The sequence below is a fragment of the Candidatus Cybelea sp. genome, from assembly GCA_036489315.1.
Classification (GTDB): Bacteria; Vulcanimicrobiota; Vulcanimicrobiia; order Vulcanimicrobiales; family Vulcanimicrobiaceae; genus Cybelea.
Window position 1 is genome coordinate 1 of sequence record DASXFZ010000057.1, and the last position, 57,350, is coordinate 57,350.

The following is a 57,350-nucleotide window of genomic DNA, read 5'->3' on the forward strand; positions in this document are numbered from 1 at the left end:
CCGTGGTGATCTTTGACAAACTGTCAAGAACGGATGAAGCTCGCCTATTCATTGACATAAATACTAAGCAACGCCCGGTCCCCAATGAATTGCTGCTCGACATAAAAAAACTGGCTAGCTACGACACGGAACTGGAAGAGACTTTAGGCGAGCTTTTTAATAGGCTCGCGACGGATGAGAACAGCCCACTCCTGGGGCTCATGTCGCCATCCAAAAAGGCGACAGGTAAGCTGTCGCGAGTGACAGTGAATGGAGCCCTCAAGCCGGTGTTAGCTAAGCTAGACGATCCAGACATCGAGCGAACGTATGACGTCATCAGCGAATACCTGCACGCCGTCACATCCATTCTTAAGTCAAAGAAACAGCTCAAGGCGATAACCTCTCCCACTGTGTTCCGAGCGTTTCTAGCGTTGTTTCCCGAAGTGGCGACCCGAGTAAAGGATCGATATAACGGCGAATTCACAAAACGGAACTTTTCTCGTGAACTTCAGCCGTTATCCGATAGACTTACTGCAGGCCAACTTTCCAAGCCCGGCGACAGCTATAGGGTCTTTTATTCAACGTTAAGCCGACACCTAGAGCGTAAGCTTTCGCTTTAGCACTATGTCGACAGGATATTACGTTGCCGCAGTCTTGCCGGCCGCAATTATCCAAAAGCAGTCCTCGAGCGCAGACTCTTTGCGAAATTTTATCCTTAAAGGAAACTATGCGATTTACGCTGATACTGACCCTTTGGAGTTGACGGCTTCCGCCCCTGATCAACTCTTGGACGCATGGTGTGGTGATATATCACGAATTGCGAGCGCAGCATTCGAATCCGCGGCTAGCGATGTTTCCGTTAAAGACCTGCCGCGTTCACTAGGGTGGCTTTTGATCAAATCGTATTACGCAGCTTTTTTAGCGCGCACGCCCTCCTAAGAATGAATGGTAGTTCCCTAGCTTACTTTGATAGCAGAGGCATCGCTGCTCTGGTCAGGGCGGCTCGAACCTATTCCGTGTCGATTTCGCCAACTTCTGGATTATCGCCAACAAGGATCGTCGGCTCCGGTAACACTCTTGAAATCACTTCAAGTAAGCTTTCCGGGCATGGACATGCGGCTGTTTGGGAGGCATTTGACGATTTTCTTGATGATGTTACTCGCAAGGTTGCAACGCTTCCCACGACAGCGGAGACGAAAGATGCACTCGACCAACTTTTAAAGTTAACATCGTACTTGCGTCGGTCCGGCGTTGCTTGGTTGTCCGCAACGAGAAATGAAATAAATTACAGGCAGTTGCTCGATGTATGGTTTCCATATGGAAGGTCAAGGCCGGACCACAGGAGGGTCTTGAGAATGGCAAGTCAATGGGCGAACGCTTTCAAGGTAGATAGACATCTCCCTAAAGCGGATCACGCAGGACTCATTCTGCTTGATTTATCGATGTTAATCGTGCGTCTGTGCCGAGAAGTGGTGCTCGCGGCGGCGGAGCTTAATACAGCAGGGAGATCGTTTTTGAATAACACAACGATAAAGATGTTGAGATTGGTTGGAGGTCATGGAGCGTAAAGTGGTCGAGTCAAGGAATAAGGCTGAACCGGCCTGACAGCAACGCGCCCGGCGCTGGGGCGTTTTGAACGCCCATGGCTCCCATCCGCGCGTGATTGTCCCCTCGGACAGCGGATGACGCTGCGCCTCGCCGGCCCGCGTGTCCGGTTTTGGAGCCCCTCTTTATTAACCCATGGGCTTCGCCGACGCGCTCTCCAGCGCGGGCGTAAAGTATCTCGCCGCGAGTCCCGAGACGATGCTCGCGCCCGGCGTGCCGAGCAACGTGGCGCACGCGATCGCCGCCCACGAGAACGACCCGAGCGCGATGGCCCACAGCGTCGTCGGCGACGTCATGCGCACGAAATACGACGCCGGCGATTTCGGCGGTTTCGGGCCGGCCGCCGCCTTCGACGTGCTGGACGTGAGCCCGGAGAAGATTCGCTCCGCGGAAGCGTCGATCAAACGCCTCAACGACGACGTCGCCGCGCAAGCTCGTAACCGCGACGTTGGCGGCGCCGTGCGCGAAGACGCCCGCGCAATTCCCGGGATGGTGCGCTTCCCCGGCGGCTCTGCCATGCCGTGGCACGCCGATCGTCCCGCGATCGCTTTCTACGACACGCTCGCCAGCGACGGCCGGCTGGATGCCGGGTTGCGCGGCGATGCAAAAGCCGCCGCTGATGCCGTGGGGAACCTGGTACTTGCCCACCGGGAGAGCGGCGAGTTCGGGCCGTTTGGCGGCGCGGACTACAGCGATGCCGCCGGCCCGACCGTGCACTTACCCACGTCGGCTAAGCAGATCGATCCCTGGGCCTCGGCCGGCGTCACCGAGACGCACAACGCGTTCTATACGAAGGTCGACGAAGGCGCGATGACGCGGGTGCTCGCCTAGCATCCGGAGGCCGCCATCCGTTGGGGCTACTCTGAATCAGGTGGTAGCCCTGAAGGCGGCCGCGATAGAAAGTATGCCGGCGGATAAGGCGCGGGGATCGGCTGGAAGACGCGCGGTTTCTGCTTGAAGTCAAAGCTGTCCACAAGGCTGGTGGCGCGCGTATCGGTGTATCCTCTGGAAGCCGGTCCGAGCGAATCGAGCTGGAACGTTTCCTCGATGAGTTTGAGAACGCTGCCGAATTCGTACGGCGTATGCGAAACGTACTCGACCTTTGCGTAAGGCGAGATGATGATACATGGAACTCGAATGCCGAGACCGACGAAATCGCGTTGTGGGGGCGACACGTTGTCGTACCATCCACCCCAGTCGTCCCAAAGCACGACGATAGCAGTGGTGTTCCAGTATTGGCTCTCACCGATTGCATTCACCACACTCGCTACCCACGACGCTCCCTTGTCGCTCTGCGAGCCGGCGTGATCGGAGTCCATGCCATCTGGGATCACCCACGATACCTGCGGGAGCCTTCCATGTGCGATATCTCTGAGCACCGTCGTTTGAGGCGAGATGACGTTCCTCTCCCAGTCGGGCCCAAACCGCACTTTCCGCATGGCCGCAAACGGCGACCAGAGCCGCGCTAACGCATACCTGCCTTGCGGCGCGTAGTACCTCCAGCTTATGCGCGCGGCGTCGAGCGTCTCCGCCATCGTATTATATTGTGTAAAGCATGGAAACGGTCCGTTCCCGCTCCTCTCGCGTTGCGGGTTCAGCAGATACGTCCACGTGCCAGCCGGAGCATCGCAACCCCAAGGCTGCCCGGTCGGACCGTCGACCTCGGCTTCATCGGCGCTAATGTTGGTCGTGCTCGCGACCAAATCGAGGTGGGCCGTAAACGATGGCCCGAACATCGTCGGAAACATGTGGTCCGCCAGCACGTATTCGCGCGCCATCGTCCAATACGGAGTGACTTGCTTACGCTGGAGATACGCGTAGACATAGGTTCCGGCCGGCCTATTGTTCGTGTAGAGGCTTCTGTCGAATCCGTTCATGCGGCCGTGGTTCCAGTCGGCCATTGCATTGCCCCAGTTGTGGAGTACATCCGGCCCCTTGAAGGTGATCGCGCGAAGGCGAACTCTGGCTCCAGTGTGCGTGTAGCCGTAAAACGTCGTATCGGCACCCTTGAAGCCGGCAAAAATGTCGTTGAAGGTCCGATTCTCCTGCACGATGAGAACGACGTGCTTGATGTACTTGCCCTCGGGCCCCTTTTGTGGCGGTCCCTGCGTCGGCGGCGTAATCGGGACCGGCGAGCTGCTGCCGCCACTCGAGGAACAGCCCGCGAACGCTGCTGCAATGAGAAAGACGACGCCGAGGCAACGCGTCATATCTGACCCCGCATTCTCCAGATGGTGCGTTATGGTTCTCTTTTTCGAGCGAGCGCAGCCCGATTCCGGCCGGACGCCGGTTTCGGACGACCGCGCGGGCTAAGAGGCTGCCGCCGTTTTCGTGCCTAACGGCGGAGCTGCGCGCGCGAGGGATAGATTGGCCGGTTGATGATTCGCTCGAGCGTCGGCGCGGGAGCCTTCAGCGCCAACTCGCAGAAGCGGGCAAAAGCATCGCGTGTCGCTTCGCCCTCGGCGTACCGCTCGTTGCGCTCCATCTCGATTCGTCCGCTCACCGGGAGAAAGCGAACGTAACGGCCCTCGTCGTCCTCGCCCAGTTCCACGAGCTGCGCGTCCGAAAAGATGCGCAGCGCGGCGCCGACGCTGCGATCGCGAACGCCATCGGAGTCCAAGGCCCCCGTAAGCGCGACGTTGTCGCCGTGCACGACGCCGTCGCGCGCGAGGCTGCGCAGGCCGCGATAGATCTCGCGCAGCCGCGCGAGCGGGGGCGCGTCGAGGTCGATCAGGAACTCGTTGAGGGTGCGGTCGTGCTGCCCGAAGAGCAGGTGAATGCGCGCCGGGCCGCCGTCGCGCCCCGCCCGCCCGGCCTGCTGATTGAACTCCCCCGAATCGAAGTTGAGATGGTAGAGCACGACGTGACGCACGTCGGGCAAGTCGATGCCCTCGCCAAACGCCGAGGTCGCGATGATCACCCGCAGCCGGCCCTCGCGAAAGAGCCGCTCGATCTCCAATCGCTCGCCGTTGGGCATCTTACCGTGGTAGAACATCACTTCGTCGCCCAGCTCTTTGCGCAATCGCTTGGCGACTTTCGTGACCTCCGAACGTGAGTAGCAGTAGACGATTCCCTTCTCCCGCTGCTCGCCCCGCGCAGCGAAGAGCTCGGTGAGGTAGCCGATCTTGTCTTTGGTACCGCGCGCGTCGACGACGTCGAGATTCTCACGCACCGTGGGGTCGATCACCCACGATTCGATGCGCAGGTCGGCGACGATCCGCGCGAATGCCTCGTCGGTCGCAGTGGCGGTCAGCGCGAGCACTTGGGGATTGCCGAGCGACCGGATCGTATCGGCGAGCCGAGCGTAGGCGGCCCGATGCCGCGACTCGTGCAGATGGTGCGCCTCGTCGACGACCACGAACGACGGAGCGCTCTTGCCTCGCAGCGCGTCGCGGTGGAACTCGAGAAACTCCGGCGTCGCGAGCACGACGTCCCAGGCTCCCGCCTCAAGCGCCGCAAAGAGCGCCTCACGCTCGAGCGCGTCGATCGAGCCGTTGGCTCGAAAGAAGCGCAAGCCCATCGGCTCGAGCGTTCGCACGAGCGCCTCGTATTGATCGTTGGCCAGCGCCCGCAGGGGATAGACGACCAGCGTGCGGCCGCTGCCGCTAAAGGCGCGCATCGCCGCGGTGTACTGAAAGCAGAACGATTTACCGCGCCCGGTTCCCAGCACCGCCAGCGTATTCTTCCCGGCCTCGACGCGCTCGAGAACCGCCAGCTGCGCTTCGTGCGGCCGAGCGGTTCCGATCAGCGCCGCGCGTACCAGCTCGCTCGTCTGCGCTGCATCGGTCTCGCCTCCGGCACGCATGGTTTGCAGCGACCGCTCGCGTGCACTGCGCAGCGGAGCGGCATCGCGCTCGATGAGAATGTTGACGCCGCGACTTCTACCGCTTACGGCCTGCGCTGAGCCCGTCGAGCCCCCGGTCAGCGAGGCGACCCGCGCGCGATACCGCGCACCCGCATCGATCAGCGGCGCGATATGGGCGGCTAACTTCTTGTTCAGAAAGCCCAGCTGCAGGTGGCCGTAGCACACGGCGACGGCGTTGGCGTCGTGCGGGTTCTCCGGCTGCCGCCGCAGTTCGAGCGGCGCCTCGGCGCGCATGCCGGCGATGACGTCCTGGCGCCCTTCGAAGGAGACGCCGGCGAGCTTAGTGTGAAAGCGGGTTGCGTCGTCGATCGTCGAGTAGGGATCGCGCAGATACTCATCGCCGGCCGCAAAGACGCGCTCGACGAATGCACTGGCCTCGTCGAAGGCGCTCCCTTCGGCGGCCGCATCGGTTTCGCCGGCCGCGCTCGCGGCCTCGAGCGATGTCGCTTGTGAAAAAGAACGAAGAACCGCCTCGAAGGCAGCCTCCGACGGTGTGGGCGGGGGGAGCGCGCTAGGGCGCGCCGCCTTCTTCGGGCCGCTCGGCGCCTGAGTGCTGGTGCTCGGTTGAATCTTCGAGGTTGAGCGAGATCTCTTCGTGGCCTTGTTCCAACGCTTCATCGTGCAGGCCCGCCTTCTGTGCGTCGAGAGGATCGATGCCCTCTTCTTGCGCCAGCAGCGGCTCCTCGACGGCAACCGCGCCGTTCTCCTCCGGCCGGCGCTTGCGATAGCGTTGCACGGGAGCCGGAGAGACCGAACGCGCTGCCTTCGCCTTTTGCCGGCGTTCGCGCCGCGCCGCGACGATGTCCTCGCGCGGCGCCCCGCCGCGGCCTTGCGGCGACGTCGCGTCGCCGCGCGAGCGCGTGGTCACGCTGCGCTCCGCCCCGACGCCGAGCTTGCGGCGCTTTGCCGCTGCCTCGAGCTGGCGCTTACGAAAGCCGAGCACCAAGGGTGCGGAGTAGAAGATCGAGTGGTAGCCGCCCGAGCAGATGCCGACGAGCAGCGCAAATGCAAAGTTCTTGAGGCTCGCGCCGCCGAGGGCGAGCAGCGCCACCAAGGTAATCACCACGGTCGCCAGCGTGTTGAAGGAGCGCGTCATCGTCTGCTTGATCGACTCGTTGACGATCTTCTCGTACGGCGCGCCGGCCATCAGCTTGGTGTTCTCGCGTATTCGGTCGAGAATGACGATCGTGTCCATGACCGAGTAGCCGATGACGGTCAGCACCGCGGCTAAGAACGCGTCGTCGGCCCGGCGGTCGGCGAGCGCGTAGATGCCGATCATCATCGCCGCGTCGCGCACCAGCGCGATGACGGTGACCAAACCGAAGATGTAGTTCCAGCCGAAGCGGAAGGCGATGTAGAGGAACTGGATGCCGAGCGCAATCACCAGCGCCCAGAGCGCGTTGGTGAGATACTCGCGGCCGAGCGACGGTCCGACGGCGGTGATCTGCGACGCGGCGCGGTCGACCGGCGCGACCGTATTGAGCGCTTTCCACAGCGGCGCCGAATCGTTGGCGTACGCCGACTGCGTTTGAATGACGAAAGCCTTGCCGCCCGTTCCGGCGGTCGTCACCGACTCGTCGGTCAGGCCGAGGCCGGTCAGCGCCGACTTGACCTTATCGGCGGTGGTCGGCTGCGTGAACTGCACCGAGATGTCGGTGCCGCCGGTAAACGAGAGGCCCAGGCGCAGCATGTGCGAGGGCTGGAAGCCTTTGCCGCCCTGGAAGCCGTGGTAGATCATCGCCCCGAAGCCGAGCGCAATGACGAGATACGAGATCGTTGAGACGATCCGGAACCAGCCGACGATATTCCAGTTTAGCCGACGAAACAGCATGCGCTACGCCCCCGCTCCGGCCTTGGCGAAGATGCCGACGTCCGACGGTTTGACGCCGTAGAGCTGGGGCGACGTCAGCAGATCGTTGTCCACGAGAACGTCGACCAAGAAGCGCGTGATGAAGACGGCGGTGACCAGCGAGACGACGGTTCCCCAGAAGAGCGTAAAGGCAAAACCTTTGACCGTTCCGGTACCGAGCATATAGAGCACGCCGGCGCCGACGATCGTCGTGAAGTGGCTATCGAAGACGGCCGAGAACGCGCGCTGGAACCCGATCCGCACGGCCGCGCGCATCGTCTTGCCGTTCCAAAGCTCTTCCTTGATGCGTTCGAAGATCAGGACGTTGGCGTCGACCGCCATACCGATCGAAAGCACGAAGCCGGCGATGCCCGGCAGCGTCAGGGTTACGTGCGAGAGGGCGAGAATCGCCATCATCACGAGCACGTAGACCGCCAGCGCCAAGTCGGCCAGCAGGCCGGGCAGACGGTAGACGGCGATCATGAAAATCAGGACCAACCCCAGGCCGAGCGCCGCCGCGCGCATCGACTGCACCAAGTCGATCTTGCCGAGCGTCGGGCCAATCGACTCTTTCTCGATGATCTTCACGCTGACCGGCAGGGCGCCGGCGTTGAGTTCGTTGGCCAGCGTGATCGTATCTTCTTGGGTGAACGAGCCGGTGATCTGTCCGCTGTCGTAGATCGGGCTCTGGATGATCGGCGCCGAGAGATAACGGTGATCGAGAAAGATGCCCAGCGGCTTCTGCAGATTCGACGACGTCAGCTTGCCGAAGCGAGCCGGGTCTTTGGTCTGGAAGTTGATGTTCGGCCGGCCGGACTGATCGTAACTCGCCTGCGCACCCTTGAGGTCCTTGCCCGAGTAGACGACCGGGCCGCTGAGATCGTAGGCGGTCTTCGAGACGTACGCTTCCGCTGCGGCCTTTTGCTTGGGCGTTGCGGTCACCAGGTTTTTGAGGACGTCGTTGGCGGCGTCGGCCTTCTGCATCACGTCGAACGGCACGATCTTATACGCCAGAACGGCAACCTGCTTGAGCACCTGCTCCGCTTGATCGGGATCCTTGACGGCGGGAAGCTCGACGAGAATCCGGTTGACGCCGACGTTGCTGATCGACGGTTCGGCGACGCCGAGTCCGTTTATGCGTCTGTCGATGACCTCGCGAGTCTGCGCTTGGACCTGCGCCGTGATCGTCGGGACTTCTTCGGTGGGATAGAGCTGCAGCAACAGCCGCGCTCCGCCTTGCAGATCGAGGCCGAGACGGATCGTCTTTTGCACCGGCACGACCGACCAGATCGCAAAGACGCAGACCGCGACGATAACTAACGCCTTCAACGGCGTTTTAAGATTCTTCCAGTTCATTGAAGCCGGTGGGGTTTAGCTTTTCACCGGCGCCGGGCCTGCCGCCGGACGCCAGAGATGCCGTCCGGTGAAAAGCAGTCCGAGGGTGGCCAAGGCGGCTACGAGAGAGCAGAGCAAGCCCGCGCCTGGACGCCCGTAGATAAAGGCCCCGGTGGCAAAGAGCGCCCCATAGACGGCGCCCAGCCCAAGCACCCAGCCGAGCAGCGCCATCGGCAGCGAGTCCGGCGACGGCGGGAGCCCTCCGCGGCTGCGGATTCGGCTCCAGCCCGGCCCCGCCGGCCGCACCTTCTCGTAGAAAGCCGCCAGGGCCGCGTCACCGACCGGCGGTGTCAGGAAGGTAACCGCGATCCAGACGAGCGTCGTAGCGCCGACCGTGATCAGCAGCGCTGTAGTCGCGTCGACGCCGTGCCCGTAGCGGTGCGCGATGAAGAACCCCAGCGACACGACGAACGAGCAGAGCATCGCACTGACCTCGCTCCACGCGTTGATCCGCCACCAGAACCAGCGCAGCAGATAGATCAGGCCGGTGCCCGCGCCGATCGAGAGCAGCAGCGTGAACGCGTCCTTGGCGTTATCGAGAAAGAGCGTGAAGACCACGCCGAGCGCCATCAGCAGCGCGGTGACCAGCCGTCCGGCGAAGACCAGCTCTCGCTGGCTCGCGCCCGGTGCGATGAATCGCTGATAGAAGTCGTGGACGAGGTACGACGTGCCCCAGTTGAGGTGCGTCTCGATCGTCGACCGATACGCGGCGAAGATTCCGGCAACCATGAAACCCGCAAATCCCGCGGGCAGAAAGACGAGCATCGCCGGATAAGCTACGTCGTTGCCGATCAGATTCGGGCTGAGCATCGGAAAGCGCGCGTGAATATCGTGCAGGCTCGGGTAGACGATCGTCGACGCGAGCGCAACGACGATCCACGGCCAGGGCCGCAGCGCGTAGTGCATCGCCTGAAACATGAACGTGCCGAATAGGGCGTCGGACTCGGTGCGCGCCGCGAGCATCCGCTGGGCCACGTAGCTGCCGCCGCCGGGCTCGGCGCCCGGATACCAAACCGACCACCACAGCACGGTAACCGGGATGATGAAAACGGCGAGTGCGCTCTTGGGATCGCCGAAGTTCGGCAGAATCGATAGCGCGGCCGTGCGGCTTCCGCTAAAATGCGCGACGAGCCCGTGCAAGCCGCCGACGCCTGGGGCGTGGATCGCAAAGTACGCCGCCGCGAACGCCGAGCTCATCGTGATGCAGAACTGAATCATGTCGGTGACCATCACGCCCCAGAGGCCGGCCGTCGCCGCGAAGACGATCGGAATGACGACGCAGATCGCGAGCGTCTCCCAGCGCGGCCAGCCGAAGAGGACGCCGGCAATCTTCACCAGCGCCAAGTTGACCGTTGCAATGATCCAGCAGTTGAAGAACAGCCCGAGATAGATCGCGCGAAAGCCGCGCACGAACGAGGCCGCGCGCCCGGCGTAGCGCAGCTCATAGAACTCCAGATCGGTGAGCACGCCGGAGCGGCGCCAGAGCCGCGCATAAAAGAAGACGGTTGCCATACCGGTGAGCAGAAACGACCACCACAGCCAGTTTTCGGCGACCCCGCCGTCGCGTACGAGGTTGGTGACGAGATTCGGCGTGTCGGTCGAGAACGTCGTGGCGACCAGCGAGATCCCGATCAGCCACCACGGCGCCTGGCGTCCGGCCGCAAAGAACTCGGTGATATTCCGCCCGGCTCGGCGCGCGAGCACGATGGCGGGCAGAAAGCTCACGCCCAAAGACGCGACGACGATGACCCAGTCCAGCGTCGTCAGGTGCATGAAGCGAGCGCGTTCGTCTCTTCTTGAGCGATGACCTCGGCCGGTACGAGCGCCATCTCGTTGGGGAGCTCGCCGTAGGCGTAAACGGCGACGCGTATTCCGGAGCGCAGCAAGAAGTCGGCGAGCACCGGCCGCAGCGCCGAGGTGCAGACGACGGCGGCGCGCTCCCGCGGCGTGCGCATCGCGTACCGTTCGATCCGCGCGCGCACCGCAAGCGCGGTCGCCGGCTCCGCCCCTTCCGCGCCGTAGCGGCACCACGCCGCAATCAGCCGTTGCTCGAACTCCGGCTCGAAGATCGCCGGCTCGAGCGCCGTGACGCCCCGGCGGCGCAAGAGATCCGGAACGATGGCTCGCCGAGCGCACTCCGCCAGCTCGCGCGGATCGCGCGTTGCGGCTTCGAGCATCGCTTCGAAGACGGCGATCGGATCGCGCGGCCACGCGCCCTCGCGCAGCAGAAGCCCAAAGGTCCGGTGCACGGCGCCGAACGGCAGCGCTTCTCCGCCGATCTCCTTCACCACCGCCGGCACCGTCGAGCGGAGATGTTCGAGCAGCGTATGCAGCTCTTGACGCCCGACGAGCTCGGCGGCGTGGGTCCGGGCGATCTCTGCCAGATGGGAGCCGAGCACGGAGATCGGATCGAAAACCAGCGCGCCCGCATTGAGCGCGCTCTCCCGCACGTCGGGCGGAATCCAGGCGGCGGGCAGTGAGTAGACGGGTTCGCGTTCGATCTGCACCGAGAAGCGCGTCAAGACCGCTTCGTCGGCGACCGCGAGCAGCCGCTCGAGTTCGAGGCGCCCGCTCCCCGCCAAGCGATCGCGAACCCGAATTCCGTAAGTGCGCGGATCGCGCCCAAGATCGTCGCGCAAACGTACGCCGGGAAGAACGACGCCGATGTCGGCTGCCAGCGCTCGGCGAACCTCGCCGATCCGGTCGAGCAGCGCGTCAGCTAGCGGCGGCGCCAAGAGTTGTGCGAGATCGGCGCCGATTTCGAGTGCGACGGCGTCGACGCCCACCAGGCCGAGCGCTAGCTCCGGGCGCCGCATCGCGTTACGCTTGAGGCGCTCGCGCGCCTCGACGGCCTCGCTCTCGCCGCGCCGGCGATTTCGCTGCGCGGCCGCCAGCATAAACGCCGTCGCACCCAAGAAGATAAAAAGTGGTCGCGGCAATGCCGGCACCAGCGCAAGCGCCAGCAGCAGGCCGCCGGCGCTGCGCAAGACGTCGGGCCGCGCAAAGAGCTGCGTCGCGAGATCGGCGCCGAGCGCACCCTCCGATGCGACGCGGGTGACCATCAGGCCCATCGCCGTCGAGATCAGAAAGGCCGGCAGCGTCGTCACCAGCGCGTTTCCGATCGAGAGGAGGGCGAAGGTCGAGATCGAGTCGACGGGCGACAGCCCATGGTAGAGCACGCCGACGAGCACGCCGCCCGCCAAGTTGAGCGCGACGATCACGAGCGCCGCGATCGCGTCGCCCTTGACGAACTTTCCCGCACCGTCCATCGCGCCGTAGAAATCGGCCTCGCGTTGAACCGTTTCGCGTTTGCGCCGCGCGCCTTCGGCATCGAGGGAGCCGGCGTGAACGTCGGCGTCGATTGCCATCTGTTTGCCGGGCATCGCGTCGAGCGTGAAGCGGGCCGCGACTTCGGCAACCCGCTGCGAGCCGCTGGCGATGACGACGAACTGAATGGTCACGAGGATCGCAAAGACGATGATGCCGACGACGAGATTTCCGCGCACGACGAACTCTCCGAACGCGGGAATGATCGCCCCGACCGCACCCGGCGTCGCCCCCGACGTCAAGATCAGCCGCGTCGCCGAAACGTCGAGCGAGAGCCGAAAGAGCGTGGCGATCAAGAGTGCCGGCGCGAACGCCGAGAACTCTAGCGGGTCGTCGACGGTCACCGAGAGCAAGAGCACGAGCGCAGAACCGAAGATGTTGATTCCCAGCAGCAGATCGAGCAGCCACGGCGGCAGCGGCACGATCAGGATCGCGACGATCGCCAATAGTAAAGCGGCGAACGCGTAGACCGCGCGCCGCGAAGAGCTCATACGGCCGGCTCGCTCGCGCGCGCGAGCGCAATGACGACTTCGGCGACCGCGAGATAGTGCTCGCGCGGAATCGGCTCGACCGAGCGCACGTCGCGATAGAGGGCTCGCGCCAGCAGCGGATTGTCGACGACCGGGATGCTGTGCCGGACGGCAAGCGCGCGAACCTGCAGTGCGAGGTCGTCGATCGCGCGGACGAGCACCTTCGGCACCGTGACGAGCGGCGGTGCGTATGCGAGCGCTACGGCGACGTGGGTTGGATTGACGACGACGAACGCCGCCTCTTTTACCTTTGCGAGGCCGCCGCGCAAAAACGCGCGATGGAGCGAACGCCGCCGGCCGCGGGCGGTGGCGTCACCCTCTTCTTCCTTCTGTTCGCGTCTACGCTCTTCGAGGCTCATCCGCAGCCGGCGCAGCCACGCGTTGCGCGCGGCTGCGAACTCGACCAGCGAGAAGAGCAGGCCGATCCCCGCCGCAACGGCGACGACCTCGATCGCGCAAGACCATGCCGCAGTCGCGAAACGGTCGAGCGAGGTTGAGGCGAGCAGCGCCGGTGCGCTCGCTGCAAACGCCGGGAACATCGCGCCCGCAGCACATGAAAACGCGAGGATCGCGCGCAGCGAATGCCCGAAGCGTCTCGCGGGAAAAGACGCGGCGTATTCCTTGAACTGGATTGAGGCGCTCGACTTTCATCCCGACCGGCACGAACGCCAGGCCCCCGTTTTGCAGCAGCGTCGCGAACGTACCGGCGAGCGAAGCGCAGAGAATCGGCACGAGCGCAACGGCGGCGACCGCCCCGGCGCTCGGGGGAGCCGGGCGCAGCGACGCGGCCTGGGCGAGCGCATCCGCCCCGAGGCTCGCGATGCTCGCCGCGATGCCGGCGACGCCGCAGGCCGCCGCCGCGAACGAGCAGTTCACCGCGAGTTCACTCGAACGTGCGACGTCACCCTCGCGCCGCGCCTTGGCGATTCGCCGCGGCGTCGCTTCGAACGGCTTCTCTTCGCTATCGCTCATCGTGCCGGCCCGGGAAACAAAACGATCGGGAGCGGAGCATGCTGCGCTTCGAGCGGCACGACGACGGTGCTTGCAAGGAGCGCGGCGGCGAAGGCGAGCGGAAACGCGAGCGTAAAGCTGCCGAAACGCGGAACGACGCGCGAAAGAGCGCCCAGCGCAATCTGCACGACGAATGCCGCAGCGACCGCCGGCGCGGCGACCTGCAGCGCGACGACGACGAACGTCTGTGCGAACCACGCGGTGAAGCTCGTCCACTGCGCGGCGTCGATCGCGCTTGCCGGCGGAATGCGGGTGAAGCTCTGCGCGAATGCGAGCAGCATCGGACGGTACGCGCCGGTCAGAAAGAAGGCGCCGGTAAACGCGAGCGACCAGACGCGCCCGTAGCCCGAGGGCGCCACCAGCGCGACGCTCGGAGCGATCGCCTTGACGCCGATATAATCGTCGACGACGCGCCCTCCCGCGTACGCGCCGTCGTAGATCAGCGACGTGGTCATGCCGATCGCACTGCCCAGCAGAAACTCGACGAGCAGCGCGGCGACGAATCCGTAGATGTCCTCGCTGCGGGTACGCACCGCCAGCGGCCGTGCGACGAGCATTGCCAGCGAAAGCGCGAGCCCGCCCCGCAGCGCGACTGGGACGCTTGGATGCGAGAATCCCGGCGCGCGAAAGACGAAGCCCGCGCAGCGGGCTAATACGAGCAGGCCGCTTACCATCCCGAGCCCAGCGCCGGTATCGCCGCGATCGCACGATCGAAGAGCGAGGCCAGTAAATGCATCGCGGTCGCTCCGAACGCGGCGACCAGGAGGCCGACGGTAACGATCTTCGGGAGAAGCGTCAGCGTCTGTTCCTGCACTTGCGTCGCGGCCTGGACGACCGCAACCGCCGTCCCGACGAGCGCGGCGCCGGCGAGCATCGGCAAAGCGATCAGCGCCGTCGTGACGAGCGCATCGTGCAAGAGTCCGTCGAGCGCCTCCACGCCCTAACGGTAAGGGAACGGCGTTACGAGGGCGTTACGCGGTTGTTATAGCGGTCGCGTTGCGCGGGGCCGGCCGCCACGCACTCGCGGCAAGCAGTGCGGAGACGATCGCGCGCGTGGCGGGCGAACGATTGAGCGTGTAAAAGTGCAGGCCGGGCACTCCGGACTGCAGCAGCTCGGAGGCTTGCATCGATGCGTAGGCCACACCCAGATCCTCAACGGCCTTGACGTCGCCCTTGCGCATCTCCATCTCGACGCGCAGCTTCGGTGGAATGCTCGCGCCGCACATCGCGACGAAGCGCTCGATCTGGGCGAAGTTTGTGATCGGCATCAGGCCCGGCAGCATCGGCACCGAGATGCCGGCGTCGCGCGCCCGGCGCTCGAACGCGAAGAAGAGCGCGTTGTCGAAAAAGAGCTGCGACACGAGAAAGTCGGCACCGGCGTCCGCTTTGCGCTTGAGCGCTTCAAGGTCGGCGTCGACCGTCGGCGCCTCCGGGTGCTTCTCCGGGTAGCATGCCGCGCCGATGCAAAAGTCGTAATTACGCCGCAGCATCGCAATCAGCTCGTCGGCCTGGGTGAAGCCTCCGGCGGTTCCTTCAAAGGCGGTGCCTGCGGGCGCGTCACCGCGCAGCGCCAGCACGTTCTCGATGCGTGCGCGCGCTAAGTCGTCGAAGAGCGCACGCAGGTCGGCGCGCGAAGCGCCTACGCACGTAACGTGCGCGACGACCGTCATCCCGATCTCTTGCTGAATCTGCTTTGCCAGTGCGACGGTTCGTGCGCGCGTCGAGCCCCCCGCGCCATAGGTGATCGAGACGAAGGCCGGCCGTAAGGGCGCCAGCGCCTCGATCGTCGTGAAGAGCTGCTGCGAGCCGGCATCGTCTCGGGGCGGAAAGAACTCGAAGGAGAAAAACGGCCGCTGGGTCGCGAGCGCCTCGCTGATGCGCATATGCGGCTCGTCTCTTAACGAAAGCTGCCCGCGACGCCTCCGCAGAGCAGCGCCCAGCCGTCGACCATGACGAAGAGCAGGAGCTTCACCGGCAGCGAAACAACCGGTGGGCTCAACATCATCATGCCCAGGCCCATCAGCATCGCGGCGACCGCCAAGTCGATCGCAACAAAGGGCAGATAGAGGGCGAAACCGATGGCGAAGGCGCTGCGAAGCTCGCCGACGACGAAAGCCGGAATCAAGACGGTCATCGCGACCGCGCGGCGGGGCGGCGGCGCCTCTCGCGCAATCCGTTCGAAGAGCGCGATATCGGCGGCGCGCGTCTGCCGCAGCATGAACGAACGCAGCGGTCCGGTCGCGCGCGCGAGCGCCTGCGACGGCGTCAAGCGCCCGTGCGTGTAGGGCTCGACGGCCTCGCGGCCGATCCGCTGTGCGGTCGGCGTCATCACGACCATCGTCAAGACCAGCGCAAGGCCCGTAAGCACCGCGTTGGGGGGCAGCGCGGACGCACCAATGGCGGAACGCACCAGCGAAAGGACGACGACGATCCGCACGAACGACGTGCACATCACGAGCAGCAGCGGCACGAGCGAGAGGAGCGTCAGGCCTACCAGAAGGTCGAGGGGTTCGCTTCCGTGACGCCCCGCGGCCGCGAGCAGCGGATCGAGATTCACGGCGATCGCCCGTTGCGCAGCAGTTCGGTTATGCGCAACCCGAAACTCTCGTCGACGGCGACGATTTCGCCGCGGGCGATCGCGCGATCGTTGACGAGCAGCTCGACCGGCGCGTTGGCCGCGCGATCGAGCTCGACGATCGATCCGTTTCCAAGCTTGAGGATCTCTGCCACCGACATTTTGCATCCGCCCAGCTCGACGGTCAGCTGGAGCGGAACGTGCAGCAGCAGGCCGAGATCGTCGCCTTCGAGCGGACCATTACCATCGACGACCATCGCTTCTTACGAGTCGCCGGCTGCGTCTATCCGCAGCGCGCGGCGGCCGCCGGCGAGCCCGCACGTTCCGCGCGCGAGCGCGCGCCCGAACGCTACGAGCGTGCAGCGGTGCAGTTCGTCGGGAGACCGGCAGCGTCGCGCCCGCTGCGAGCGCCGCTATCGCGCGGCTCGAAACCGGACCGAGAGCGAACCGCACGCGCGTCGCGATCGGGATCTCTGCCAGATGCGCGGCTTCGATTCGCGTTTGCGGTTGCGAGGACGGATCTCGCGTCAGCGCGATTCCGATGCGAGCGACGACCGGTTCGAGCAGTGAGAGTTCGAAGTACGTCGCGAGCCGCTCGATCCGGTCGACGCGCTCGGCGCCGAGGCTCTCCCGCGTTCCGCAGACCGAGCCGAGGTGCGCCGCAAGCATTCCGATCGTGCGATCCAAAACGTCCCGCTCGAACGGTGAGAGACGGCGGTTCCCGCGCGACGGAGGCTCGCCGAAGAGCGCCGCCGCGAGCGTGGCCGCATCGTCGGGGCGAAGGACGACGATTGCCTCGGCGACGCTGCCGCGGATGCGATAGAGAAGCGCATCTCGCAGGAGGGTCGGCCACGCGCAGCGGCGCGGAATCGAAGGTTCGACGACGTGCAGTTCAACCGGCGCGGCAAAGAGCGCGGCCAGCGACTCGCGGACGCCGTTGGCGACGACGCAGGCTGCGCTCACCGGAAGCGAGGAGCGCCTCGTAACGACCCATTCGCGCACGCGCCGGTTCATTTCAACAGATCCATCGCCGTTTTGCCGAGGTGGCCTTTGGCGGTCTCCGCTGCTTGCAACGCGTCGAACGTAATGTACGCCTCTTTCAGCCGCGCGAGGCTCTCGTCCAAGTCGACCCGGCTGCGCATGCGATGGAGCGGTTCGAGCGCGGCAAAACCGTCGCGTCCCGCCACCGAGCTGCGCGTCGACGCCCGGCGGCGCAATATGCAGGCCGTCGCTTTCGGAAAGGCGCGTACCGGCCGGAAAACGCGCGAGCGCGAGGCGGCCGGCAACGATGCGCCGCGACTCCCGGATTCCGCTGCGCGGGTCGATGCTCGTTCGATCGTAGGCGAGGCTGCCGTCGGCCTCGACCCGCGCGTTCGCGGCGCGCCCAAGCGCTTCATCGATCGGATCGACCCGCAGCTCCACGAGCCGGCTCGAGCCGTCGAGGCCGCAGATCGCGCGCCCGTCGCGATCTTCGAGCCGCCCGTTGTGAAGCGCGAACGATCCGTCGCTGGTGAAGCCGGTCTCGCCGCGCGCGTCGCGAGCAACGAAGTAGAGGCCGCCGGCGGCGCAGACCGAGAGGGGATCGAGCGTGAAATCGGAGATCGCCGCCGGCGTGGCGACGTCGTCGTGCTGCGGCACGCTGCCGGGAACAAAGGCGCGACGCACGTCCGCGGCGCGTTCGGTGATTCGGTCGAGCGCCGCGCTCAACGCTGGGTTTAGGAACATATCGATCCTCCGTTGGTGAGGGGCGTGGTCTCGAATCCGCGTGCCGCCAAAGCCAGACGCGCCTGCGCGAGCGCCCGCGCGACGAGCTGGCGCATCTCGGGCCGGCAGAGCGCGACGAGGGTAACCGTGCCGGCGTTACTTTGCAAAATCACATGGACGCGAGCGCCGCCGCGTCCGAGCGAGAAGGTCGCGCGCCGTACCGCTGCGTTCGGCCGGAAGAACGTGCGCTCGATGCGGCGGCTCAAAGGTAATATCGCCCGAAACGTCGCCGCTCGCGCGACGTTGGGGGCGAGCTGCGGCCGCGCGCGGCGAGCTGCGGAGCCGCTGGTTTGGCGATACTCGGCGCAAGGTTCGAATAACCGGTGCTCGGCGGGCTGCTGCGGCCGGCAGGCGATCGTTGCAGCGGCCTGCGAGCGATGCGCGGTCTGCGCCGCCGGCCGCGTCTGCTTGCGATCGAGATGAAGCGCCGAATACCAGGCTTGCGAGAGCGCTCGCCGGTCGATCGCCGCGAGCGGTGCCGCAAGAATGCTGACCTCGAGCCGTTCTGTCGTCATGGCAACATGCTGTCAGGCGCAGGTGAACTTTCGGTCGTCGCCGGGTTGCCGAGTTGAGAACGCCGCTGGTACGACGAGAGAACACGCTGCACGTACTCGCGCGTCTGCGCGTACGGCGGCACGCCGCCGAAACGCTCGACCGCATTGGGGCCGGCATTGTACGCCGCCAGCGCAAGGGTCACGCTGCCGAAACGATCGAGCAGGCTGCGCAGATATCGCGTCCCGCCGTCGACGTTCTGCCGCGCGTCGTACGGATTGCGTACGCCCAATGCCGCGGCCGTCCCGGGCATCAGCTGCATCAAACCCTGCGCGCCGGCGCTCGAGACGGCGCGCTCGTCGAACCCGGATTCGTTCTCGATGACGGCGTCGACCAGCGCCGGATCGAGGTTGCGGCGAGCCGCGGCGGCCGCGACGATCCCTGCGATCTCACCTCGCGGCGTCCGGGCCGCAGCGGGAACGTCTACCGGCACTTGCGCGCGCTGCGCGTCGTACACTCTTGCCGAAAGGATCTCGTCGAATTCGCAAGCGCCGGCCGGCGCGGTCGTTATCTCGGCGATGCGACGGCGGACCGCAGCGAGTTCGTCAGCGATCTGCACGTTCGTCCTCCACAAGTTCGGCGAGCGCGGCCAGACGCGAGAGCGTCTCCGCCGGCTCGCAGCGCCGCGCGGCCTGGCGAAGGAAGTCTTCCAAGCGATCTTCGGCCGCAACCGCAGCGCGCACCGGCGGCTCCTGGGACTCAAGGCCCAAACTACGCGCGTCCGTGACGCGCTCGAGCGCGGCAATCGCGCGGCGCACGGCTCTTGCCGCACGAAGCTGCGCGCCGTCCGCGACCATCTCCATCGTGCGGCTGGTGCTGGCGAGCACGTCGACGGCGGGGAAACGTCCGGCTCGAGCGAACGCGGTCGAAAGCGCAATGTGGCCGTCGAGCAGCGAGCGGGCGGCTTCGCTGACCGGATCGCGATCGTCGCCGTCGTTGAGCACCGTTGCGATCAAAGTGACCGAACCTTCCGCGAGGACGCCGGCTACCTCGACGAGCCGCGCCAGCTCGGCGAACACGCTGGGCGGATAGCCGCCGCGTCTGGTGCTCTCTCCCTTTGCAATGGCAAGTTCGCGCAGCGCCGCGGCAACGCGAGCCAGACTATCGAGCACGAGCAAAACCGAGAGTCCGCGCTCGCGAAGTGCCCGCGCCTGCGCGACCGCAACGACTCCCGCGTCGAGACGCTCGAGCGCGGGACGATCGCTGGTCGCACAGACGACCGTCGTACGCTCGTTGAGGCGCGCGATCCACTGCTGCGCTTCGCGACCCCGCTCGCCGGCCAGTGCGACGACGACCGCGTCGGCGGCGCATCCGTCGACGAACGCCTCGAGCAGTGTCGTTTTTCCAGCGCCGGGCGCGCCGAATATCCCGATCCTCGCGCCGCGCCCGATCGTCAGCAGCCCGTCGACGACCCGTACGCCCGTCCACAGCGGCGTGACGACCGGCGCGCGCTGGGCGGGGCGCGGCGGCCGAAGCGCGATCGATATCGCGCGCCCGCACAACGGCGGACCATCGTCGAGCGGGTGGCCGGCGGCATCGATCGCGCGGCCGAGAGCACACGTCCCCAACTCCAGACGTCGCGGCGCCATCATTCGTGCGCAGCCGCGATCGCCGCTTCGAGCCGCGCCGATAACCGTAAGTCAATCGTGCCGGATCGCAGCTCGACGACGATATCGCCGGGGTGCAGCGAGGTGTCGTTAATTTTTTCGACCTGCAGCTCCGCAAGCGCTTCGCGATCGCGCGGGTGGACGCGCACCGCAACGATCCGTTCGTCGACGAGCCGTTCGCGCGTCTTCGCGACGATCGAGGCGACGTCCGCAGCTCGCAGCGCGAGTTCGCGCGCCAGCACGTTCTCCGCAATCTCCTGCAGGAGGCGCGCCACGCCGGCATCGAGTGCATCGGCGAGCGCCGCACGAAAACGGCGAATCGCACCAAACGCCATGGCGTACTCATCGGCCGCGTGCGTGCAGTGCACGGTTGCGCGATCGAGTTCGGGCCGGATCTCGACTTCCGGGAGCGCCGGCTCGTCAAGCGGTTGCAGCGGACGCAAGAGCGCCGTCAACGGAACGAACTCACGCATGGCGGCGAAGGAGCTCATGCGCTTCGTCGAGCAGCGGCGCGTGGCTGCGCTGCATTCGCCGTACGATTGCCTCACGTTCGTGCGGCGGATAGAGCTCGAGTACGGCGGTAGCCGTCGCGGCCGGAAGGGCGCTGATGATCGCGGCCGCAGCGTGCGGCGGTTCTTGTTCGAGCAGCTGCGAACGCGTGCCGGCGCGAAGCCTGCGGCCGCTTTCGACGTGCGCTCGAGCGCCGCGCGCTCCAGCAGCGACCGTACGAGCTCACCGCACGGTGGAATCGCGAACCGAACGCAGACGACCAGACCGATGGCAACGACGAGTGCCGGCGCGAGGGGAATGAGCGCGCCGTACAACAGCGCCCAAGCATCCCGGCGCATTTCGGGTGGCTGGTGGAAGCTGACGGCTTCGACCGCCAACAGGTCGCCGCGGCGCGCGTCGAAACCGACCGCCGCCTCGGCAAGCTCGCGAATCTTCGCGAGGTCCGTCGATCGACCGCGGTCGACGAATACCGCGGTCGAAAGCCTCCGCAACCCTCCGGGCGCCGCCTGCGAGGTGATTTCCCGGGTGTCGCTTCCACGATCGGCACCCTCCTCGGCGCGCCGGTAGCGTTTACCGCCGCCGTCAAAGCTCTCGCTGCGCCTGGTACCGGCAATCGCTTGCAGTCCGACGGGCAGGCGGCGAACGTCGCGCTCCGAGACCTGCTCGTTCGCGTACTCCGCGCGCACGCGAACGATCGTCGTGCCGTCGCCGAATGCAGCGTCGAGCGCCGTCTGCAGCGACGCCTGAAGCTGGGCCGCGTCACCGTTGCGCTCGTTGCTCTCTCCGAGCGCGACGCCGCGATCGTCGAGGATCGTCACGCGCTTGGCCGAGAGCTCCGCAACGCTCGCGGCGACGAAGGAACGAATGCCGTCAATCGTCTCGTGCGAGAGCTGCGAGCCCGAACGCAGCCGCAGCCGGACGCTCGCGCTTGCGTCGTGCGCGGTTTCGTCGGCGAACTCCGCCGCCTTCGCCGGTGCGACGATCACCCGCGCGTCGTCGACGCCGTCGATGCCGCGCAATCCGGCTTCGATATCGCCCGCCAGGCCCGCACGAGTCTGCGCGTCGACGACCGCTTGCGGCGTCAGGACGCCGATCGCACCCAGCGCTTCGCCGGTGCTCGAGAGGTGCGGGTGCGGGACCCCGGCGAGCGAGAGACGCAGCAGCAGATCGTTACGCCTCCGGGCGTCGACGATGACGTTGTCGGCGGTCGCCGTGAACGCGACGCTCCAGGCGGCCAGCCGTTCTTCGACCTCACCGAGCTGTTCGGGATGTAGCGGCGCCGCAAAGAGCGCGACGCGCGGCGCGTGCGCCAGAATTGCGAGCGTGAGTGAAAGCGTTAAGAGTGCCAGCGCGCCGCCGCCGGCACAGGCACGCGTCACGCGAGAGAGGGCGTTCCAGCGCCTGCCCATCAGCGTCAGCGCGTGCATCACCAGAGAACTCGCGTCAAGGCCTAGACTTGCATGTTGAGGACGGCCGAGAGCGACTGCGCGAGGCGCTGCGCCGCGGCCGTCGCCGCCGAGAGCGCCACGTCGGCGCGCGTACGCTCGTAGATCGCGTCCTGCAGCGAGCCGGAACCGTAGGCGAACGCATCCTCGGCGCTCTGCGCGCCGCCCAGCGTCTGTTCGAGCGCGTCGATCGTCGCCGCGAATCCGCCGCCGTCTGCCGGAGCTGCCGGCGCGAGCGGCGCTTCGTCGGCTATCAATGGCTCGACCCTCATAAGCGCCCCAGCTCGATCGTCTTTTCGGCGAGCGTCTTACCGACGTCGAAGATCGAGGCGTCCGATTCGTACGCGCGCGACGCGTTCATCACTGCGATCATCTCGGAGAGGATGTCGACGTTCGTCCCGCGCTCGAGCCTCGCTCCGGAGAACTCGACGAGCGGTTCGCCGGCGCCGGAGTCGGCAACATTGAATTCGGGGATCATCCGCGGGTAGGCCCCGTTCGGTCCGGCCGCCTCGGCGGCGGCAACATTACGAGCCGCAACGTCGAGCGCCGCCCGCTGCGCGTCCATCCCGCTGGCCGCCGCGTCGAGGAGATCGATCGTCACTTCGTCACCAACTTGATCTCTTCGAAGCGCGCGTGCGCGGCCGTCAGCAGCGCTTCGGAAAAGATCGCGGCCCGCGCGGTCTGCGCCATTGCCGCGTCGGCTCGGCGTCCTGGCACGAGCCCGGCGTTTGCTTGCCCGAGCGATCGCTGCGCGTCCAGCAGCTGACGGCGCCCCTGCGCCATCGCGTCTCGTAAGGAATCGGCGAGGTCGAACATGGCCCGATTTTACGCGTCGCCCGTAGCCGCGAAGCGGACGCGGAATGGATGCGGTGTGACCTGAGAAACGGGTGAAGGCTAGGTTGGAACTCGCTCACGGTGGGGTAAGAATCGGGTGAAACCGCGCTAGCCGTGCGGGCGAGCCCGTCAGGGGAGGCCGTCGCTGGGCTATAATTGCGTTTATTTAATAGCTTGCAAGGAGGACCAATGCGAATCGCGAGATCGCTTCCCGCACTTATGGCGGCACTACTCATAGCCGCACTCCCGCTACCCTCACCCGCGCAGTTCAGCGTCGGCGTCGGGTTCACGGTCGGCTCGGCCCCCCCGCCGCTTCCGTATTATCCGCAGCCCGCGGCACCGTATCCCAACTATCAGTGGACGCCCGGCTACTGGGGCTACGGCTCGGCCGGATACTACTGGGTTCCCGGCGTCTGGGTCGCCCCGCCGACCGTCGGAGTTTACTGGACCCCCGGCTACTGGGGCTATAACGGCGGCGCCTACGGCTGGAACGGCGGCTACTGGGGAGGCAGCGTCGGCTTCTACGGCGGCGTGAACTATGGCGGCGGTTACATCGGAACCGGCTTCGTCGGCGGATCGTGGGCCGGCAACCAGTACCGCTATAACACCGCGTACACGAACGTCAACAAGACCAACATTCATAACACGTACGTCAATAAGACGGTCGTGAACGGCAACCAGTACAACCATTCCAACGTCAGCTACAACGGCGGCAAGGGCGGCACGACCGCCAAGCCGACCCAGGGTCAGCTGACGGCCCGAAAAAATGGCCGCGCGCCGACAACCGATCAGAAGAACCAGGCGCGCTTCGCGGGCGAAGACCGCAATCAATACGCCTCGGTCAACAAGGGCAAACCCTCGGTGACCGCGTCGGACAAACCCTTCAACGATTCGAATAAGCCAAAGAACTTTGCCCCGGTAACGACGGCCGATCGGCAAAACGCGCAGAAGAACAACAAAGCCAACCAGAACGCCGGGGCCAACAAGGCGCCGACGAGCCAGAACAAGGGCGCGATGCAGAGCAAGCCGGCACAGAACAAGTCGATGCAAAGCAAACCCGCGTCGCAGAACAATATGCATACGCAGAGCAAGCCGCAGATGCAGAGCAAGCCGCAGATGCAGAGCAAACCTCAGCAGAACAAGGCGCCGGTGACGCAGCATCACCAGACCCCGAGCCAGCCGCCGCACCGCTCCAACGCCACGATGCAGACACAGCATCACCCGCAAGGCAACACCATGCAGGGCCGGCCGCAGAGCATGCAGGCTCACCCCCAGGGCGGCAACCAAGGGCGCCCGCCCAACGGCGGCAACCAAGCGCGGCCGCCCAACGGCGGAAACAACAACAAGGGCAACAACGGCAACGGCAACGGCAACAGCAAACCGCCCCGCAGCTAAGCCCCGCTAAAAGCAAAAGGCCCCTCGAGATCGAGGGGCCTTTTTATTTTTCCCGGCTTATCTCGCCGCCGGCAAGCCGTCGGAATCCAGCGGAATGCCGAGCATTAAGCGCGTCACCTCGTCGTAGTTGGCGATGCCCGAAGCGATGCGATTCGTCTTCAAGTAGGCGTTATAGGTGCGCCACGTCCAGTGCGCGAGGATGACGTTGATATGGCGCGCGTCGCGCTTGCGCAGGGCGACGAAATCTTGCCAGACGAGCGGCACGAACTCGTCCTTCGCGTAGTGCCGCTTCTGCGGCAGATACAAGAAGAGCTCGAACCAGCCGGCGTACTGCACCGCCGGATCGTGCGACCGCAAGCAGGCGACGATCGCGAGATAATTTGCTTCGTCTTCGCGTGCGAAGGCCGCGTCGTGACTCCACTCGTGCGCGTAGTCGAAAGGGATCTCGAACCACAGCAGATCGGAGGCGACGGCGACGTTGAGCGTGAGCGGATTGATGAAGCCGCTCGTCCCGGTGGCAAGCATGAACGGATTGAAGATCGTCGGCTTCGCGGGGCCGACCTGCGGCGCCCACGTATCGCCCGAACGCTGCACGGCCGGAAGCCACGCGGCGCGCAGCGCCTCGCGGTCAAGCGGAAGTTTTGCGCGCGCGTGCGCGGCCGGCGCGAGCGCGTTCATCTCCGCCATCGCTCGTTGGCGCAGCAGAGTCGCAGCGGCGGGCGTGATCCGCGCCGCATCGAAGCGCACCCGCGTTTCGAGCGGAGCGCGCGCGTAGTTCCAACCCCAACTGAGTTCGAACCAGACGGCGTAAAGCCCGAGCACTGCCGCGCAGCCCAAAACGAGTCCGGCGGCATCGGCCCAGCGCTTGCGCCGCAAGCGCGCAAAGGCCACGATCTGCCAGACGATTGCCGCAATGCCCGCCAGCGCCGCCAAATCGCCGAGCGACCATGGCAATCGGTGAGTTATCGCAAAGGCGATTCGTTCCCAAACCGGATATGCGCCGTTTGAATAGGCGCTTTCGATCCAGGCTGCGGAGGGTTGAACGAGAAGCGCGATCGCGCCCAGCGCGATCGCGAGAACCTTAGAGCTGCTCTTTAGCGTTTGCTGTATTGGAAACGTTTGCGCGCGCGCTTGCGGCCGTACTTCTTCGATTCTTTTTCGCGCGGATCGCGCGTCAGGAAGCCGTTCTTGCGCAGCGTCTCCTTCAGCGACAAGTCCATCTCAACCAGCGCCCGCGCGATGCCGTGGCGTACGGCTCCCGCTTGACCGGTTACGCCGCCGCCTTCGGCCTTGACGCGCACGTCGAAGCGCGAGAGGCTCTGCGTGGCCTCGAGCGGCTGGCGGACGATTTGGAGAAGCTGCGGGCGTGGAAAGTAGTCGTCGACGGCCTTACCGTTCACGGTGATGATGCCCTGACCGAGCATCAGCTTTACGCGCGCGACGGCACGCTTGCGCCGCCCGGTCGATTGAATAACGTCGAGACTCTCGTCCAAGAAAAACTCCTACGGCAGCGGCTGCGGCTTTTGTGCGTCGTGGGGATGCTTGCCGGCGACGTAAACGGTCAATCGGCGAAGCTGCACGTCGCGCATGCGATTGGTGGCGAGCATGCCGCGCACGGCCTTCTCGATCAAGCGCTCGGGGTGCTTGTCGTGCATCTCCTGCGCGCTCTGCACTTTGAGCCCGCCGGGATAGTTGCTGTGACGATAGTAGACCTTCTGCTTCCACTTGTCTCCGCCGAGCTCGATCTTCTCGGCGTTGAGGACGATCACGTGATCTCCGTCGTCGATGTGCGGCGTCCAGGTCGGCTTGTGCTTACCCGAGAGCGCGCGCGCAATCCGGACGGCAAGGACGCCGAGACGCTGACCGGCAGCGTCGACGATGTACCAAGAATGCTCCGTATCGGCAGTTTTCTGCTGGTAGGTGCGCACAACCAACGAATCTTACGGGAAAGCCGGGCCCCAGTCAAGGTCAAGGGTCAGGGCCACGGGTGCGCGGTAGGAAGCGCCAGCAGCGGCGGCTCGGCGAACGAGTTGTACCCGTCGGAGTAGCGCACGCCGGCGAGGTAGAGCCCGGCGGCCGGGGCGACGGGACCGGCGCCGGTGCGTTCCCCCCGCGCGAGAATTTCGGCGATTTCCCCCGGCCACCGCCGTTCGCGCCCGATCTCGATCAGCGTGCCGACGAGCGTCCGGACCATCCGGTGTAAGAAGCCGTCGGCAGCCAGCTCAAGACGTAGGAGCGATCCCCGCTGCTCGAGCTCGAAGCGCGAGAGCGTGCGAACCGTCGAGGCCGGCTCGCGGGCGGAGTTCACCGGCAGCGAACCGCAAAAAGCGCAGAAGTCGTGCTCTCCGAGAAGGTGCTCGGCCCCCGCGCGCACGGCGTCTAGATTGAGCCGCTGCGGCACGTGCCATGCATAGCGGCACAAAAGAGCGCTCGGCTGCGGTCGATTCAGAATCGCGTAGAGATAGGTTCGCGCTCGAGCTCCAAAGCGAGCCGAAAAGCCGGTGTCGACGATGCAAGACTCGCGAACGGAGCAGTCCTCGGGCAGGAGCGCATTGAGTGCGAGCGTCAAGCGTTCGAACGCAAACGACGCCGTGGTCGCCAGCGAGACGACCTGTCCGGTTGCGTGCACGCCGCTGTCGGTCCGGCCGGCGCCCGTTACTTTGATCGGCTCGCCGAAGAGCCGCGAGAGCGCCTCCTCTAAGACTCCCGCTACGGTCCGCACCGACGGCTGCCACTGAAATCCGGCAAACGCGCTGCCGTCGTACTCGACCGTCAGGCGGAGGGTGGTCAGGCCGGGCAGGCTCCGCGCAGCTCTGCCTTTGCGGCGTCAAGGTCGTGTTGGAACCGGCTGTCCTGCATCATCGCGTAAGCGGCCAGGGTGCCGGAGGTCCAGCCCGCGACGATATCGCTTGGATAATGAAGGCCAAGAACGATCCGGTTCTGGCCGAAGGCGCGCGCCTGCTTGAAGATCTCCGCCCGCTTGCACGGTACGGCCTGCGACAAGACGACCGCCGCCGCCGCGGCGAAGGCCGCGTGGCCGCTGGGATACGACCCGTGCCGCTTGGCGGCGCCGGTGGGCCGCGGCCGTTCGTAATAGTCTTTCGCCTGGTCCACGAGTTTGTGGACGTCCGCGCCGATCCGAGCGAAGAAGGCATCGGTAACGGGATCGTGCGTCGCGTCGAAATTCGGGCCGATGGAGGGTGCGAAGAAAAAGACGTTGCGGACGGCTTCCTCCGCGCTGCGCACCTGCGAGTCGCTGCGCGAAGCGATCGTGGCCGCGACCTGCGCTTGATCGGTCCGTTCCTGCAACGAACCCGGATCGGGCGGAGGCGGGAGAAAGAGCACGAGATCGAGTTGTCCGGCGCGCAGATAATGATACTCGGCCTCAACCGCGAGGGCGCGCGCGCCGCAGAGCGCCGCAACGAGCAGCGCGGCGGCCGCCAGGCGGCGAGCAATCATCCGTGCTGGCGCTGGAGCGGAAACGGCAGCACGTCGCGGATCGAGCGTTGGTTCGTCAGCAGCATGATCAAACGGTCGACGCCGATGCCGATGCCGGCGGTCGGCGGCATACCGTATTCGAGCGCGCGGACGAAATCCCAATCGGGCTCGGGCACTTCTTCGTCGCCGGCCAGCCGCTCGGCAATTTGTGCCTCGAAGCGGGCCCGCTGATCGTCGGGATCGTTGAGCTCGGTGAATGCGTTCGAGATCTCCATGTGCGCGCAAAACAATTCATAGCGGTCGGTAATAGCTGAATCGCCGTGCCGCCGCTTGGCCAGCGGCGAGAGCGCCACCGGGTACCCGGTAACGAAGGTTGGTTCGGTTAGGTTCGGCTCGATGACCCGCTCGAAGATCTTGTCGAGCGCGTGCGCGTGCGTTGGCGAGCGCGGCAGGCCGAGTTCGTGGACGATTGTATGCGCGCCGCCGGCGTCGAGCAGGCGGTCGCGCAGGTACTCTCCCCGGCTATACTGCGCCATCGCATCCAGATACTCGATGCGGGCGAAGGGCCTCGCAAACGAGATCGCACCGTTCTCATGCGGCAGCGAGGTATCGCCGTCGGTGGCAATACCGACGAGATGCGCGATCAGCGCCTCGTTGAACTCCATCATGTCCCACACGTCCCAGTACGCGGCGTAAAGCTCGAGCATCGTAAACTCGGGATTGTGGGTCGTATCGATCCCTTCGTTGCGAAAGATGCGGCCGATCTCGTAGACTCGCTCGAGCCCGCCGACAATCAAACGCTTGAGGTTCAGCTCGGTCGCGATACGCAGCTGCATGATCCGATCGAGCGCGTTGCAGTGCGTCACGAAGGGGCGCGCTGCGGCGCCGCCGGCGACGTGCAGCAGCGTGGGCGTCTCCACCTCGTAAAAGCCGCGGTCGTCGATGAAACGGCGCATCTCGGCGATCAGACGGCTGCGCATCATCAGGGTGTCGCGAACCTCGGGATTGACGATCAGATCGACGTACCGCTGGCGATATCGCTTCTCGACGTCTACCAGGCCGTGCCATTTGTCGGGCAGCGGCATCAACGCCTTGGCAATCGTGGTGAAGTTCGTGACGTGCAGCGTCAGCTCGCCCATCTTCGAGCGAAACATGAAGCCGCGAACGGCGACCAGATCGCCGCGATCGAGGTCGGCGAGATCGGCAAAGGCATCGTCACCGATCTCCTGTTTGCGGGCGTAGATCTGCAGCTTGCCGGTGCGGTCGGCCAGATCCGCAAAGACGGTCTTGCCCATCGTCCGCTTCGAGAGCAAACGGCCGGCCAAGCTCCAGGCCTCCGCGGATGCGTCTTGACCGGGGACGAGAAAATTATACCGCGCGAGCATCTCTTCTGCCGTCGCGTCGACCTCACAGCGCCGCTGCTCGAAGGGATCGCGCCCGCGGGAACGCAGAACGGCCAGATTTTCACGTCTGGCCGCTACGAGTGCCGCTTCGGTCTTCCCGAGGTCGTCCAACTACGACGCTTTCTTTGCGGCCTTCTTGGGTGAGTTGCTCTTGATCGCCTCGATCTTGTACTTGACGACACCGCGGGGCGTTACGACGTCGACGACGGTGCCCTTCTTGTGTCCCATCAAGGCTCGCCCCAGCGGAGACTCGTTGGAGATGCGTTGGTTCGACGGGTCGGCCTCGGCCGAACCAACGATCGAAAACTCGTAGCCGTCGTTCTTCTTCATGTCGCGTACCTTGACGACCGCACCGAGATGGACTTCGTCGGCGGCATACTCCGATTCGTCGATGATGCGGGCGTTGCGGATCATCGCCTCGAGCTTGAGGATACGCCCCTCGATGAAGGCCTGCTCTTGCTTCGCGTCTTCATACTCGGCGTTTTCGCTCAGATCGCCGTACTCTTTGGCCTGGCGGATCCGGTCGTTGACCTCGCGGCGGTGGACGCTCTTGAGCTCGTCGAGCTCCTGTTCCAGCTTCGTCAGACCCTCCGCGGTCAGGACGATCTCTTTGTCGTTCAACTAATTCTCGACCTCACGTGGGCGTGGTCGGCGCCCAACAGCTAACGGTGCGCCTTGCGAACGCTGGCGCCGATTGTTCTCAACGCCCCGCGGGAACGCCTTCTATACCCGGGCGCCGCCCCTATCTAACCCGCCGGGGCCCCAGTTCCACGACGCGGGGCCGCAGCGCAAGCTCGCGGAGCAGCCGCTCGTAGTCGGCCGGGACCACGTCGCTCCATTTCTTCCCCAGCAGCGCCAAGAGCGCGGCCTCGAGCACGTTGGTCCCAAAAGAGCGGCCGGCGAGCTCCGGGGTCGTGGTGATGAGGGTTTTGACGCCGCGCGCCGCCAGCTCGTCAACGTCGCGCTCGGTCACCGTATTGGTCAGGACGATCTTTCCGTCGAGCCGCTCGGGCATGAACTGGCGCATGAAATGGAAGTCGCCGGCGATGATCTCCGCCTCTTCGTAGTAACGCGGATATTTGGGCTCGGGCGGCTTCTCTTGCTTCTTGCCGGTCGGATAAAAGAACTGAAACGGCAGCTTGCACGCATCCGGCAGATACTTTTCGGCGAGCGCTTCGAACTCGTGCAGTCCGCGCACCGGCATGTCCTTGTCGAGTGCGAAGATGAAGTCGCCGAACAGCACGTCGGCCCCCGCGTCGACCAGCGCCTGCGCCATTCCGAAACGATCGAGCGCGCTGACCATCAGGACGTGCTTTCCGTGCAGATCCATCGAAAGGTCGTCCTGCATGAAGCGCACCGCTTCGCGCTCGAGCGTGTTCTTCAACCCGCTTCCGTCGACGATCGGGGTGATCTTCGCGGCCTCGAGCAGCCGCAGGCCGTCGCGCAGCGCGTAGCGGTGCCGCCCGGCATAAAGATAGACGTCGATGCCGCCCAAGCCGATGGCGTCGACCTTTCCGTCGAGCTCGTGGACCATCCCGATCGCGACGTCGAGTTTGCCGTCGGTGCCGACGCGCGAGATATCGAACCGCTCGCCGAGCAGCGTCGCCTCGGCGCGATGATCGCGGCTGCTCGAACCCAGCGAAACGGAAACGACGCTCTTCACTGGCTCGCCACCTTTCCTTCGGCTTCGCGCCGCGCCACGGCCTCACGGGTTGCGGCAATGCTCTCGGGTGTGATCGCGGCGTCGAACGCGCGCATGTCGGCGAGTTCAAATCCGCAGCGCTGCGCCATCTCTTGAACCTCGATGACCTTTTCCAGTTTGATGCCCCGGCCGATCGTGTAGGGTTCGAGACGGCCCTCCAGCGCAAGAATCATCGTTTCGCTCATGCATGCCAGCGCCGTGCGCGCCGGCAGGTTCAAATCGAAGTCGGTTCCCGGCTCGCGCACGCGCTCGAAGCGCGGCTGCCCCGGTACCCGCATGTTGCCGCCTTCCACGACGAGCACGTCGGGGCGCTCGCCGGCGACTCTCCGGCTCACGTCGTGCGGCAGCGAAAGCTCGCAGACGATCGCTCCGGTCTGCAGGTCCTCGGGCTCGATGACGTCCTGCGTCGAGCTCGTCGCCGTGAGCACGAGCTGCGAGCGCCGCACCGCACTTCCGACGTCGGTCGTGTATTCGCTCTCGCAAGGGAGCGCCGGAGCAACCTCCTCGTAGAATTTCCGCAGACGCGTCGCGTTGCGGGCGACCAGGATCATCCGCCGCACTCTCGGCGCGATCAAGCGCGCACAGGCGGCGCCGATCGACCCCGTCGCACCGATGACCGCGACCGTGCATTGCGCGGTGTCGACGCCCATCTCGCGAGCGCCGCGGAAGAGGCTCTGCACCCCCGCGGCAATCGTCAACGAGTTGCCGGTCGTCACCGGAATCGGCGAATGCTCGTTGATCGTGATTCCCGCGTCGCCGACGACGCCGGTAAAGGCGCCGAGCCCGGCGACCTGCGCGCCGAGGCCTGCGCCGATCTCGATCGCACCGAGAACTTTCTTATACACCTCTTCGCGCGGCAGATCGACCACCTGCTGCGGCAGAAAAGTTGCCGCAACGAACCATCCTTCGGTCTCCCGTCCGTCGGGCGTGCGCACGCCGGTTACGTGCACCGCCGCGTACGGCGGCATCCACTCCATGATCTTGCGCAGGATCGGCTCGCCCTTGCCCTTCGCGCCGGGCTCGTATCGCTCGATGTCCTGCAGCGAAAGCGGATGAATAACGAAACAAAATTTATTCACGAATGCAACATCCTACCACGCCTGTCCAAGCCCGTCCGCGAAGCAGAATATAGGAGGCGGGCGGTACGTGATGCCGAGGAACGTCGAACCGACGAGCGGAGCCACGGATGGCGAGAGCGAGGAGGTCGACGAGCAGGAGCGGAGCCCGGATGGCGGAGCGACGAGCGGTTCCGAGGCATCACGTGCCGCTCGCCTCCGCCTGACGCTTGAGCGCGGCGAGCATCATCTCGCTGTTCTCGCGGACCTTGCGTTCGAGCGTGGGGCCAATGAGCTCGGCGAGCGTCGGGACGCCGAAATCGAAGTCGACGCCGAGCACGACGTGCGTGCGGCCGTCCTGATGGTTCTCGAACGTCCACGCGCCCTCGAACTTATCGAGGTCGCCTTCGATCAGCTTGTAGTCGATGCGCAGCGTTGCGTCGTCGAAACGGTCATCCTCCGTCCACTCGATCGGCGCTTCTTCGACGAGGGTTTTCCAACGCGAGATCACTCCGTCGGGGCGGCGCTCGAGAATCGTCACCGTCTCGACGTCGGGCATGAACTGCGGAAAATGCTCCTGATCCTTCGCCAGCTCGTAGACGCGCTGGGCGGGGGCATCAATCACGATCGTGCTTTCGACATACGGCATCTTCGCGCGGTTACAGTACGCCCAACTTCGCGTGGGCCGTTGCGACGCCCCCGCGCAACGCGTCGATCGCGCGGTCGATTTCGCTCTCGCTGACGATCAGCGGCGGTTCCAAGCGGATTACGCGCTGCTGGTTGAGCGTCCATGCCGCGGTCACGCCGGCTTTGAGCATCTCCGGAATGATCCAACCGCCATAGCCTTCGTGGCTCAGCTCGACGCCGACGAGCAAACCTAATCCCCGAGCTTCTCGCACGACCGCGGGATACTGCGCGGCAATTTCTCGCGCTCCCGCGAGCAGCCGTTCTCCGAGCGTCTGCGCGCGCTGCGCGAGCGCTTCTTCCTCAAGCACGTCCAGTGCCGCCAGCGCCGCGGCGCAGGCGAGCTCGCTGCCCCCGAAGGTAGAGGTGTGCAGCAGCGGCTCCTTACCGAACGCGCGGTTCCAAACGCCGGGACGCGCAATGAACGAACCAACCGGAACGATCCCGCCAGAAAGTCCCTTAGCCAGCGTCATCACATCGGGAACGACGCCGTCGCGATCGCAGGCGAAGCGATACCCGCACCGCCCGAGTCCGGTCTGCACCTCATCGGCGATAAAGAGTGCTCCCGTTCGATCGCACGCCTCGCGAACGTCGCGCAAATATCCGGCCGGCGGTACGTTGACGCCTCCTTCTCCTTGGACCGGCTCGACGAGAAATGCCGCCGCGCCGCTCAGGGCGTCGTCGAGTCCGTCGGTGAGTCCATAGGGAATGCAGAGCGAATCGGCGAGCAGTGGACGGAACGGCCGCTGAAAGGCTTCGCGTCCGCTTACCGAGAGCGCGCCGAGCGTCTTTCCGTGGTAGGCATCGAGCGTACCGACGATCTTTGCGCGACCGGTCGCGGCGCGCGCGAGCTTGATCGCTCCTTCGATCGCCTCGGTTCCGCTGTTGCACCAAAACGAGATCTCGAGATCGCCGGGAGCCAGCTCCGCCAGGCGGCGCGACACCCTTCCCAGCATAACGTTGAACATCGTCTTGCCGGAGAGCGACATCAGCTCGAGCTGCGCGCGCACGGCGGCAAGCACGCGCGCGTGGCTGTGACCCAGTGTGAAGACGCCGTAGCCCCCGGCAAAATCGAGATAGGCTTTGCCGTTTTGATCCCAGATCGTCGCGCCTTGCGCGCGCACCTCGACCGGCGATCCCGAGATCTTCATGACGCGCGCCAGCGGCGGATTGACGAAGCGCTTGTAGTTCTCGTAGGTCTCCGAGGCGAGCTCCTGCGGCGACGCGGCGCCGTAGAGGTCGTCGCGCGCTTCGATCACGCGGCAGCCAACGTCGCCGACTCGAGGCGATCGATCGTCATCTCGATCGTTTCGATCGCCTCGGCCGCGTTTTCGATTCGCATGATGCGTTCGCGCAGCGATGCGGCCCCCGGAATGCCTTTGAGATAGAGCGCGACGTGTTTGCGCATTTGCGGGACGGCGCGCGGCTCGCCGAGTTCCTCGACCATCGTGCGGTAGTGGACGATTGCAAAACGTAACCGTTCCGCGGGCGGCGGCAGCGGACGCGCGTCGCGCCCCTCCATCAGATCGGCGATCTGGGTGATGAGCCAGGGATTGCCCAGCGTCGCGCGCCCGAGCATGATCGCGTCCACTTTGCTTTCACGCATGCGCTGCATCGCGAGATCCGGATCGTCGAGATCGCCGTTTCCGATCACCGGAATTTCGACGCCCTCCTTGAGGCGCGCGATGTGCTCCCAGTCCGCTTCACCTTTGTAAAACTGCTTTGCGGTGCGCGCGTGCAGCGTCACCGCCGCGATGCCCGCATCCTGCGCGCGGCGAGCGACGTCCAGATAGACGAGCGCATCCTCGCTCCACCCCAGCCGCATCTTCATCGTTACCGGACAATCGACGGCGCCGACGACCGCCCGCATGATCGCTTCGCAGCGCTGCGGGTCGCGCAGGCAGGCCGAGCCGCCGTTGGTCTTGGTGACCTTCGGCGCCGGACAGCCGAAGTTGATATCGACGATATCGGCTCCGCACTCGCGCACGACCTTCGCCGCGAGCGCCATCGTAGCCGGGTCGTCGCCCCAGAGCTGGGTCGAGACCGGACGCTCGAGCCCGTGCTGATCGATCATCTCCATCGTCCGGCGGCTTCCGTACTTGAGCGCGTTCGACGAGACAAACTCGGTCACGGTCAGCCCCAGGCCGAAGGGCCGATAGAGCGCGCGCATCGTCCGGTTGGTCACGCCGGACATCGGCGCGAGGACGAGCGGCGGCCATATCTCGATCGGTCCGATGCGAAGCGGCGTTACCGGCATGTTGCTATGGGTTAAACGGCTCGTCGCCGGGCGCCTCGCCCGCGGCTTGGCGCGCAAAGAGGCAGAGTCCGAGCAGGCTCAGGTGCGGATCGACGGCCTCAACGACGGGCGCGTGCTTGGCGACGACGTCGCCGAGACCGCCGGTGGCCACGACCATCGCGCGCACGCCCATCTCCGAGCGAATCCGCTCGACGATCGCCTCAACCTGCCCCGCGAAGCCGTAAACGATGCCGCTCTGCAGCGCTTCGACGGTATTGCGCCCAATTGCCCGGCCGGGCGCTTCGAGTCCGATCTGCGGAAGCTTGGCCGTCCGTCCGATCAAGGCGTCGATCGAAACGTTGACGCCGGGCGCGATCGCGACGCCGAGATACTCGCGCGCGGCCGAGATCGCGATGAAGACCGTCGCGGTACCGAAGCTCACGACGATCAGCGGCGCGCCGAACCGCTCGAGGCCGCCGATCGCGGCGGCGACGAGGTCGGCACCCACTTCGGCCGGGTTCTCGGTGACGACCGGGATCAGCCGCTGCGTCTGCGGCTTGAGGAAGACGGGCGACGTGCCGAAGAAACGCGTGCAGACGCTTTCGAGGATCGGATCGAGCTTCGGCACGACGCTCGCGATCGCGACCGCGCCGATCGCTGCGAGCTCGACGTTCCCGGTGGCAAAAAGCTGCGTGAAAAAGACGCCGTATTCGTCGGGCGTACGGCGCAGTTCGGTCGTCACCCGCCAGGTGTGCGTCAACGTATCCCCGGAAAAACACCCGAGCTTGGTTTCGGTGTTGCCGACGTCGATCGTCAAGAGCATTGCATCAACTCCTCGATCCCGTCGAGCAGCCGGGCTGCGAGCGTCGCTTTCGAAGCGCGCCCGAGCTCCTTGCGCCCCGCCGCACCCCACAGCAGCACGAGCTCGTTTGGGCCGAGACCGAATCCGCGTTCGCCGCGCACGTCGTTCACAGCGATCGCGTCGAGGTGCTTCGCGCGCAGCTTCGCGCGCCCATTTGCTTCGTGGTCGTCGGTCTCGGCGGCAAAACCGACGAGAAAACTCCCGCCTTTTGCTTCGCCGAGCGCCGCTAAGACGTCGGGATTCGCCTCGAAGGCGACGACCAGCTCGGCGCTGCCTTTTTTGAGCTTCGAATCGCTCGACTCGGCCGGCCGCCAGTCGGCGACCGCGGCGCTGGCGATCACGAGGTCGGCGCCGGCTGCGTGCGCGAGCGCGGCGTCGTAGAGCTCACGCGCCGTCGTCACCCGCACGACCTCGACGCCCGCCGGCGCTTCGAGAAGCGTCGGGCCGAGCAGCAGCGTAACGCGCGCGCCGCGCAGCGCCGCCTCACGCGCGAGCTCGATGCCGGTCGAACCGGTCGAGGCGTTGCTGACGAAGCGCACGGGATCGAAGGCTTCGCGAGTCGGCCCTGCCGTAATCGCGACCCGCTTTCCTTGGAGCGATTGCCGCCGGCGCAGCGCGCGTTCGAGTGCCTCGAGCAGCTGCTCCTCGGAGGCGAGACGCCCCAGACCCTGCTCGCGCTCCGCGAGAAAACCACGCTCCGGATCGACGACTTCGTAGCCGCGTGCCCGCAGCGCGGAAAGATTGGCTTGCGTCGCGGCATCTTCGTACATCGCCTCGTTCATCGCCGGCGCAACAATGCGAGGAATGCGCGCCGCGAGCAGCGCCGCCGTCAGGACGTCGTCGGCGATTCCCGCGGCGAGCTTGGCAATCAGATTTGCCGTCGCCGGCGCGACGAGCGCGACCGCGGCCTCGCGGACCAAGCGAATGTGCGGTATGCGTTCGGGAAGATCCCAGAGCGAGGTGTACACCGGGCGCGCGGTCAGCGACGCGAACGTCAAGGGAGCCACGAAACGCTCCGCTTCGGCGGTCATCACGACGTCGACGCTGGCGCCGCGCTGAACGAGCGCGCTGGTTAGTGCAGCTGCCTTGTATGCGGCGATTCCGCCGGCGACGCCGAGAAAGATCCGCGCTTGATCGAACGGCTTCACCGGCCAACCCACACGTTGTCGATCAACCGCGTCGTGCCCAGGCGCGCCGCGCCGATGATGAAAGCCGGCGGACGCAGCGCCTCGATCGGCTCAAACGACGTACCGTCGACCACATCGAGGTAGTCGAGCTTTGCGAGCGGGCTGAGGGCCGTTCGTCCGGCCGCCAGCGCCTGAGATTTCGCCGCGCCGCTCTCGAGGGCAGCGCGCACCGCGCGCAGCGCGGCGTAAAGGGTCGGCGCCGCCGCGCGCTGCGCTTCGTCGAGATAGCGATTGCGGCTGGACATCGCTAAGCCGTCGGGCTCGCGAACGGTCGGGACGATTTCGAGCTCGACAGGGAAATTGAGATCGCCGAGCATTTTACGCGTCAGCACGGCTTGCTGCGCGTCCTTCTGCCCGAGAAAGAGCACGTCGGGCTGCACGATGTTGAGCAGCTTGGCGATCACCGTCAGCACCCCGCGAAAGTGTCCCGGTCGAATTGCACCTTCGAAAGAAGCGTCGGACGAATCGACGTCGACGCGGGTAGCGAATGAGTCGGGGTACATCGTCTTGGGCTCCGGCGAAAAGAGCGCGTCGACGCCGGCGGCGGCAAGCCGCTCGCGATCGCCGGGCAGATCGCGCGGATACCGTGCCAGGTCTTCGTTCGGTCCAAACTGCAGCGGGTTGACGAAGATCGAGGCGACGACGGCGCGGCAGCGTTCGCGCGCTCGCCGCACGAGTTCGAGATGTCCGTCGTGCAGCGCTCCCATCGTCGGAACGAAGCCGATCGGGCGCGGCAGCTCCGCCAGCTGCGCGCGTAAGCGCGCAACCGAATCGGCACTTTGCACGAGCTCTTTAGAACCTCGCAACTAGGACCGGGTTACGCGCAGCATCGTCCGCCCGACGACGAACGGGACGCCGATCGGAAGCGGAACGTCGCCGATGACGGCCTCGCCGTTCAGGCGCGTCCCGTTGCGGCTTCGCAGGTCGGTGAGTCGAATGGAGCCGGAATCGATCTCCAGCCGTGCGTGTTGCCGAGATACGTAGCGGTCGAGTGCGAGGCAGGCCTCCGCCAAACCGTCATCACGCCCGATGACGATCTGGCGCTCGAACGGCCAGGTCTTGCCGTCGAGCGGGCCGCTGAGCACTTCGAGCACGTACATGGCCGCCAGCCCTTCTCTAGCGGAACCGGCCGCCTCCTGGCGGGAGGCGGCCTAAGAAATCCTCCAGAGGGCGACGATATAAGAGAGGTACGATGGACGACCGAATCGATCAGCTGCTCCACCTCATCGAAGCCGAGCCCGATGGTTTGCGGGCTGCCGAGTTTCTCCAAGCGCAAGAAATTCTCCAGAGCCTGGTCGGCAAAACGGTCACCGCGGCCTCGGTCGAGGATACGCGCATCATCCTGACGACATCGGACGGCTGCCGTTACCACTTTTACGGCTTCATGGGCAGCGTCGCAGCCGACTAGTCAGGCCTCCAGCGCGCGCGCTGCGAAGAGCGCACCGAGATACGCATGCGCGAGGCTCACGCCGCCCTGCACGTAGACTTCGTACGGCGCACGCAGGGGCGCGTCGCACGAGAGTTCGATCGTCGCGCCGCCGACGAACGCGCCCGACGACATCAGAACGGGGTCGGTATAACCGGGCACGGCTCCGGGTTCCGGCCGGAATCGCGCGTTGACGGGCAGTGCGTTCTGCAGCCCCGCCGCGAAGCGGCCTAAACGCTGCGCGTTCCCCAAACCGATCGCCTGCACGATATCGGTGCGCTTCGCGCCGCAGACCGGATCGACGCGATAACCGAGCGCCTCGAAGAGCGCAGCGAAAAAATCGAGGCCACGCAGCGAGGCTTCGACGACCGACGGTGCGAGGAAGAGTCCTTGAAAAAAAGCGCGGCCGAGCCCGAGCGTCGGCCCGAGCGCGGCGCCCAGCCCGGGTGCGTACAACCGTGCGGCCACGCGCTCGACCAGCTCGCGCCGTCCCGCAACGTAAGCTCCGGCGGGTGCGATCGACCCGCCGAGATTTTTGATCAGCGAGCCCATGATCAGATCGGCGCCGGCCGGCAGCGGCTCGCGTTCTTCGACCAGCTCGCCGTAGCAGTTGTCGACCAGCACGACTGCCTCGGGCGCCTTCTCTTTGACCAGACGGTACGCGTGCTCGCACTCGGCGACGCTCAGCGCGCGCCGCGGCGCATAACCGCGGGAGCGTTGGATGAAGACGCCGGCAACCGTTGCGCTCTCGAGCGCGCGCGCGACCGCATCGAGATCGATTCCCCCATCGGCCGCAAGCGGGAGCTCCGCGTACTCCACGCCTTGGGAGGCGAGCGAATAGGGCGCGGCGCAGATCGCGTTGCGCAGCGTGTCGTACGGAGCGCCGGAGATCGAGAGCAGCGTTCGCGACGGCGGCGTACAGGCCGCGAGCGCGGCTACGATCGCATGCGTGCCGCTGACAATCGAAAGCCGCGCGAGCGCGCGCTGCGCGCCGAGCACGCGCGCGAGCAGTGCTTCGTACCGCTCTCGGGCCGCGTCGTCGTAGCCATATCCGGTCGTCCCGGCGAGGTCACTCTCGGCGATCCCCTCTGCGAGAAAGGCCTCCAACACGCTGAGTTGGGTCGCGCGCTGCGCCGGATACTCGAGCGCCTCGCATCGCTCGTATGCCGCAAGCGCGGCATCGCGCACGCGGCCGCCGATAGCGAAACGCTCGCACATTTGGGCGATCATTTTTCGCCCTCGACGTGCCGCTCGTAGGCTCGAACGAACGGATAGTACATCGCGGTCGCAAGCGCAATGTTGAACGCGGCCAGCGCGATCGCGCGCAGATCCTGCGTCGCCAGGTACGTCGAGACGAACGTCGGTATCGATGAGGGAACGTAAAACGCCGCGCGCGAGACCAAGCCCGTGGCGACCGCAATATAGGTGACGGTCGCCAAGACGACCGGCGCACCGACGAACGGCAGCACCAAGTGCGGATTAAAGACTACGGGAGCGGCAAAGAGCAGCGGCTCGTTCAGATTGAAGAGCGCCGGCACGATCGTCGCGCGACCGACTCGGCGCAGCCGCGGCACTCGCGAGAAGGCGAAGAGTCCCGCCAGCGGCAGCGTCGCCCCCGCGCCGCCGGGAAAGACGAAGAGAAAGAGCGAGACGACGACCACGTACGGCAGCGGCTGGTGCACCGTAAAGGCGTGCGTGTTCTGCATCTGCATCGTCAGATATACCGGCGTGACGATCGCCGCGAGCACGGCCGGCCCGTGAACGCCGGCCGTCCAGAGCAGCGTTTCGATCAGAACGATCGCGATAAGCGCGACGTACGTGTCGCCAAGGTGCGCGATCGGCTGCATCGCGCCGGCTATCTCCGCCGGCAGCGAAACGTGCAGAGCATACAGTCCGGCGAAGGTCGCCACGCCGAGCGCCGAACCGAGCCAGTCGGCGAGCGGCGGACGAACGCCCCGCCGCAGCAGCCAAATCCATGCGGCGCCGATTCCGCAGGCGAGCATGGCGATGAAGAGTCCGGCGGTGCCCGCCAGGCGCAGGTACTCGATCGCGCTCGGTCCGAACGGCCGCGGCAGGGCGAGTGCAAACGCGGCAATGCTGCCGAGCAGCAGCGGCGTCATCGCATACCCGGTCGCGCGCGCCAAGCGGACCGGCAAAATCACGACCAGTGCTGCCGCCATAACGCCGAACGCCGGAAGCAACGCGCCGGCGACGCGCAGACCGAGCGCTTCGTCGCGTCCGGTTCCGGAGGCGAGCTGCGCAGCAAGGATGCCGACGAACGCGAAGGCGAGGCCGATAAAGCTCCAGGGCAGCCCGTCGCGCAGCGCAACGACGAATGCCAGCTCTCCAAGCCGCCGCATAAGCGGGACGGCTCGCCGCTCGAAGGCGAGGAAGAGCTTAGAGGCGGCGGACCACGGCTTCGACGCGACCGACGATCTCGACATCGCTCGCGTAGATTGGCGCCATCGCGCGATTCTCCGGCTGTAGGCGAATCCGGCCCGATTCGCGGTAGAAGCGTTTTACGGTTGCCTCGCCGTCCAGCATTGCGACGACGATCTCGCCATTTTCGGCCGAACGCTGCGGGCGCACGAGGATCAGATCGCCATCGAGAATCGCGGCCTCGACCATCGAGTCACCCTGAACCCGGAGCATGAAAGCGTCCGAGGAGCGGGGTACGAACGCGGCGGAGAGAGCGAACTCGCCCTCGACATCCTCTTGTGCGGTAATCGGCACGCCGGCTGCGACCCGGCCGAGAATCGGCATCACGACGGTGTCGTGAGCGGGAGGCCCGCCGGCCGAGCGCATTGCGCGCGGCTTGGTCGGATCCCGCGAGATCATCCCGCGGCGCTCGAGGGCTTTTAAGTGGGCGTGAATGGTGGACGAGGACGAAAGCCCGACGCGTTCTCCGATCTCGCGAACCGAGGGCGGGTAGCCTCGCTCGGCGGTAAAAGCGCGAATTACGGCGAGAATGCTGCGCTGCCGTTCGGTCGCCGGCTTCTCGCTAGGGTCTTTCCGCATCGATCCTCCGTCGGCTCATAATGCCATGCATATGGCACTTAGCACGGGTACAACCCTAACATAAAACCGCTTCGATGGCAAACATACGTTCGTAATCTCTTGACAGCGCTTGGAGGCCCCATGGTAAAATGTAGTGGACGAACAGGCGTTTGGCACTAAATATAGGAGTAAAGACGGTGGGTAGGCGCAAACGATTCACACTTATGCCGGCGATCGCGGTGGCGGCGCTCGGCCTCATGGTCGCCCTTCCGACGCTCTCCAGCGTCCGCCTCTACGCGGCCAGTGCTCGGCACTACGCGACGGTGACGGTCCGGCCCGGCGACACCCTGTGGGGTATCGCGGCCGCCCATTCGGCGCCGAGCGCCGACCTCCAGGAGGTCGTCGATCGGATCAGCGACGTCAATCACTTGAGCGGGACGATCCAGCCCGGCCAGCACCTAAGGATCCCCGAGTAAGCGTTCCTCGCTCACTCAGCCCTCCGGAGGTTCCCAGATTTAGCGAAAGCCGCGCCGCTGCGCGGCTTTCGCAATTTCTTCCCCGCTCATCGAGGCGGCAATGTTACCGCCTGGACACGAGGACGACCGAATGGCCGGCATGTTCGTCGAGAAATGCGAGGCCTTCCATCATCCAGGAATCAAGCCCGTCGTTCGAGTGCTTCGCGACCTCGCGCGCGACGTGCGGGCGATCTTTGAGCCAACGCAACTCACTGCGCGTCGTCGTCGGAAAGACGGCAACCTCGCAGTCCTCACATTGGTAACCGTACTGCGCTATGTTTTGGCCATCGTGTCGGAGACAAGCTGCAGCGTTGTCTGGTAGATCGTCGTCGAGGTTCCCTGAACACCGTTGTCGTGGCGCTGCGTGACGTACTCGTCTACGGAGGTCGGGACGGCCTTGCCCGTATCGTAGCTGATCTTCGATTGGACGTCGGTCGTCAAGCTGCCGCCGTGCGCCTGACGGAGCTTTTTCGTCTCCGAAATTTGCATGGCGCCGTTGTTGTTGCTAAGGATTGTATAATCCGCGGTCGCGCTGACCGGGCCGGCGTCTTGCGAGATCTGCCAGTGCTTATTCTTATCGAGTTGGTTGGGATCGATGAACTTCGAGCCTAGGAACCGGAGCAGCGTGTACTCTTCAGTATAGACCGTCTTATTCGGGTCGCACATGACTTGCGTGTTGCCGTACACGATGCACGTGGCCGCCGGCGCTCGGCGAATCTGCTCCCCGGCCTCGCTAATCGTCACCACTTGGCCGCGGTCGGCCTGCGGTTTGCCGACGATCTGGACGGTCATCGTGCCTTTGTCGTTGAGCGAGCCGCCGTAGTGGCTGATGCCGTTTGATTGCGCAAGATCGTTTCCGTTTCCATTCGGCGCACCGTATGCTTCGGCCGGATTGGCGTCGTCGCGAGCATTGATGTTCTGATTCGCGCTATAGGTAAAATTATACACCAGGGTTGTCGGGCTATCGGCGTGAGCCGCAACGGCCAAAGACGCGAACATTACCGTAAAAGTAGCAGAAAGAATCGAGAAAAGACGCGTTGCTTTGAACATAGCAACCTCCTTACGTAGAGCTAGGGTCGTTACTTTGGGCACTGGCCGATCGCGGCTGTCAACGTGCTTCCGGCGTCGTCTTCCTTCTTCTGCGTCTCCGAAATCACCCAGTGCAGCCCCGTCATGATGTTGTTGAGCGGATTGTAGCCCACGGCGAGCCCGGGGACCGTCGTTACGTCGAAGTTGTACGGATTCTGCGAAAGCCCGGGCGTGTTTGGATCTTGCCACGGGTTCGGCGTCGCCTGCACCATTTGGTACGACGTATTCGAACCTTGAATCGAGCTGAGGTACTCCTCGCCGGCGTGCTGTATCTCACCCATCTGCTGCGTCGCGACGAAGCCGTTGATGATGTCGAGCGAGGCGCTCTGATAGGCGATCGTGTCGAGTAGCTGATCCTTGATCTTCTTCAAGGTCGCGTCGTCGGCCGGATTGCCGGTCGGCTCGATCAGCTTTACGCTGTCGAGCAGCGTCTGGGCCGTGATCAAGTTTTTCGCGATTGGAAGCACCAGGTACGACATCTGCTGCAGCGCCATGCTCGTTTCGGGCGTCTGATTGTTCATCGAGTCGTTCATGGGGGGCGCGCCGTTTGAATATTGTTGAGCGGCGGTACCCCCAGTGAGCGTGCCGCGCTGGTAGCGTTTGAACAGCGGCGGGCTTTTGGCGATCTTCGCATCGTTCTGTAAAATCAAGGCGACCGCCGGCTGCACGCGCTCGTGCAGGCGTGCGCACAGCGCCGTCGTCACGATGTGATAGATCTCCGGCGGCGGGGTTGCCGCAGCGCCGTCGGAGCGCGCCGGCAACGGAAGGAAGCTGGCGCTCGTTAGAGCGCCGATCACAAGCAAAAGCCACCGTTTCATCTCTCAGTAATTTTTCGCATGTGCGGTCGCCGAGCCTGCTGCGGAGAAAAAGAGCGGGATCCGTTGCCGGATCCCGCTCGGGGTTCGCTACGTGGGCGCCAAGTGAATCGTTAGATTCGCACCTGCGCGTTGACGTAGAGGTTGATCGGCGGCGGACCGCCTCCGATCGCACCGTTACTGAGCCCACTCGGCGAGTAGCTCTGCGTGTACAACGGATGCACTTTGTTGTTCGCGGCAAAGTCGAACATGCTCGTGCCGTTATAGAAGTTGCTCGGATAGATCGTGCTATTGAGCGGGCCGCCGGCTGCGGCATAACCGCACACCGCCGCGCCCGGCTGATAGTACGACGTCCACGGCTCCGACGTTCCGCCGAAGCAGGTGTGGAACAGATCCGAGCCGAGCAGAGTCAGCTTGATCCGAGGGCTGATGTCGTAGGAGACCTGCAGGTTGCCGACGATCACCGACGGGTTCTGATACGAATCCATCGAGAAGATGCCGGACTGCGGGTTGGGGATGTAGAGGTAGCTGAACTGACCCGTGCCGGGCGAGGTAGACGTGAGGTAGTTGCACTGCAACGGGTTAGTTTTGGGGGAGAGCTTGGTGATCCCCGAACCGACCGAGTTCAGCTGGCAGGAGCGCGGGTCCTGACCGGCCACGTCGAGCGGACTGCCGTAGTAGCCGCCCGTCTGGAAGACGAAGCTTGGCGTGATCGCCAGCTTGTCGTGCCGCCAGTTCAAGATCAGCGACGAGGTGATCGGCGAGATGTAGCTGGTATCTCCAGCAAACAGGTTCGGCGCGATCGCGGTCGTGAACGGGTTATACCAGCCGTTCGGATCGAGCAGTCCCTGCGCGGGCTTGTTGTAGTAGGGGTTGGCGATCACGTCGCAATACACCGGTCCGCCGCTTGTGCTGGTAGTTGCGCAAACGACCGGTTTCGCGTTGCACGACACCGGAACGCCGCCACCGCCGAGCGTCTTGATCTGATAGCACTTCGCGCCGCCGCCGGATTTGGTCAGCTGGTTGTAGGCGGTGATCGCCTGATTGAGCGGACTGATTTCGTTGCCGATAACGCCGCCCGTCGAGAGCGACTCGTTCTGGAACTGCACCTTCGAGTTGGTGTACGTAAACGAGAAGACCCCCGAGAGCCCGTTGCGGCTGAAGTCACCCTTGTTGAACTGGAACTCCGCGCCGTAGTCGCGATTAACGCCGACCGGAACCTGCGTTACGAAGCCGGCTCCGATGAACGTCTGCTGCTGCCACTGGTTGACCCACGTATAGAACGGCGTGATCTTGAAGCTCATGTCCGTTCCGCGGAGATGCTGTTCCAGCGAGAGGTCGTACTGCGCCGACGAGATGCCCGGAATCGGGTGGAACGGCGAGTAGAACCCGAGGTTCATCATGTTGTTCCAAAGCGACCGGCTGTCGCCCGAAGTGTTCGAGTACTGGACGGACGCGGTGATCGGGGGCTGCGTGTAGCGGCCGGCCGAGGCGCGCAGCACCGTGTCAGGCGACATCGTGTACGTCGCCGAGAAACGCGGCTGCCAGTAGTCGAGCGAGTACGAGCTCGGCGAGGTCGCCGAGAAGTTCGGCGCCTGGACGCCGTCCTGGACCTTGCCGTTGGGATGGACCCAGCCGGTGTGCGGGCCAGTGGGATTCAAGACTGTCGCCGCCTTATTGCAGTCGCCGTTGACGTACTCCGCGGCGGCGGGCGGGGGAACGCCCGGAGGAAGCGCCGCCGTCAGTACCTGGTTCGTTGATGCTTGCACGCAGGTGTAGTTGGCTGTCTGTGCGGCAAAGAAGGAGTTGGCAGCGTTGTTTGTATCGCCCAGGTCGTACGTGAAGTTATCGTACCGAACCGAGGCGTTGAGCAAGAACTTGTCGTTGGGGCGGAACTGATCGCCGAGCGAAAAGTTCGTGAACCGCGGGCTGACCGTGTTGTAAGTAGCGGTCTGGTTTCCGTTCCACAGCGTGTCCCAGCCGGCGCCCTTCGGGCCGCCGAATCCGGTCGGTCCGTTGATGGCGTTGCTGATCCAGGTTGGGTGAACGGTGCCTCCGGCGCCGCTGTTGATATTGGTATCGTAGTAGGTGCTGACGATGCAAGGTACCGACTGGGGCTTGCCGCCGGTGGTCGGGACCGGATTATAGCATTTGTTGCCTTGCATGTAACCGATCGGCGAGCAGCCACTGCCGCTCAAGCAGTTCGCGAACGCCGAGCTGTTGTTGGTGCGAATGACCGAAGCGGTCGTATAGTTGCCGTCGGCCGTGAGCAGGTTTTCGGAATTGAGCTGGTCTTGGAAGTCCAGCGCGCCGCCGGCCGTATGCGTGAATAGCTGATATTCCGCGGTCGGAACAGAGGGAACTTCTTCTTCGGTCGCACCGAAGATCGGCGCCTCTTGCAGCCAGTCGGAGTAGAAGCTGTAGGCGTACGCCCGCAGATAGGCCGATTGGCTGAGCGCGTAGGTGTATTGCAGCTTCACGATGCCCGAATCGTTCGAGACAACGTTGATGCTGTTATCGAACAGCGGGATCGGGCCTTGGAACGCGTGCGAAGGCGTGCCCGGCGCGAAATAAAGCCCCGGAGCCTTGAAGCTCGTAGCGCTGTTCGCGATCCGGGTGCCGAACGGCAAGTTGTACGCGACATTATCGCCGTACGGTTGGTAGTAATGGCCCGGCTGTTGCTGGCACGAATAGGCCGTAACGTTTGCCCACGGCACAACGACGTTGTTGCCGCAGACCGGCGCGCCGTAAGGTTCGGCGGCCAAAGCCCAAGAGTACTGTTGGTAACTGGTGCCGATGTCGTTTGGCGATTGGTAGAAGTAGTTGTTGAGCGCCGAGCCGCTCCACAGGAACTGCACGTCGTCGCGCAGCCCGTTGGCTTTCGGGATGCCCATGTGCAGGTTGATCACGTCCTCGCGATCGGTGATCTGCTGCGGGGAGGCCGAGAGGCCGCTATAGTACGACCAGCATCCGGCGCCGCCGACCTGGTTGCTAGGCGGGCCGCCGATCGGGCACGAGGGCTTGACGCCCTGCGCGTTTGGAGTCGTCGGCCAGTAACCGATGCCTGCGCCAAGCGTGGCGCCTGCAAACTCACCGCCCGGCGTCATGTAGCCGGCGCCGTTATTGTTGTCGAGGACGCGGTAGTCTTGATTGTAGCCGCTCAGGCCGACGTAGTAGCTGAAGGTCCGATCGGGCGTGGAGCCGCCGATCTCGACCTGGGCTTGGTGGTAGTATGTCGGCGTACCGATGCCGAGGTTCGCGGTTGCGAAGCCCGGGAAGGTGCCGGTCTTGATGACTTGGTTGATGAACCCGGCGGTGCCGGCCGAAGCGACCGATGACGGGCCGCCGCCCGTATATACCTGCAGCTCCGAGAGGCCGAGTGAAGACTCGGTCGAGGAGTTGTAGTTGTCGAAGGCGCGGTTGACCGGAATACCGTCGTACTCGTAGGCGGTATAGTAGGAGTTCTGGCCGCGGACGTACGCGGCGTTGAAATCCCAACCCATACCGCCGGCCGAGACCTGGACGCCGGGGATCGAACCCATCGCCGAGTAGGCGTTGTTCAGGTTACCGCCGCCGCCAAGGGCGGCCGCGGCTGAGGCTTGGGCAGCGTTAACGCTGTACAAGTCGGAGCCGACGCCCGATTTCACGAGCGAGCTCCCCGATTGCGCGGTGACGCGACCGATGGTGATGAGCGCCTTGCTCAAAGTATATGAAACCTGCTGCGTCTGGTCCGCGAAGACCACGATGCCAGGTATTGAAGTGGGTTGATACGTTGCTTTGCTAAGGTTGATCGTATACGTATCGGGGGTCAGCGATAAAATCGTAAAGTGACCGCCCGAATCCGTCGTTGCGGCTCGAGTCTCAGAGGGAGCGACAGCTTGTACTCGCACACCGGCAAGTGGATTGCCGCTCGGATCCTTGACCACACCCGAGATGTTACCGGTAACGCCTGCCAGTGCCCATGTTCCCTGGCTGAGGAACGCTACGAGTAGTCCCACGGCTATGACCGCACGACGGAGGGTTGGTTGTGAACTCATTGTTCGTTAAACCCTCTGTTTTGGTTGAGTGTCAAAACGCAGGTCGCCCTGCTTCCCATCGGCGCAATGCCTCAGGAACTTCACAGAGTGACCCACTGCGCCAAGGATTTCCTCAGGACCAGGTCGGTTCCTTTAGCCGCCCTTAAGGGAAGGGGGCCTCGGGAGGCTACGCGTTAACGGCGAGCCGCTCGGCCAGCAAGCCGGGTATATCGGAGGGGCGCTCGGCAACCGGGACGCCGGCGGCGAGGAAGGCGGCGATCTTGCTCTGGGGGGTGCCGAAGTTCCCCGAGATGATCGCGCCGGCGTGTCCGAGCGATTTTCCCGGCGGAGCGTTGCGGCCGCCGACGAAGGCGACGACCGGCATCTCGGGGAGGTGCTCGGCAATGAAGGCCGCGGCGTCTTCTTCGTCCGAGCCCCCGATCTCGCCGCAGAGCACCAGGGCTTGCGTCTGCGGATCGTTCTTGAACTCACGCAGGCACTCGACGAAGGTCGTGCCGATGATCGGATCGCCGCCGACTCCCACGCAGGTCGATTGCCCGAACCCGGCGCGCGTCAGCAGGTCGACCACTTCGTAGGTCAGAGTCCCCGAGCGGGACATGACGCCGACGCTGCCTTCCTTAAAGACGTGCCCCGGCATGATGCCGACCAGGGCTTTCCCGGGCGATACGAGGCCCGGGCAGTTCGGCCCGATGATCCGCATGCCCGCGGTCGCGCCGACGACCTTCAACGTATCGTGCACGGGCACGCCCTCGGTGATGCAGACGGCAAGTCTTATTCCGGCATCGTACGCCTCGTAGAGCGCGTCGCCCGCAAACGGCGGCGGAACGAAGATGCACGAGTGGGTCGCGCCGGTCGCGTCGACGGCCTCTTTTACGGTGTCGAAAACCGGCAGTCCGTGCGGCGTTCGGCGGCCGCCCTTCCCCGGCGTGACGCCGCCGACGAGGTTCGTTCCGTACTTCACCATGCGATCGGTGTGATACGAGCCTTCGGCGCCGGTAATGCCTTGTACGATAACGCGGCTGTTCTTATCTAAAAAGATCGACATCGTCTCTTTTAACCCTTCGCCTCGGCGGCGAGCCGCACGGCTTCGCGGGCACCTTCGTCCATCGTTTCGACGGGCGTCATCTTCGCCTCGGCCAGGATACGCCGCCCCTCTTCTTCGTTCGTGCCGGTCAAGCGAATCACCAGCGGTATCTTGCGCGAGGTCGTCTCACGCATCGCTTCGACGATCCCGCGCGCGACTTCGTCGCCGCGCGTGATCCCGCCGAAGATGTTGACGAAGAGGACCGTAGCGCCGGTATTATTGACGACGAGTTCGTAGCAGTTGCGAACGCGCTGCGCGTTCGCCCCGCCGCCGACGTCGAGGAAGTTGGCAATCTTGCCGCCGGCGTTGCTCACGGCGTCCATTGTGGCCATCGCCAAGCCCGCGCCGTTGGCCATCGTGCCGACGTCGCCGGGAAACCTGCGAAAGTTGCGGATTCCGACGCCGGCACCCGAGGCGAACAGTTCATCCTCTTCGAGCGGCAGCACCGAATGCCACTGGCCGAACTCCGGATTCCTGAACAACCCGTCGTCGTCAAGCTCGACTTTGGCGTCGGAGGCGACGACCCGCCCGTCGGCAGTCAGTGCCAGCGGATTGATCTCGACAAGTTTTGCGCCGTAGGCGAAAAATGCTTCGTAGAGCGCGCCCGCGATCGCCGGAAACTCTTTGCGATAGCCGGGATCGAGCTGCGCCGCGAAGGCGAGCTCGCGTCCGATGAACGGCGAATACCCGATCGTCGTATCGACGTAAAACTTGGCTATCGATTCAGGATGCTCCGAAGAGACTTCCTCGATCTCCATGCCGCCGTAACGGCTGACGATGAAGACCGGGCGCCGTGCGGCGCGATCGATCGCGATCGCGCAGTACGCCTCTTTAGCGATCTCGAGGCGCTCTTCGACGAGAAGCGATTTTATCGGCTCGCCGTTTGGGTTCTGCCGGTTCGGCGGCATCGGCGTCGCCATGATCTCCTGCGCGACGCTGCGGCCTTTCGCCGCGTCGCCGGCCATCTTGATTTTGCCGGCCTTACCCCGGCCGCCCATCAAAACTTGCGCTTTGACGACCCACTCGCCGGGCGTCCGTTCGATGAACTCGGCGACCTCCGCGGGTGTGTGCGCGTGCGCGCTGCGGGGCACGGCGATGCCGGCGCGCCGGAAGAGCTCCTTGCCTTGATACTCCATCAGATTCATAGCGGGCCGAGAGGTTCGCGAACGCGCGCGTCCGGCCCCTTGCTATTTCTGTCGCAGTTAGTCGAGGCGGCCGAGCAGCGAGCGAGCGATGATGAGTTGCTGGATCTCCGAGGTTCCCTCGTAGATTTCGGTGATCTTCGCGTCGCGGTAGTGCCGTTCGACGGGGAACTCGGTCGTGTAGCCGTAGCCGCCGTGGATCTGCAGCGCTTCGGCCGCGTGTTTGCGGGCGGCGGTCGAGGCGAAAAGCTTTGCTTTGCTGGCGGCAATGGCAAACGGTTCGCCCGCATCGGCCAGCGAAGCGGCGCGGTAGGTAAGCATGCGCGCGGCATCGAGGTCCATCGCCATCTGCGCGATTTTGAACGAAATCCCCTCGAACGCACCGATCGGCTTGCTGAACGCGACGCGCTCCTTCGCGAACTTCACCGATTCATCGAGGCACGCCGCGAGAATACCGATCGCTTGCGCCGCGATGCCGATGCGTCCGGCCGTCAACGCGGTCATCGCGTTGCCGAAGCCGGCGCCTTCGTCGCCGAGCAGAGCGTCTTGTGCGACGTGCACGTCGTCGAATGCGAGGTCGCAGGTATTGCTGGTGTGGATTCCCAGCTTCTCGGTAACGCGCTCGACGCTGACGCCGGGCGACGAAGGCTCGACGAGAAACGCGCTGACCCCCTTCGCGCCCGGACCGCCGGTGCGAAACATCCCCATGACGACGCCGGCGTAGCTGCCGCTCGTGCACCACTGCTTTCGGCCGTTCAGCACGTAGCCGCCCTCGCTGCGCTTGGCGGTCGCGCGCAACGCAGCCGCGTCCGAGCCCGCGTCGGATTCGGTAAGTGCGAAGCCGGCGATCACGTCGGCAGTCGCGAGCGCGGGCAGCCAACGCTCCCTCTGCTCGCGCATGCCCATCTTCAGAATCGCCGAACAGATCATCGAATGCACCGAGACGGTGACGGCGGTGCCGGCGTCGACGCGCGCCAGCTCTTCGATCGCAAGCGCGTACGCGAGATACTCGGCCTCGACGCCGCCGTACTCTTCGGGGACGAGCATCCCCATGATTCCCGCTTGCGTCAGCTTGCCGTACAACTCGCGTGGAAAGACGTGCTCGCGATCCCATTGCTCGATGTGCGGCGCGATCTCGCGCTGCGCGATCTCGGCCGCCACCGCCCCGATCTGCCGCTGTTCGTCGCTGATTTCGAACTGCGCTCCCCTCGTCTCAATCATCGGCCGCAATTCGTATCTGCAAGCAGTTTGATTCCCGGTTCACCTCAGGATTTGAATCTCGGTGGATACTGCGGCTGAGGGGCCCGTGAAGGAGGAGCGGAGCCACAGATGGCGGGAGCGACGACGAACGGAGCAGCTTTTTTCGCCGGATGCGAAAAAAGCGAGCGTCCCAGCAGACGCGGTATGCACCGAGATTCAAATCCCTACAATCACACTGCGACCAGAACTGCATCGCCCTGCCCGCCGCCCGAACAGATGGAGGCGATGCCGTAGCCGCCGCCGCGCTTGCGTAATTGGTTGATGAGCGTGATGAGAATTCGCGCGCCTGAGGCGCCGATCGGATGGCCCATTGCGACGGCGCCCCCGTACTGATTGATGAGGCCGTCTTCGAGGCCGAGACGCCGGCCCGAGGTGATCGCGACCGTCGAAAAGGCTTCGTTGATCTCCCAAACGTGGATGTCGTTGCGCGTCAAGCCGACGCGATCGAGGAGTTTCTGCGCGGCCATCGCGGGCGTGAGGCTGATGTAGGGCGAGTCCCAGGCGATGGTCGCGTGCTCGACGATCGTCGCGAGCGGCTCGTAGCCGCGCTCTCGCGCGTAATCCGAATCAGAAAGGATCAGCGCGGCCCCACCGTCGTTGACCCCCGGTGCGTTGCCGGCGGTGACGGTGCCGTTCTTTTCGAGCGGCTTCAGCTTCGCCATCGCTTCGATGCTCGCGTCGATGCGAACCGCTTCATCGCGGTCGACGCGCGCGTGTGGATGCTCGCCGGTGAGAAACGGCGCGTAGGATGCATAGTCAAGCGTAAACTCTGCCGACGGCTCGTGTTCCCAAACCGAGCTCGAGGCGCCGACGGCGGCCGGCACGCGCACTTTTCCTTGGCGCGGCAATTGCGCCACCACGACCTTATCCCTCGCTTTGCTCGCGACGTTGACCGCGACGATCTCCTCGTCGAAGTGACCGGCGTCGTGCGCTTGCGACGCGCGCCGATGGCTCTCGTAAGCAAAGCGATCCTGATCGTCACGGGACAGCTCCAGCTCGATCGCAACCTTGCTGCCCTGCGTCGCCATCGTCATCGGAAAATACTGATCCCAAAGACCGTCGTAGATCATCGCGTCGACGAGCTTACCGTCGCCGAAGCGGTAGCCCCAGCGAGCGTCGCGCAAAAGGTAGGGTGCGTTCGACATCGACTCCATGCCGCCGGCGGCGATCACCGAGTTGGCGCCCGCATTGATCGAGCGCATCGCATTGACGGCCGCCAGGAGTCCCGACGCGCAAACTTTGTTAACGGTGTCGGCAGTTACGGTCTTCGCGAGGCCTGACTTGAAGAGCACTTGCCGCGCCGGGTTCTGCCCGACGCCCGCTTGCAGAACCTCGCCGAAGATGACGTGCTCGACCTCCGTCGGGTCGATTTTGGCGCGCTCGACGGCAGCCGTCAAGGCGACGGCACCGAGGGTCGTGGCGGAGAGCGGAGCGAGCGCTCCCCCGAGCTTTCCGAATGGTGTGCGGGCCATTCCCAGTACGACGGCCTTGGATTCTATCTTCATAACCATGCGTTCATTTTGCGGGCGCGCATGGGCGCCCTGCGGTCACTGGTCGTCGGGCGGCCAGGTTGCCCAAGGCAGGGATGACGCCCGGTCCCGGACGATACCTTTGAATACTATGCAGGGTCTACGTCGCGTTTCGTGGCGTTTCGCATTCGCCGCTCTCGCATTCGCCGCAACGTTAGGGGCGCCACTGACGGCTTGCGGTGGTGGTAGTACCGGCGCCGCCGCCGCTTTGCCGCCTCTTCCCCCGCCCCCACCGGCGAAAAAGGGAAAGTACTTCAAGCACGTCGTCATCGTCGTTCAGGAGAACCGCAGCTTCGATAATCTCTTCGCAACGTTTCCCGGCGCGGATGGAACGACCGTAGGTAAGACGCACGACGGCAAGCTCCCTCTGCGAGAGGCGGATCTCAATACATCACTGGGAACGAATCACAGCTACCTGCAGTGGATCAAAGAATACGATGGCGGAAAGATGGATGGCTTCGATCTTGTTCCACCCGGAACCGCGGTCTACGAGTACGTGAATCCTGCGCAGATTGCGCCGTATTGGAAGCTCGCGCAAGAGTACGTCCTGTCTGACCATACGTTTCAGACTCAGGGCAGCGGCAGCTTTACCGCGCATCAAGATCTCATACGCGGCGGCACAGAGATCGGCGACGAAAAGAGCCTCATCGACTTTCCGACCCTCCCTCCGTGGGGCTGCGACGCTCCCCCGGGCACCGTCACCTCTTTGATCACCGCCGACAACCGGTACCTCAGCCAGCAGGGTCCGCGGCCCTGCCTCACCTATCGCACGCTACGGGACCTCCTCGATGCTAAGGATGTCTCCTGGCGGTACTATACGCCAAGCATCGCGACGCTGCCCGGCCAGCAGTGGAATGCATTTGAGGCAATCGCAGCGGTACGAAACGGTCCCCAGTGGACGGCGAACGACATTTCGCCGGAGAAGCGAGTCTTTACCGACATCAATCGCGACACGCTGCCGGCGGTCTCATGGATTATACCCGACGCTCACAACTCCGATCATCCGCGCGAGGGCTCCGATACCGGACCCTCCTGGGTATCGCAGATCGTCAACGCAATCGGTCAGAGCCCAGCCTGGGATACGACCGCGATTATCATCGTCTGGGACGACTGGGGCGGCTGGTACGACCACGTTGCACCGCCGGGCCCACGCCATTACGGCGGCCTTGGTTTTCGCGTTCCAATGATCGTCGTCGCTCCCTATGCGAAAGCCGGCTACATCTCCCATCGGCAATACGAGTTTGGAAGCATCGTGCGTTTCGTGGAAGATAACTGGAGTTTAGGGCGCCTTGGGACGACGGACGGTACCTCGGCCGATTTCGTCAACGATTTCTTCGATTTCAGCCAGAAGCCACGAAAGTTCGTCACGATCCAGGCGCGATATTCGCAGTCGTACTTCCTGCATCAGCGGCCATCGGGTCAGCCGGTCGACGACGAGTAAGGCTCAGACGAGCGCGAGCAGCAGCGCGCCTCGGACGCCTTTCAATGTCGCACGACGATCGGGCAGCTCTCGCATTCGAATTGAATCGTGACGTGCTCGATCCCGAAGTCTTCTTTGGCGCAGTCGTCGATTCGCCTGAGCACGTTGGTCGCTTCGCTCAGCCGCCGATCGTCGATCGAGACGTGTGCGGAGAGCGCGTGCGAGCCGCTGCCGATCGACCACACGTGCAGGTCGTGAACGCCGGTGACCCCCGCGATTGCTTTGAGATGCTTCACGAGGTCGGCGCTGTCGACGTCGCCCGGGACGCTTTCGAGCAGCACCTCGGTCGCGTCGCGCAAGAGACGGGCCACGCCGACGACGATGATCGCTGCGACGAAAAGCGAGAGCAGCGGATCGATCCAGGCGACGTGCGTCAGCGCGATCGCGATTCCGCCGAAGATGACCGCAAATGCGCCGAGCGCGTCGCCCATCACGTGAAAGAGGACGGCTCGCACGTTGAGATCGCTCTTGCCCACAGAGCGCAGAGAGAGGCCGACGCCGGCATTGACCGCTAGCCCGACGGCGGCGACAGCGGTCATCAAGCCCGCTTGCGGCTCGACCGGCGCGGCGAAACGGCGAACGGCAAAGTAGACGATCGCGATCGTCGCAACGAGGAGGAGCGTTCCGTTGACGAGCGCGCCGAGCACCTCGATGCGGCCGTAACCGAACGTACGCCGGGTATCGGCCGGCCTCGCCGCTCCGACCGCGGCAATCAGCGCGAGCGCAAGCGCGACGACATCCATGCAGACGTGCACCGCATCTCCGGTCAACGCCAAGCTGCGTGAAGCCGCTCCACCCCAAAACTCGAGCAGCGCGACCAGAACCGTCGCGACGAGCGCGACGCGTAGCCGCCGCGTCGCCGGCCCGGTCCCAGCGGTCACTCTTTGCGAGCCTTCATCAGCAATGCGGCCAGCATTGCGGCAAACGTAACGAAGGTCTTGCTCTCGGCGGTGCGTACGGCCTCAGGCTTCCACACGCTCGTCCCGCCTTCAATCGGAATAAGCAGCGGCACGACCGGCGGCACACGATCGCAATAGTCGTCGAACGCCTCGCCGAACTGCGAACGCAGAAAGGCTTCCTCGTGCGGGACGATCGCGGCGTAAACCGCGGCCATCGCCGCGAGCGAACCTCCCGCGAGCAGCACGCGCACCATAAAGCGGTTCTTTCCCGTAAAGGCGATCGCGAAGCCGGCCGCCGTGATGAAGTTTCCGACATAGAGAGGATTGCGCACGTACGCGTACGGCCCAGCCGTTACGAGTTCGGGCGCTTCGACAACGTCGCCGCGGGTCGTTTCACCCGAATAGCCCACGGCCCAGCAACGCACCAACTCGCCGGCGATCGCGATCGGCAGCCCCAGCGCAATGCTCGCCGCACTGGGCCGGCCGCACTTGGCCAGCAGCGCGGCGGGTAAACTCAATAAGAGTCCGCGGTTCTTGAAAACGAAGGCCCGCATCATGCTTCTTCCTTTTGGAGAGCGGATTGATAGATGTCCCTCAGCGTCGCAACGAGCGAAAAGCGAGGTTGCCAGCCGGTCGCCGCGTGCAAGCGTTCGGGGCTGCCGACCGTCAGCGGCACGTCGACCTTGCGCAAGCGCTGCGGGTCTTCACGAACCTCGACCGGCACGCGCGCGATCGCGATCAGCTCGCGCAGTATATCGCGGATAGTCACGGCGCGCCCGCTGCAGACGTTGTAGATGTGCGCGCCTTCGCCGCGGCGCGCGAGCGCCAGATAGGCCTCGACAACGTCGCGAACATCCAAAAAGTCGCGACCGGACGCGAGGTTGCCCACGTACATCTGTGGCTGCGCGCCGCCGGCGATGCGAGCGAGCTGTGCCGCCATCGAGGCGACGACGAACGGCTCGCTCTGGCCTGGGCCGATCTGATTGAACGCGCGCGCGATCACGACGTCCAGACCGTAGCTTTGCGCCTCTGCCAACAGGATCGCTTCAGCCGCGGCTTTGCTCGCCCCGTAGGGGTTGGCCGGGCGCGGGTCGAGCGACTCTCGCAGCGGATACTCGCCCGCCTCGCGCACGCCGTAAACCTCGGCCGAGCTCGTGAAGAGTATGCGCGGTGTCGGATCGGCGCCGTAAGCGCGCACCGCCTCGGCGAGACGCGCCGTGCCCAGCGCGTTGGTCTCGAACGTCGCCAGCGGCGAGCTTATCGATTCCGGCACGAAGGCTTGGGCGGCGAGATGAAAGACGACCTGCGGGCGCGCTGCCGCGAGCGCGGCACTCAGCGATGCGGCGTCGGCGAGATCGATGGGAAAGTACTCGGGCTCTCGATCGTGCGGGCCGCCGCAGGCCAATACCTCGGCGCCGTCCCGGCGCAGCGCCTCGACGAGCCGGCGTCCAACAAATCCACTCGCTCCCGTAACCATGGCCCGCACGGCGCTGCGCTCCTAGACCCGCGAGCGCGCGGCGAGCCGCTCGAGTTCGGCCTCGACCATCATCGTTACCAGCTGCTCGAAGCCGACTTCGGGTTCCCAGCCCAACTCTTGGCGCGCCTTCCCGGGATCGCCGATCAGCATGTCGACCTCGGCCGGGCGCACGAAGCGCTGATCGCGGACGACGTAGGGTTCGAACGATCCGAGCCCCGCAGCTTCGAAGGCGATGCGCACGAAGTCGCGCACGCTGTGGGTCCGGCCCGTCGCCAGCACGTAGTCTTCGGGGGACGGCTGCTGCAGCATCAGCCACATCGCGCGTACGTAGTCGCCGGCGAAGCCCCAATCGCGATGCGCGTCGAGGTTTCCAAGGCGCAGCTCGCGCGCGAGGCCGAGCTTGATCCGCGCCGCGCCGTCGGCGATCTTGCGCGTAACGAACTCCTTGCCGCGGCGCGGCGATTCGTGGTTGAAACAGATGCCGCTGCAGGCGAAGAGATCGTACGACTCGCGATAGTTGACGGTGATCCAGTGCCCGTAGACCTTGGCAACGCCGTACGGGCTGCGGGGATAGAACGGAGTCGTTTCCCGCTGCGGGGTCTCGACGACCTTGCCGAACATCTCCGAGCTCGACGCCTGGTAGAAGCGAATCCCCGGGTCGACTTGGCGTATCGCTTCCAGCACGCGAGTAACGCCGAGCGCGGTGAACTCGCCGGTGAGCACGGGCTGGCCCCACGAAGCCGGCACAAACGACTGCGCGGCCAGATTGTAGATCTCGTCGGGGCGAGCC

57 protein-coding genes (1 of these 57 running past the window's edge) are annotated in these 57,350 nt (G+C 64.9%); 6 read left to right on the top strand and 51 right to left on the bottom strand.

Annotated features, from left to right (window positions below):
* Positions 1-599: hypothetical protein (locus VGG51_12365; protein HEY1883822.1), on the top strand; the 599-nt coding region annotated here is incomplete at its 5' end.
* Positions 600-1,719: 1,120 nt separating this feature from the next.
* Positions 1,720-2,415, top strand: a complete 696-nt coding sequence (locus VGG51_12370) for a hypothetical protein (protein ID HEY1883823.1) — start codon at positions 1,720-1,722, stop codon at positions 2,413-2,415.
* A 26-nt stretch (positions 2,416-2,441) separates the two neighbouring features.
* On the opposite strand, the gene VGG51_12375 is transcribed toward VGG51_12370, so the two are convergent.
* The 20 genes from VGG51_12375 to VGG51_12470 form a co-directional block, all read right to left on the bottom strand.
* Entirely contained in the window at positions 2,442-3,794 is a 1,353-nt protein-coding gene (locus tag VGG51_12375; protein HEY1883824.1) for an alkaline phosphatase family protein, read from the bottom strand.
* Between the two features lie 125 nt (positions 3,795-3,919).
* The gene (locus VGG51_12380; protein HEY1883825.1) at positions 3,920-6,067 is read right to left on the bottom strand and encodes a helicase-related protein; all 2,148 of its coding nucleotides are present in this window, start codon (positions 6,065-6,067) and stop codon (positions 3,920-3,922) included.
* Entirely contained in the window at positions 5,961-7,280 is a 1,320-nt protein-coding gene (gene secF, locus VGG51_12385; protein HEY1883826.1) for a protein translocase subunit SecF, read from the bottom strand. Before secF ends, VGG51_12380 begins: the two co-directional genes overlap by 107 nt.
* A gap of 3 nt (positions 7,281-7,283) precedes the next feature.
* Positions 7,284-8,627: a protein translocase subunit SecD gene (gene secD, locus VGG51_12390; GenBank protein HEY1883827.1), complete on the bottom strand. Its 1,344-nt coding sequence runs from the start codon at positions 8,625-8,627 to the stop codon at positions 7,284-7,286.
* Between the two features lie 42 nt (positions 8,628-8,669).
* Positions 8,670-10,466: a sodium:solute symporter family protein gene (locus VGG51_12395; GenBank protein ID HEY1883828.1), complete on the bottom strand. Its 1,797-nt coding sequence runs from the start codon at positions 10,464-10,466 to the stop codon at positions 8,670-8,672.
* Positions 10,457-12,511, bottom strand: a complete 2,055-nt coding sequence (locus VGG51_12400; GenBank protein HEY1883829.1) for a flagellar biosynthesis protein FlhA — start codon at positions 12,509-12,511, stop codon at positions 10,457-10,459. The genes VGG51_12395 and VGG51_12400 overlap by 10 nt, the downstream gene beginning before the upstream one ends.
* A complete protein-coding gene (locus tag VGG51_12405; GenBank protein HEY1883830.1) occupies positions 12,508-13,182 on the bottom strand; it encodes an EscU/YscU/HrcU family type III secretion system export apparatus switch protein in 675 nt (224 codons plus the stop codon). Before VGG51_12405 ends, VGG51_12400 begins: the two co-directional genes overlap by 4 nt.
* Positions 13,183-13,518: 336 nt before the next feature.
* Positions 13,519-14,235 (bottom strand): flagellar biosynthetic protein FliR, encoded by a 717-nt coding sequence (locus VGG51_12410; protein HEY1883831.1) that lies wholly within the window; start codon positions 14,233-14,235, stop codon positions 13,519-13,521.
* Positions 14,229-14,498: a flagellar biosynthetic protein FliQ gene (locus VGG51_12415; GenBank protein HEY1883832.1), complete on the bottom strand. Its 270-nt coding sequence runs from the start codon at positions 14,496-14,498 to the stop codon at positions 14,229-14,231. The genes VGG51_12410 and VGG51_12415 overlap by 7 nt, the downstream gene beginning before the upstream one ends.
* 34 nt (positions 14,499-14,532) lie before the next feature.
* A complete protein-coding gene (metF, locus tag VGG51_12420; GenBank protein ID HEY1883833.1) occupies positions 14,533-15,444 on the bottom strand; it encodes a methylenetetrahydrofolate reductase [NAD(P)H] in 912 nt (303 codons plus the stop codon).
* A 14-nt stretch (positions 15,445-15,458) separates the two neighbouring features.
* Positions 15,459-16,118: a flagellar type III secretion system pore protein FliP gene (gene fliP / locus VGG51_12425; protein ID HEY1883834.1), complete on the bottom strand. Its 660-nt coding sequence runs from the start codon at positions 16,116-16,118 to the stop codon at positions 15,459-15,461.
* Positions 16,115-16,393: a flagellar motor switch protein FliN gene (gene fliN, locus VGG51_12430; protein ID HEY1883835.1), complete on the bottom strand. Its 279-nt coding sequence runs from the start codon at positions 16,391-16,393 to the stop codon at positions 16,115-16,117. The genes fliP and fliN overlap by 4 nt, the downstream gene beginning before the upstream one ends.
* Positions 16,377-17,861: a hypothetical protein gene (locus tag VGG51_12435; GenBank protein ID HEY1883836.1), complete on the bottom strand. Its 1,485-nt coding sequence runs from the start codon at positions 17,859-17,861 to the stop codon at positions 16,377-16,379. The genes fliN and VGG51_12435 overlap by 17 nt, the downstream gene beginning before the upstream one ends.
* The gene (locus VGG51_12440) at positions 17,852-18,415 is read right to left on the bottom strand and encodes a hypothetical protein (GenBank protein HEY1883837.1); all 564 of its coding nucleotides are present in this window, start codon (positions 18,413-18,415) and stop codon (positions 17,852-17,854) included. The genes VGG51_12435 and VGG51_12440 overlap by 10 nt, the downstream gene beginning before the upstream one ends.
* A complete protein-coding gene (locus VGG51_12445) occupies positions 18,412-19,011 on the bottom strand; it encodes a lytic transglycosylase domain-containing protein (GenBank protein HEY1883838.1) in 600 nt (199 codons plus the stop codon). Before VGG51_12445 ends, VGG51_12440 begins: the two co-directional genes overlap by 4 nt.
* Positions 18,998-20,044 (bottom strand): EscN/YscN/HrcN family type III secretion system ATPase, encoded by a 1,047-nt coding sequence (locus tag VGG51_12450; GenBank protein HEY1883839.1) that lies wholly within the window; start codon positions 20,042-20,044, stop codon positions 18,998-19,000. The genes VGG51_12445 and VGG51_12450 overlap by 14 nt, the downstream gene beginning before the upstream one ends.
* Positions 20,041-21,996: a flagellar M-ring protein FliF C-terminal domain-containing protein gene (locus VGG51_12455; GenBank protein ID HEY1883840.1), complete on the bottom strand. Its 1,956-nt coding sequence runs from the start codon at positions 21,994-21,996 to the stop codon at positions 20,041-20,043. Before VGG51_12455 ends, VGG51_12450 begins: the two co-directional genes overlap by 4 nt.
* Before the next feature lie 23 nt (positions 21,997-22,019).
* Complete coding sequence (locus tag VGG51_12460; protein ID HEY1883841.1) at positions 22,020-22,286, bottom strand: hypothetical protein; 267 nt, start codon at positions 22,284-22,286, stop codon at positions 22,020-22,022.
* A complete protein-coding gene (locus VGG51_12465; protein ID HEY1883842.1) occupies positions 22,283-22,615 on the bottom strand; it encodes a flagellar basal body rod C-terminal domain-containing protein in 333 nt (110 codons plus the stop codon). The genes VGG51_12460 and VGG51_12465 overlap by 4 nt, the downstream gene beginning before the upstream one ends.
* Positions 22,612-22,830, bottom strand: a complete 219-nt coding sequence (locus tag VGG51_12470; protein ID HEY1883843.1) for a hypothetical protein — start codon at positions 22,828-22,830, stop codon at positions 22,612-22,614. The genes VGG51_12465 and VGG51_12470 overlap by 4 nt, the downstream gene beginning before the upstream one ends.
* A 207-nt stretch (positions 22,831-23,037) precedes the next feature.
* On the opposite strand from VGG51_12470, the gene VGG51_12475 reads away from it, so the two are divergent.
* Positions 23,038-24,243 (top strand): hypothetical protein, encoded by a 1,206-nt coding sequence (locus tag VGG51_12475; protein ID HEY1883844.1) that lies wholly within the window; start codon positions 23,038-23,040, stop codon positions 24,241-24,243.
* 57 nt (positions 24,244-24,300) lie between these two features.
* On the opposite strand, the gene VGG51_12480 is transcribed toward VGG51_12475, so the two are convergent.
* From VGG51_12480 to VGG51_12555, 16 genes are all read right to left on the bottom strand, one after another.
* A complete protein-coding gene (locus tag VGG51_12480) occupies positions 24,301-25,395 on the bottom strand; it encodes a DUF3810 family protein (protein ID HEY1883845.1) in 1,095 nt (364 codons plus the stop codon).
* The gene (gene rpsI / locus VGG51_12485; GenBank protein HEY1883846.1) at positions 25,338-25,715 is read right to left on the bottom strand and encodes a 30S ribosomal protein S9; all 378 of its coding nucleotides are present in this window, start codon (positions 25,713-25,715) and stop codon (positions 25,338-25,340) included. The genes VGG51_12480 and rpsI overlap by 58 nt, the downstream gene beginning before the upstream one ends.
* A gap of 30 nt (positions 25,716-25,745) precedes the next feature.
* Positions 25,746-26,171: a 50S ribosomal protein L13 gene (gene rplM / locus VGG51_12490; GenBank protein ID HEY1883847.1), complete on the bottom strand. Its 426-nt coding sequence runs from the start codon at positions 26,169-26,171 to the stop codon at positions 25,746-25,748.
* A gap of 47 nt (positions 26,172-26,218) precedes the next feature.
* Complete coding sequence (gene truA / locus VGG51_12495) at positions 26,219-27,043, bottom strand: tRNA pseudouridine(38-40) synthase TruA (GenBank protein HEY1883848.1); 825 nt, start codon at positions 27,041-27,043, stop codon at positions 26,219-26,221.
* Positions 27,031-27,702: a phosphatase PAP2 family protein gene (locus tag VGG51_12500; protein HEY1883849.1), complete on the bottom strand. Its 672-nt coding sequence runs from the start codon at positions 27,700-27,702 to the stop codon at positions 27,031-27,033. Before VGG51_12500 ends, truA begins: the two co-directional genes overlap by 13 nt.
* Positions 27,699-29,195, bottom strand: coding sequence for a lysine--tRNA ligase (gene lysS, locus VGG51_12505; GenBank protein HEY1883850.1), 1,497 nt, complete (start codon positions 29,193-29,195; stop codon positions 27,699-27,701). Before lysS ends, VGG51_12500 begins: the two co-directional genes overlap by 4 nt.
* The gene (gene greA / locus VGG51_12510) at positions 29,196-29,705 is read right to left on the bottom strand and encodes a transcription elongation factor GreA (GenBank protein ID HEY1883851.1); all 510 of its coding nucleotides are present in this window, start codon (positions 29,703-29,705) and stop codon (positions 29,196-29,198) included.
* Between the two features lie 121 nt (positions 29,706-29,826).
* Positions 29,827-30,747 carry a hypothetical protein gene (locus tag VGG51_12515; GenBank protein ID HEY1883852.1) on the bottom strand — a complete coding sequence of 307 codons (921 nt, stop codon included), beginning with the start codon at positions 30,745-30,747 and terminating at the stop codon, positions 29,827-29,829.
* Positions 30,744-31,865: a hypothetical protein gene (locus tag VGG51_12520; GenBank protein HEY1883853.1), complete on the bottom strand. Its 1,122-nt coding sequence runs from the start codon at positions 31,863-31,865 to the stop codon at positions 30,744-30,746. Before VGG51_12520 ends, VGG51_12515 begins: the two co-directional genes overlap by 4 nt.
* 178 nt (positions 31,866-32,043) lie before the next feature.
* Positions 32,044-32,490, bottom strand: a complete 447-nt coding sequence (locus VGG51_12525) for an aromatase/cyclase (GenBank protein HEY1883854.1) — start codon at positions 32,488-32,490, stop codon at positions 32,044-32,046.
* Between the two features lie 10 nt (positions 32,491-32,500).
* On the bottom strand, positions 32,501-33,784 hold the full coding sequence (locus VGG51_12530) for an aminotransferase class III-fold pyridoxal phosphate-dependent enzyme (GenBank protein ID HEY1883855.1): 1,284 nt from the start codon (positions 33,782-33,784) through the stop codon (positions 32,501-32,503).
* A complete protein-coding gene (gene dusB / locus VGG51_12535) occupies positions 33,781-34,782 on the bottom strand; it encodes a tRNA dihydrouridine synthase DusB (protein ID HEY1883856.1) in 1,002 nt (333 codons plus the stop codon). Before dusB ends, VGG51_12530 begins: the two co-directional genes overlap by 4 nt.
* 4 nt (positions 34,783-34,786) lie before the next feature.
* The gene (locus VGG51_12540) at positions 34,787-35,584 is read right to left on the bottom strand and encodes a type III pantothenate kinase (protein HEY1883857.1); all 798 of its coding nucleotides are present in this window, start codon (positions 35,582-35,584) and stop codon (positions 34,787-34,789) included.
* Positions 35,575-36,771 carry a bifunctional phosphopantothenoylcysteine decarboxylase/phosphopantothenate--cysteine ligase CoaBC gene (coaBC, locus tag VGG51_12545; protein ID HEY1883858.1) on the bottom strand — a complete coding sequence of 399 codons (1,197 nt, stop codon included), beginning with the start codon at positions 36,769-36,771 and terminating at the stop codon, positions 35,575-35,577. The genes VGG51_12540 and coaBC overlap by 10 nt, the downstream gene beginning before the upstream one ends.
* Positions 36,768-37,595, bottom strand: coding sequence for a pantoate--beta-alanine ligase (gene panC, locus VGG51_12550; GenBank protein HEY1883859.1), 828 nt, complete (start codon positions 37,593-37,595; stop codon positions 36,768-36,770). The genes coaBC and panC overlap by 4 nt, the downstream gene beginning before the upstream one ends.
* A 21-nt stretch (positions 37,596-37,616) precedes the next feature.
* On the bottom strand, positions 37,617-37,910 hold the full coding sequence (locus VGG51_12555; GenBank protein ID HEY1883860.1) for an FHA domain-containing protein: 294 nt from the start codon (positions 37,908-37,910) through the stop codon (positions 37,617-37,619).
* 92 nt (positions 37,911-38,002) lie between these two features.
* On the opposite strand from VGG51_12555, the gene VGG51_12560 reads away from it, so the two are divergent.
* Positions 38,003-38,218, top strand: a complete 216-nt coding sequence (locus VGG51_12560) for a hypothetical protein (GenBank protein ID HEY1883861.1) — start codon at positions 38,003-38,005, stop codon at positions 38,216-38,218.
* On the opposite strand, the gene VGG51_12565 is transcribed toward VGG51_12560, so the two are convergent.
* The 3 genes from VGG51_12565 to lexA are packed head-to-tail and all read right to left on the bottom strand — an operon-like array spanning position 38,219 to position 41,254.
* Positions 38,219-39,466, bottom strand: a complete 1,248-nt coding sequence (locus tag VGG51_12565) for a methionine gamma-lyase family protein (protein HEY1883862.1) — start codon at positions 39,464-39,466, stop codon at positions 38,219-38,221. It lies immediately after the preceding gene.
* On the bottom strand, positions 39,463-40,596 hold the full coding sequence (locus tag VGG51_12570; protein ID HEY1883863.1) for a PTS transporter subunit EIIC: 1,134 nt from the start codon (positions 40,594-40,596) through the stop codon (positions 39,463-39,465). The genes VGG51_12565 and VGG51_12570 overlap by 4 nt, the downstream gene beginning before the upstream one ends.
* A gap of 37 nt (positions 40,597-40,633) precedes the next feature.
* Entirely contained in the window at positions 40,634-41,254 is a 621-nt protein-coding gene (gene lexA / locus VGG51_12575) for a transcriptional repressor LexA (protein HEY1883864.1), read from the bottom strand.
* 176 nt (positions 41,255-41,430) lie between these two features.
* On the opposite strand from lexA, the gene VGG51_12580 reads away from it, so the two are divergent.
* Entirely contained in the window at positions 41,431-41,709 is a 279-nt protein-coding gene (locus VGG51_12580) for a LysM peptidoglycan-binding domain-containing protein (GenBank protein ID HEY1883865.1), read from the top strand.
* Between the two features lie 103 nt (positions 41,710-41,812).
* Here the strand turns inward: VGG51_12580 and VGG51_12585 are convergent, their stop codons facing one another.
* The 8 genes from VGG51_12585 to VGG51_12620 all read right to left on the bottom strand — a co-directional run bounded on the left by VGG51_12585 (position 41,813) and on the right by VGG51_12620 (position 52,680).
* Positions 41,813-41,956 carry a hypothetical protein gene (locus VGG51_12585; protein HEY1883866.1) on the bottom strand — a complete coding sequence of 48 codons (144 nt, stop codon included), beginning with the start codon at positions 41,954-41,956 and terminating at the stop codon, positions 41,813-41,815.
* 65 nt (positions 41,957-42,021) lie between these two features.
* Positions 42,022-42,798 carry a hypothetical protein gene (locus tag VGG51_12590; GenBank protein HEY1883867.1) on the bottom strand — a complete coding sequence of 259 codons (777 nt, stop codon included), beginning with the start codon at positions 42,796-42,798 and terminating at the stop codon, positions 42,022-42,024.
* A gap of 29 nt (positions 42,799-42,827) precedes the next feature.
* Complete coding sequence (locus tag VGG51_12595) at positions 42,828-43,655, bottom strand: hypothetical protein (protein ID HEY1883868.1); 828 nt, start codon at positions 43,653-43,655, stop codon at positions 42,828-42,830.
* 110 nt (positions 43,656-43,765) lie between these two features.
* Entirely contained in the window at positions 43,766-47,650 is a 3,885-nt protein-coding gene (locus tag VGG51_12600; GenBank protein ID HEY1883869.1) for a TonB-dependent receptor, read from the bottom strand.
* A gap of 205 nt (positions 47,651-47,855) precedes the next feature.
* Positions 47,856-48,734 carry a succinate--CoA ligase subunit alpha gene (sucD, locus tag VGG51_12605; protein HEY1883870.1) on the bottom strand — a complete coding sequence of 293 codons (879 nt, stop codon included), beginning with the start codon at positions 48,732-48,734 and terminating at the stop codon, positions 47,856-47,858.
* 8 nt (positions 48,735-48,742) lie between these two features.
* The gene (gene sucC / locus VGG51_12610) at positions 48,743-49,918 is read right to left on the bottom strand and encodes an ADP-forming succinate--CoA ligase subunit beta (GenBank protein ID HEY1883871.1); all 1,176 of its coding nucleotides are present in this window, start codon (positions 49,916-49,918) and stop codon (positions 48,743-48,745) included.
* Positions 49,919-49,975: 57 nt separating this feature from the next.
* Positions 49,976-51,136 carry an acyl-CoA dehydrogenase family protein gene (locus tag VGG51_12615; GenBank protein ID HEY1883872.1) on the bottom strand — a complete coding sequence of 387 codons (1,161 nt, stop codon included), beginning with the start codon at positions 51,134-51,136 and terminating at the stop codon, positions 49,976-49,978.
* A 209-nt stretch (positions 51,137-51,345) separates the two neighbouring features.
* The gene (locus VGG51_12620) at positions 51,346-52,680 is read right to left on the bottom strand and encodes a hypothetical protein (protein ID HEY1883873.1); all 1,335 of its coding nucleotides are present in this window, start codon (positions 52,678-52,680) and stop codon (positions 51,346-51,348) included.
* 232 nt (positions 52,681-52,912) lie between these two features.
* Between VGG51_12620 and VGG51_12625 the strand changes: the two genes are divergently transcribed.
* Entirely contained in the window at positions 52,913-54,145 is a 1,233-nt protein-coding gene (locus VGG51_12625) for an alkaline phosphatase family protein (protein ID HEY1883874.1), read from the top strand.
* 41 nt (positions 54,146-54,186) lie between these two features.
* On the opposite strand, the gene VGG51_12630 is transcribed toward VGG51_12625, so the two are convergent.
* The 4 genes in view from VGG51_12630 to gmd are tightly spaced (at most 21 nt apart) and all read right to left on the bottom strand, a layout consistent with a single transcriptional unit that may run on beyond the window.
* Positions 54,187-55,065 carry a cation diffusion facilitator family transporter gene (locus VGG51_12630; GenBank protein HEY1883875.1) on the bottom strand — a complete coding sequence of 293 codons (879 nt, stop codon included), beginning with the start codon at positions 55,063-55,065 and terminating at the stop codon, positions 54,187-54,189.
* Positions 55,062-55,640: an isoprenylcysteine carboxylmethyltransferase family protein gene (locus VGG51_12635; protein HEY1883876.1), complete on the bottom strand. Its 579-nt coding sequence runs from the start codon at positions 55,638-55,640 to the stop codon at positions 55,062-55,064. The genes VGG51_12630 and VGG51_12635 overlap by 4 nt, the downstream gene beginning before the upstream one ends.
* Positions 55,637-56,560, bottom strand: a complete 924-nt coding sequence (locus VGG51_12640; GenBank protein HEY1883877.1) for a GDP-mannose 4,6-dehydratase — start codon at positions 56,558-56,560, stop codon at positions 55,637-55,639. The genes VGG51_12635 and VGG51_12640 overlap by 4 nt, the downstream gene beginning before the upstream one ends.
* 21 nt (positions 56,561-56,581) lie before the next feature.
* Positions 56,582-57,350: the 3' portion of a GDP-mannose 4,6-dehydratase gene (gene gmd, locus VGG51_12645; GenBank protein HEY1883878.1), read on the bottom strand. Its footprint extends 209 nt past the window's final position; 769 of the gene's 978 nt are visible here — the last part of the coding sequence; its start codon lies beyond the right edge, outside the window; it ends in the stop codon at positions 56,582-56,584.

Excerpts from the sequence above, each read along its gene's own strand:
- VGG51_12370 (HEY1883823.1), top strand. The coding sequence starts at position 1,720 with ATGGGCTTCGCCGACGCGCTCTCCAGCGCGGGCGTAAAGTATCTCGCC.
- VGG51_12375 (HEY1883824.1), bottom strand. The coding sequence starts at position 3,794 with ATGACGCGTTGCCTCGGCGTCGTCTTTCTCATTGCAGCAGCGTTCGCG.
- VGG51_12380 (HEY1883825.1), bottom strand. The coding sequence starts at position 6,067 with ATGAAGCGTTGGAACAAGGCCACGAAGAGATCTCGCTCAACCTCGAAG.
- secF (HEY1883826.1), bottom strand. The coding sequence starts at position 7,280 with ATGCTGTTTCGTCGGCTAAACTGGAATATCGTCGGCTGGTTCCGGATC.
- VGG51_12395 (HEY1883828.1), bottom strand. The coding sequence starts at position 10,466 with ATGCACCTGACGACGCTGGACTGGGTCATCGTCGTCGCGTCTTTGGGC.
- VGG51_12400 (HEY1883829.1), bottom strand. The coding sequence starts at position 12,511 with ATGAGCTCTTCGCGGCGCGCGGTCTACGCGTTCGCCGCTTTACTATTG.
- VGG51_12410 (HEY1883831.1), bottom strand. The coding sequence starts at position 14,235 with ATGGTAAGCGGCCTGCTCGTATTAGCCCGCTGCGCGGGCTTCGTCTTT.
- metF (HEY1883833.1), bottom strand. The coding sequence starts at position 15,444 with ATGCGCATCAGCGAGGCGCTCGCGACCCAGCGGCCGTTTTTCTCCTTC.
- fliN (HEY1883835.1), bottom strand. The coding sequence starts at position 16,393 with ATGGTCGTCGATGGTAATGGTCCGCTCGAAGGCGACGATCTCGGCCTG.
- VGG51_12435 (HEY1883836.1), bottom strand. The coding sequence starts at position 17,861 with ATGTTCCTAAACCCAGCGTTGAGCGCGGCGCTCGACCGAATCACCGAA.
- VGG51_12440 (HEY1883837.1), bottom strand. The coding sequence starts at position 18,415 with ATGACGACAGAACGGCTCGAGGTCAGCATTCTTGCGGCACCGCTCGCG.
- VGG51_12450 (HEY1883839.1), bottom strand. The coding sequence starts at position 20,044 with ATGATGGCGCCGCGACGTCTGGAGTTGGGGACGTGTGCTCTCGGCCGC.
- VGG51_12455 (HEY1883840.1), bottom strand. The coding sequence starts at position 21,996 with ATGCACGCGCTGACGCTGATGGGCAGGCGCTGGAACGCCCTCTCTCGC.
- VGG51_12460 (HEY1883841.1), bottom strand. The coding sequence starts at position 22,286 with ATGAGGGTCGAGCCATTGATAGCCGACGAAGCGCCGCTCGCGCCGGCA.
- VGG51_12470 (HEY1883843.1), bottom strand. The coding sequence starts at position 22,830 with ATGTTCGACCTCGCCGATTCCTTACGAGACGCGATGGCGCAGGGGCGC.
- VGG51_12475 (HEY1883844.1), top strand. The coding sequence starts at position 23,038 with ATGCGAATCGCGAGATCGCTTCCCGCACTTATGGCGGCACTACTCATA.
- VGG51_12500 (HEY1883849.1), bottom strand. The coding sequence starts at position 27,702 with ATGATTGCTCGCCGCCTGGCGGCCGCCGCGCTGCTCGTTGCGGCGCTC.
- VGG51_12525 (HEY1883854.1), bottom strand. The coding sequence starts at position 32,490 with ATGCCGTATGTCGAAAGCACGATCGTGATTGATGCCCCCGCCCAGCGC.
- dusB (HEY1883856.1), bottom strand. The coding sequence starts at position 34,782 with ATGCCGGTAACGCCGCTTCGCATCGGACCGATCGAGATATGGCCGCCG.
- VGG51_12540 (HEY1883857.1), bottom strand. The coding sequence starts at position 35,584 with ATGCTCTTGACGATCGACGTCGGCAACACCGAAACCAAGCTCGGGTGT.
- VGG51_12555 (HEY1883860.1), bottom strand. The coding sequence starts at position 37,910 with ATGTACGTGCTCGAAGTGCTCAGCGGCCCGCTCGACGGCAAGACCTGG.
- VGG51_12560 (HEY1883861.1), top strand. The coding sequence starts at position 38,003 with ATGGACGACCGAATCGATCAGCTGCTCCACCTCATCGAAGCCGAGCCC.
- VGG51_12565 (HEY1883862.1), bottom strand. The coding sequence starts at position 39,466 with ATGATCGCCCAAATGTGCGAGCGTTTCGCTATCGGCGGCCGCGTGCGC.
- VGG51_12570 (HEY1883863.1), bottom strand. The coding sequence starts at position 40,596 with ATGCGGCGGCTTGGAGAGCTGGCATTCGTCGTTGCGCTGCGCGACGGG.
- lexA (HEY1883864.1), bottom strand. The coding sequence starts at position 41,254 with ATGCGGAAAGACCCTAGCGAGAAGCCGGCGACCGAACGGCAGCGCAGC.
- VGG51_12590 (HEY1883867.1), bottom strand. The coding sequence starts at position 42,798 with ATGTTCAAAGCAACGCGTCTTTTCTCGATTCTTTCTGCTACTTTTACG.
- VGG51_12595 (HEY1883868.1), bottom strand. The coding sequence starts at position 43,655 with ATGAAACGGTGGCTTTTGCTTGTGATCGGCGCTCTAACGAGCGCCAGC.
- sucD (HEY1883870.1), bottom strand. The coding sequence starts at position 48,734 with ATGTCGATCTTTTTAGATAAGAACAGCCGCGTTATCGTACAAGGCATT.
- sucC (HEY1883871.1), bottom strand. The coding sequence starts at position 49,918 with ATGAATCTGATGGAGTATCAAGGCAAGGAGCTCTTCCGGCGCGCCGGC.
- VGG51_12615 (HEY1883872.1), bottom strand. The coding sequence starts at position 51,136 with ATGATTGAGACGAGGGGAGCGCAGTTCGAAATCAGCGACGAACAGCGG.
- VGG51_12620 (HEY1883873.1), bottom strand. The coding sequence starts at position 52,680 with ATGAAGATAGAATCCAAGGCCGTCGTACTGGGAATGGCCCGCACACCA.
- VGG51_12635 (HEY1883876.1), bottom strand. The coding sequence starts at position 55,640 with ATGATGCGGGCCTTCGTTTTCAAGAACCGCGGACTCTTATTGAGTTTA.
- VGG51_12640 (HEY1883877.1), bottom strand. The coding sequence starts at position 56,560 with ATGGTTACGGGAGCGAGTGGATTTGTTGGACGCCGGCTCGTCGAGGCG.